We start from the raw sequence: 55,945 nt of genomic DNA, 5'->3' as shown, positions 1-55,945 counted from the left end.
GCGCCGCTGTTTGAACCGTCGATCCCTTGGGAGAGCGAGCGCGGTCCCGCGCCCGCCGCTTCGCGTTGCGATACGTTCGCAACAACTGCGCGGTTAGTGTAAACTTTGTAAACTTCGGGCGGAATTGACCGCCCGCCAGGCCCGTCGCCCCAGCGAAGGCTGGGGCCTCTCGCGGCTCCTATCGCGCATCAGCCCCGGGAGATCCCAGCCTTCGCTGGGATGACGTTTGTTGCGAGGTAGATGGATCAACCTCGACTGCGGCCCGCCACGGGCAAATCCCGTGTCGTCGGACGGACGCACGTCATGCGGCGCGTCGTTAGTGTAAACTTTGTAAACTTCGGGCGGAATTCCTCCCCTCCCTGACAAGGGAGGGGCCGGGGGTGGGTCGGCCGCGATGGCCCGCAACGCCGCCCCGAACGGCACCCAATTCGGCCCGCCACGGGCAAAGCCCGTGCCGTCGGACGGCGCTTCCCGCGCCGCCGGCCGGCAGCGCCTACTACGGCTCGATGCAGCTTTGCTGCACCTCACCCGGCGCTGCTTCGCTACGCCTCGCCCGGCGCACCTAGTCGAATGGCGACCGACCGCGCATGCGCCGGCAACCCCTCGGCCCCCGCTAGCGTCACCGCCGCCGGCCCGATCCGCCCCAGCGCCGCGCGGTCCAGCCCGAGGAAGCTCGTGCGCTTCATGTAATCCAGCACCGACAGCCCCGACGCGAAGCGCGCCCGCCGCCCGGTCGGCAGCACATGGTTCGGCCCCGCGACATAATCGCCGACCGCCTCGGGCGTGTACCGCCCGAGGAACACCGACCCGGCATTGCGCACCAGCGCGAACAACGGCTCGGGGTCCTCGACCGCCAGTTCGAGATGCTCGGGCGCCAGCCGGTCGACCAGCGGCATGGCGTCGACCAGCGTCGGCACCAGCACGATCGCCCCGTTGGCATCCCAGCTCGCCCGCGCGACCTTCGCCGTCGCCAGCTCGGCGATCTGCGCGTCGACCGCTTGCGCGACCCGGTCGGCAAAGCCCGCATCGTCGGTGAACAGGATCGACTGGCTGGTCGGGTCATGCTCGGCCTGGCTCAGCAGGTCGGCGGCGATCCACGCCGGGTCGTTCGCGCCGTCAGCGACCACCACGATCTCCGACGGCCCCGCGACCATGTCGATGCCGACCACGCCGTACAACTGCCGCTTGGCCTCGGCGACCCACGCATTGCCCGGCCCGGTCACGACGTCGACCGGCTTGATCCGGTCGGTGCCATAGGCCAGCGCCGCGACCGCCTGCGCCCCACCGATCCGCCACACCTCGTCCACCCCGGCAAGCGCCGCGGCGGCCAGCACCAGCGGATTGACCTCGCCGTTGGGCGTGGGCGTCACCATCACGATCCGCTCGACCCCGGCGACCCTGGCCGGCACCACGTTCATCAGCACCGATGACGGATAGGCCGCGCGCCCGCCGGGCACATAGACCCCGGCGGCCGCCACCGCGCTCCACCGCGCGCCCAGCCGGACGCCGGCGTCATCCACCTCGTCGCGATCCTCGGGCCGTTGCTTGGCGTGATAGGCGACGATCCGCTCGTGCGCCAATTCCAGCGCCGCCCGCAGTTCCGGGTCCAGCCCGGCCAGCGCCGCGTCGCACGTCGAGCGCTCGATCCGCCAGCCGGTCGTATCGGGATCATGGCCGTCGAACTTCTGCGTAAACGCCCGCACCGCCGCGTCGCCATCCTCGCGCACCGACCGCAGGATCGCCGCCACGTCGCGCGCCACATCGCCGTCGGCCTCGCGCCGCCCCTCGACCAGCGCGGTGAAATCGGCGGCGAAGCCCGCCGCATCGGCATCCAGCCGGATCATGCCGCCACCGCCCGGCGAAACGCCTCGACCAGCGGCACGACCTGCGGCCGCGTCTTGAACGCCGCCCGGTTGACGACGAGGCGCGACGTCACCTCGGCGATCGTCTCGACTTCCACGAGGCCATTCTCCTTGAGCGTCCGCCCCGACGAGACGAGGTCGACGATGCGCGGCGCGAGGCCCAGCACCGGGGCCAGTTCCATCGCGCCGTTCAGCTTCACGCATTCCGCCTGCACGCCGCGCGCGGCGAAATGGCGGCGGGTGGTATAGGGATATTTGGTGGCGATCCGCACATGGCTCCACCCGCGCGGATCGTCGGTCGCCGCCATGTCGGCGGGCTCGGCCACCGAGATGCGGCAATGGCCGATCTTGAGGTCGACCGGCGCGTACAGCTCCGAATAGTCGAACTCGGCCAGCACGTCCGACCCGACGATGCCGAGCTGCGCCGCGCCATGCGCGACGAAGGTCGCGACGTCGAACGCGCGCACCCGGATCAGGTCGATGTCGGCGCGGTCGGTGCGAAAACGCAACGCCCGGCTGTCGGGATCGGAAAAGGCGGCCTCGGGCCGGATGCCGGCCTGCGCCAGCAGCGGCATCGCTTCGTCGAGGATGCGCCCCTTGGGCACGGCGATGATGATGGGATCGGTCATGGGCTGGGCGGGCTTTACTTGGGGGGAAGGTCGGGCGCAACACGCCGGTCATGCCCGATGACGCCCTGATTCGCGCCGCCTTTCACAGCCAAGCCGCCTTTTGCGCGGCGATGGATGCCCCGATCACCGCCGCGGTCTGCACCGGCCTTGCCGCCGCGCTGTCGCGCGACAGCCGCACCGGTGCGGCCGTGCTCGACTGGGTTGGCGAACCGATCGCCGATGCGCTGCCGCTCCGGCTGGCCGGCGGGCTGCACGATATGGCGCGCAGCGGAATCGATCCTGCGCTGACCCGGCTGTTTGCGGGACAGGGCGATGCGGCGGCGGTGCTGGGCGATGCGCTGATCGCCCATGACGCGGCGTTGCTGCCGTGGCTCGACGGCCCGCCACAGACCAACGAACCGATGCGATCGGGCGTGCTGATGGCCGGTCTGCTGGAGGTCGCCCGGCGGCACGGCCCCCGTATCGAGCTGCTGGAGATCGGGTCGAGCGCCGGGCTCAACCTGCTGATCGATCGCTATCGGTTCGATCTGGGCGGCACCCCGACCGGTCCGGTCGATGCCCCGGTCGTCCTCCGCCCCGACTGGCGCGGCCCGCCGCCGCCCGCCGTTCCCGTCACCTTCGAGTCGGTCCGCGGCGTCGACCTCCGCCCGCTCGATACGACCGATCCGGCGCTCGCGCGACGGCTTGCCGGTTATATCTGGGCGGATCAGCCCGAACGGCAAGTCCGTCTCGCCGCTGCCACCGCGATGCTGCGCGACCGGCCGGTCGATCTGGCGGCGGGGGACGCGGTCGACTGGCTCGGCGCGCGTCTGGCCGAACCGCAGGGGGCGGGGGTGACGCGGGTGCTGATGCATTCGGTGGTCTGGCAATATCTCGGCGACGAACGCTGCGCGGCGATCACCGCGATGATGAACGATGCCGCGACCCGCGCCACCGATGCCCGCCCGCTGGCATGGGTACGGATGGAGCCCGAGCGCGTCCTGCGACGGCAGGAATTATGGGTACAGAGCTGGCCCGGCAATGGCACGGCACGCATGCTCGCCATCGCCCACGCCCATGGCACATGGATCGAGGCGACATGACCGAGGCCGACTTCCTTAGCCTGCTGCGCACCCTGCCGCTCCACCCCGGCGCGATCGGTCTCACCGACGACGCCGCGCATCTGGGCAGCCTCGTGCTGACCAAGGACCTGATCATCGCCGGCGTCCATTTCCTCGACAGCGATCCGCCGGGCGACGTCGCGTGGAAGCTGGTGGCGACCAACCTGTCCGATCTCGCGGCCAAGGGCGCGGTGCCGGTGGGGGTGATGCTCGGCTATCCGATCGGCGACGATGGCTGGGACCGGGCGTTCCTTGCCGGGCTCGACCGGGTGCTGCGCGCGTTCGATTGTCCACTGCTCGGCGGCGACACCGTCCGCCTGCCCACCGGGGCACCCCGCCTCCTCTCGCTGACCGCGATCGGCCGCAGCGCCTCGGCCCCCTTGCGCAGCGGTGCGAAGGCCGGCGACACGCTCTGGGTGACGGGCACGATCGGCGATGCCGGCGCGGGCCTCGCCATCGCGCAGGGCGCGGACGGTCCGGCTACCCTGCTGGGTCGCTACCGCCGCCCCACCCCTCGGCTCGCCGAGGGGCAGACGCTCGCTGCCCATGTCACCGCGATGATGGACGTGTCCGACGGCCTGCTGATCGACGCGACCCGGATGGCGGCGGCCAGCGGCGTCGCGGTCACGATCGATCTGGCCAAGGTGCCGCTGTCCGACGCGCTGCGCGGCTTCGGCGGCGACGCCCTGACCGCCGCGACCGCCGGCGACGATTACGAACTGCTCTTCGCCCTGCCCCCCGGCGCGACGCCCCCGGTCGCCGCCACGCAGGTCGGCCGGTTCGACCAAGGCAACGGCCTGTGGCTGGTCGACGGCGACCGGCCGGTGCCGCTCCCCGCCCGGCTGGGATACCAGCACCACTAACCGCTTGCCTCCCCCGCCCATCGGCATAAGCTGCCGCCACAGGGTTCGACCCGACGACACAGCCGGGCGGCCCCACGCAGGAGGGGTTGCAACATATGACGATCGTCTATCTGGCCATCGCGTGCGGCGTGATCGCCGTCCTCTATGGCGCGCTGACCGCCGGGCAGGTGCTGCGCGCATCCCCCGGCAATGCGCGGATGCAGGATATTGCCGCCGCCATTCAGGAAGGAGCGAAGGCCTATCTCGGCCGGCAATATCGCACCATCGCCGTCGTCGGCATCGTCGTCGCCATCCTGCTGTTCCCGACGCTCGGCCCCCTGTCGACGGTCGGCTTCCTGATCGGCGCGATCCTCTCGGGCGTCGCCGGCTATGTCGGCATGGAGATTTCGGTCCGCGCCAACGTCCGCACCGCCGAGGCCGCGCGGACCTCGCTCCAGGGCGGCCTCACCCTCGCCTTCCGCTCGGGCGCGATCACCGGCATGCTGGTCGCCGGTCTCGGCCTCATCGCGATCGCGGGCGTGTTCTGGTATCTCGTCGCCATCGCCGGCCATGGTCCGGGCGACCGCGAGGTGGTGGAGGTGCTGACCGCGCTCGCCTTCGGCGCGTCGCTGATCTCGATCTTCGCGCGGCTGGGCGGCGGCATCTTTACGAAGGCGGCGGACGTCGGCGCCGACCTCGTCGGCAAGGTCGAGGCGGGTATTCCCGAGGACGATCCGCGCAACCCCGCCGTCATCGCCGACAATGTCGGCGACAATGTCGGTGACTGCGCCGGCATGGCCGCCGACCTCTTCGAGACCTATGTCGTGACGATCGGCCTGACGATGGTGTCGATCGCGCTGCTGGTTCAGGCTCCTCCGCAGGAACTGCTGCGGCTGATGGCGCTGCCGCTGATCGTCGGCGGGGTGTGCATCCTCACCTCGATCATCGGCACCTATATGGTCCGGCTGGGCAAGGGCCAGTCGATCATGGGCGCGCTCTACAAGGGGTTCTGGACCACGGTGCTGCTCGCCGTCCCCGCGATCTATCTCGCCGCCAGCTATACGCTGGGTGACATGAACGCGGTGATCGGCGGCGCGGGCTTCCTCGATCCGGGCGGCGACACGCTGACCGTGGAAGGGGCGCTCGGCGCGCAGGCCCCGGTCGCGGGACAGAGCTTCACCGGCATGGACCTGTTCTGGTGCATGATGATCGGCCTCGCCGTCACCGCCGCGCTGGTGTGGATCACCGAATATTACACCGGCACCGCCTATCGCCCGGTCAAGTCGATCGCGAAGGCCAGCGTCACCGGCCACGGCACCAACGTCATCCAGGGCCTTGCCATCAGCCTCGAATCGACCGCGTTGCCGACGCTGGTGATCGTCGTCGCGGTCGTCGCCTCCTATCAACTGGCCGGGATCATCGGCGTCGCCTTCGCCGCCACCGCGCTGCTCGCGCTCGCCGGCATGGTCGTGGCACTCGATGCCTATGGCCCCGTCACCGACAATGCCGGCGGCATCGCCGAAATGGCAAACCTGCCCGAAGAGGTCCGCCGCCGCACCGACGCGCTCGACGCGGTCGGCAACACGACCAAGGCGGTGACGAAGGGCTATGCGATCGGTTCGGCGGCGCTGGCGGCACTGGTGTTGTTCGGGGCCTATACCACCGACCTCAAGCTGTTCTTCCCCGACCTGATCGTCGATTTCTCGCTGTCCAATCCCTATGTCATCGTCGGATTGTTGCTGGGTGCCTTGCTCCCCTATCTGTTTGGCGCGTTCGGGATGACCGCCGTTGGCCGCGCGGCGGGATCGGTAGTGGAGGACGTCCGCCAGCAATTCGCCGCCGACCCCGGCATCATGGCCGGCACCAGCCGCCCCAATTACGGCCGCACCGTCGACATCGTCACCCGCGCCGCAATCCGCGAGATGATCGTGCCCTCGCTCCTCCCCGTCCTGTCGCCGATCGCGGTCTATTATATCGTCATGCTGGTGGCGGGACAGGCGCAGGGGTTCGCGGCGCTGGGCGCGATGCTCTTGGGCGTCATCGTTTCCGGCCTGTTCGTCGCCATCTCGATGACCAGCGGCGGCGGCGCTTGGGACAATGCCAAGAAATATATCGAGGACGGCAATCACGGCGGCAAGGGGTCCGAAGCGCACAAGGCCGCCATCACCGGCGACACGGTGGGCGATCCGTACAAGGACACCGCCGGCCCCGCCGTCAATCCGATGATAAAGATCACCAACATCGTCGCGCTGCTGCTGCTGAGCGCCCTGGCCGGCGGCGGCTGACAGTCGATTGCGCCCCGCCCGCCACCGCGCAATAGTCGGACAGGACGGGGGGATCGATTCGGGCGGTGCGGCGGGTGTCGGGGGACACCGCCGCCCCTCCCGCCCCCGCCGCAACGGGGGAACCATGACGACGATACTGCACCATCCGCTCTGGATCGGCCTGGCGCTGGCCACCGCGCTGCCGGCGCAGACGCCACCGCCCCCGCCGCCCGCCCCCGCCGCGGTGGATGCCAATGCCCCGGTGCCGATCACCGTGTTCGCGACATTGCCCGCCTATGAATCGCCCCGGCTGTCGCCCAATGGCATGAAGGTCGTCGCCAAACAGGCGGTCGGCGGGCAGCAGGTCCTCGTCGTGTCCGACCTGTTCGGCGGCGGCAAGCCGGCGCTGCTCGGCGCGCCCGAGAATACCGACATCAACTGGTGGCGCTGGGTCAACGACGACTGGCTGATCGTCGGCGTCGGCGCGCGGCAGATGCTGTACGGCACCGACGTCTACATCACCCGGATGATCGGCATCAGCGCCGACTTGAAAAAGAGCAACCGCATCGACTGGGACAAGTCGGGGCTGCGTGCCGACAATGTCCTGTGGACCGCGCACGACGGCAGCCCGCGCATCCTGCTGTCGCGCCAGACCGGGATCGAGCGCGAGGAGGACTTTAACCCGGCGGTGTTCGAGGTCGATGTCTCGACCGGCCGGTCGCGCCGGATCGTCGGCGGACGCAACAACATCTACGACTGGTACGCCGATGGCGAGGGGCAGGTCCGCGCCGCCTATCAATACAGCGACCAGACGCGCCGCTCGGCGCTGCTCTACCGCGCGAACAATGCCGAGGAGTTTCGCGTCATCGCCCGGCGCGAACGCCGCGACGAGGACGGGCTGACCGTGCCGATCACCTTCCGCGCCGATGGCAGCGCGATCGCCTTCGACGACGAAGGCGGCTTCACCAGCGTCTATGAGGTATCGCTGCCCGACCTCGCGCTCGGCAAGAAGCTCTACAGCCTCGAAGGCTATGACGTCGACGGCATCACCGACAATGCGACCGAGAACGACATCGCCGGCGTGTCCGTGACCGACCGCTATCGGCGCAACGTCTGGTTCGATCCCAAGCTGAAGACGCTTCAGGAGAATATCGACAAGGCGGTCGGCGACCGGCGCGCGCGGCTGGTATCGTGGGACAAGGCGCGCGACCGGTTTCTGGTCGAGGTCGGAGCGCCCAACCAGGCCGGCGGCCTCTATTACTGGGACAGCAGCGACGCGGCGATGAAGCGCGTCGGCTGGAGCAGCGCCGCGTTGCAGGGCCGCCGCCTCTCGCCCGTCAGCACCATCCGCTACGCCGCGCGCGACGGCACCCCGATCGAGGCGGTGCTGACGATGCCGCGCCACCGGCCGGGGCAGAAGAACCTGCCGCTGATCGTCCTGCCGCACGGCGGCCCCTCGGCACGCGACAGCGAAGGCTGGGACTGGTGGACGCAATATCTGGCCGAACTCGGCTATGTCGTGATCCAGCCCAATTATCGTGGCTCGTCGGGCTATGGCACCGCGTTCGCCCGCAAGGGCGCGGGCGAATGGGGCCTGAAGATGCAGGACGACCTGAACGACGCCGTCACCCATCTCGCGAAACAGGGGATCGCCGATCCCAAGCGGGTCTGCATGGTCGGCGCGTCCTACGGCGGCTATGCGGCGATGCGCGCGGCACAGCGCGACGGTGGCCTCTATCGCTGCGCCGTCTCCTATGCCGGCGTATCCGACTTGGCGGCGCTGCGCCGCTACGACAGCCAGTTCCTGAACGGCCGGACGATCGGCGACTGGCTGCGCAAACAGGCCCCCGATTTCCAGACGGTGTCGCCGCGCTTCCACGCCGCCGATTTCTCGACGCCGATCCTGCTGATGCACGGCAAGCAGGACAAGCGCGTGCCGGTCGCCCAATCGCGCATGCTCGCCGCCGAACTGAAACGCGCGGGGAAGGCCCACCGCTATGTCGAACAACCGCTCGGCGACCATTTCTTTTCGCGCAGCGAAGACCGGTTGCAGTTCCTGCGGGAGATGACCGACTTCCTGAAAGCGCATAACCCGGCGTGACGGATGGGGCCGGATCGACAGTCACATATCGGCGCGCCCCCTCCACTTCATCACCCCGGACTTGTTCCGGGGCCCACGGTGCGGCGATCGATGTGGCCCAAGCCTCAAGCGGCAGCGTTTCCGGCTGGGTGGACCCCGGAACAAGTCCGGGGTGGACGATACGGATGGGCCTTGCCTTTCGCTGCCTTGCCGCCCACATCGGGACCGTCAGCGAACATCGACCGGCCGTGCCGCCCGCGCGCCCGGCGGATCGCGCTTTCCTTTTTTGCGAGCAGCGCCTATGGGAACCCGCCCGGTTTGCTGCGGCGTGCTATTCACACGAGGTATTTGTTTGGCGAAGGAAGAACTTCTCGAAATGCGCGGCCAGGTGGTCGAGCTGTTGCCCAACGCGATGTTCCGCGTCCGGCTCGAGAACGATCACGAGATTCTGGGGCATACCGCCGGCAAGATGCGCAAGAACCGCATCCGCGTGCTGGTGGGCGACGAGGTGCTCGTCGAACTGACCCCGTACGATCTCACCAAGGGTCGCATCACCTACCGCTTCAAGTAAGCGTGGCGGTTTCCATGGCCCCGGCCATGCGCCTGATCCTCGCCTCCACCTCGCCCCGTCGCCGCGACCTGCTGGCGCGGATCGGCGCGGTGCCCGACCGCGTCGAAGCGCCCGACATCGATGAGAGCCCGCTCGCGCACGAACTGCCGCGCCCTTATGCGCTGCGGCTGGCCGAGGCGAAGGCGCGCGCGATCGGCCCCGTCGACGGCGCGGTCGTGCTGGCGGGCGACACCACCATCGCCGTTGGCCGGCGCATCCTGCCGCCCGCCACCACCGAAACGGTCCAGCGCGAGTTGCTTGGGCTGCTGTCGGGCCGGCGGCATCATTGCCTGTCCGCCGTCTGCGTGCTGATGCCCGACGGCACCGCGCGCACCCGTGTCAGTGACACGATCGTCGCGTTCAAACGCCTCGAACCGCGTGAGATCGACGCCTATGTCGCCTGCGGCGAAGGACTGGGCAAGGCCGGCGGCTATGCGATCCAGGGCCGCGCCGAAGCCTTCGTCCGTTTCCTGTCGGGCAGCCATTCGGGCGTGATCGGCCTGCCGCTGTTCGACACCCGCGCGCTGCTGGAAACCGCCGGCGTCCCGCTTGGCTGAAGGCTGGATCGTCGAGCGCGGCATCGGCGAGACGCGCGCGGCGAGGCTCGTCGATGGCGCGATCGTCGAGGCGCGGATCGACCCCGACGATCTGCTCCGCGCCGGCACGATCCTGACCGCGCGCCTCGTCCGCCGTCTGCCTGTCCGCAACGAGGGCATCGTCGCATGGGACGATGGCGAGGCGCTGCTCCACCCCCTGCCGCGCGCCGTGACCGAAGGTGCGACGCTGCGCATCGAGATCACCCGCCCCGCGCTGCCCGAACCCGGCAAGCCCAAACGCGCCCGCGCCCGCCCCGCCGCGCCAGATGCCATCATAGGTCCCGCGCCGAGCCTTGCCGACCTGCCCGGCGCGCATCTGCCCGGCCCGTACGATCGCGACCTGCTGACGCAAGCCGGATGGGCCGAACTGATCGAGGAAGCGGCGACGCGGACGGTCATGTTCGTCGGCGGCGCACTGTCGATCCACCCCACCCCGGCGATGACGCTGATCGACATCGACGGCGACCTTGCCCCCGCCGACCTCGCCATCGCCGGCGCGCGCGCGGCGGCGCGGGCGATCGCGCGGCTCGACATCACCGGATCAATCGGCATCGACCTGCCGACCGTCGGCGACAAGGCCGTTCGCATCGCCGCCGCCGACGCGGTCGACGCGGCCCTGCCGCAACCGTTCAAGCGCACCGCCGTCAACGGCTTCGGCTTCCTCCAGATCGTCCGCCGCCGCAGCCGCGCTTCGTTGGTCGAGCTGTTCGCCGATCCCGCCGCCCACGCCCGCGCGCTGTTGCGTCAGGCGGAGCGGACCGGCGGCAGCGGCGAACGCACGCTGACCGCGCATCCGGCAGTAGTGGCGGTCATCGCCGCGCATCCCGACTGGGTAGCGGCGGTCGAACGCATGCTGGGCACCGCACTCGCCTTGCGGGGCGACGCCATGCTTGCCATATCCGGCGGCCATGTCCAGGCTCGCTTCCCGTAACAAATGCCCGCTGTGCGGCAACCCCGCCACCGTGGACCATCGCCCGTTCTGCAGCCGGGGGTGTCGCGACCGCGACATGCTCAACTGGATGGGCGAAGGCTATCGGATCGCGGGTCCGATGGCGTCTTCCGACGAAAAAGGCGAAACCGGGCTGGACAGCCCTGCGGAGCGCGGCTAACAGGCCGGCTCTCCCGGTCCTGCCGGGCGTGCCCGGATAGCTCAGTTGGTAGAGCATGCGACTGAAAATCGCAGTGTCGGCGGTTCGAATCCGTCTCCGGGCACCACTTTTCCCAAATATACCGTCCCACGCCATGCCCGGCTTCACCCGAAGCCAGACATGGCCATAGACCGACGCTACACCGCCACGGCGTCGAGCGGTGCCCGGAGCAACTGCGGGCGGGTCGCGGCGAGGTGCAGGATCAGCTCACCGAACAGCCCGTTGGCCCATGCGAACCAGTCGCGGCTGAACTTGCGCACATCGTCCTTCTCGAACGCCTCGTGCATGAAGCCGGTGCCGGCGTGGCTGCGCTTGAGCGTGGCGAGGCATTTGAGGATCGTCGCATCGTCGCGCGCCGACAGCGCGCGAACGATCAGCGACATCGGCCAGATATAGTCCATCCCCTGATGCGGACCGCCGATTCCCTCGCCCGCGCTGCCCTTGAAGAACCACGGGTTCGCCTCGCTCCACGCCGCCGCCGCCGTCCGCTGCCAGCGCGCATCGTCCGCCGGCACGCAGCCAAGCCACGCAAGGCTGGAGAGCGAGGGAACGTTGGCATCGTCCATGAAGATCGCATTGCCATAGCCGTCGACCTCATAGGCCCACACCTCGCGCCCGTCGGCCAGCCGCATCGTGCCGTGTTGCGCGGTCGCCGCCGCGACCTCGTCGGCGAGCATCGTCGCATCATTCGCGAGCGCCGCATCGCCCCGTGCCTCGCTCGCCACCCGCGCCATTTCGCGCAGCGTCGTCACCGCGAACAGATTGGCCGGCACGAACAGCGAATATTGGCAGGCGTCGTCCGACGGACGAAACCCCGAATGGATCATGCCGTTCTTGCGCGTCGGTGCGCCATAGCCGGCGAGCAGCGTCTCGGTCGGCTGCCGGCTCGCGCGCTGGAACTTGTACGGACCGGGCGAGGTCTTACGCTGCTGTTCGCGAAAGGTGCGCACGATCGCGCGCATCGCATCGGCCCATGCCGCGTCGAACGGCGCGGGGTCGCGCGTCTCGTGCCAATAGCCATGCGACAGCCGCATCGAATAGCATAGCGAATCGATCTCCCATTTACGCTCGGCGACGCCCGGCTTCATCTCGGTCACGTCCGTCTTCGCCCAGTCTAGCGAGGTGGTGGCCGACGGGTCCTCCATGAAGGCATTGGCGTACGGGTCGATCAGCACGCTGCGCGCATGCCGGCCGATCAGTCCGCGAAACAGCTCGCGCAGCTTCGCATCCTGTTTGGCCAGATGGAGATAGGATTTCACCTGCGCCGCCGAATCGCGCAGCCACAGGCAGGGGATGTCGCCGGTGATGACGAAGCTGTCGGGCTTGCCGCCGATCGTGCTCATGCGGACGGTCGTATCGAGCGTGTTGGGGTAGCAATTGGCGAACAGCCACGCGAGCTCGGGATCGGCGATCATGCCGCTGACCCGCGCGATCTCGCGCTCGACCGCCGAACTGACGAAGCGGCGATCGGCGGGCGCGGGCCGCTTGGCGGGAAACGATGCCGCCGTGCCGCCCCGCGCCTGCGCGGCGGCGACCGGCGCGAAGCCGCCGGTCGCAAGGCCGGCCCCCAGCAGTACACCCTGCGCCATCAGATTGCGTCGATCGGTCGGCATCGCGGAAACTCTCCTGAAACGGGTCGCCGTACCGTTGCCCTGCAACGCCGCGCGGGGCAACATTGCGCCGGCCCCGTGCGTTGCCGCGCCGCAACAAGGGGTGGGACGACACATGACTCAGGGTATCGCGATCATCGGCGCCGGCATGGCCGGGCTGAGCTGTGCCACCCGGCTGACTGCGGCGGGGCGCGACGTCTGCCTGTACGACAAGGGCCGCCGCCCGAGCGGCCGGATGGCGAGCCGCCCGGTCGAGGTCGACGGGTATCGCTTCGCCTTCGATTACGGCGCGCAATATATGACCGTGCGCGACCCCGGCTTCGCCGAAGCCGTGCAGGCATGGACGCGGGGCGGGATCGTCGCACCATGGCCGGCGGCGGGGGATGACGCATGGGTCGGCACGCCGGGAATGGACGCCCCGCTGGCCACGATGGCGGGCGCGCTCGACGTGCGCTGGTCGTGCCATGTCCGTGGCATCCGGCGCGATACCGATGGCTGGCACGTCGCCCATGACGCTGGCGAGGACGGTCCCTTTGCCGAGATCGTCGTGGCGCTGCCCGCCGAACAGGTCGGCCCGCTCGTCGCCGGGATCGATGATTCGCTGGCGACGCTGGCCGATACGCATCGCTCCGCGCCCTGCTGGACGGTGATGCTCGGCTTCGACCGGCCGCTCGCCCTGCCGCCGCTGATCGAGCGTGACGGCATCATCGATTCGGCGGCGTGCAATGCCGCCAAGCCGGGCCGCTCGCCGGGCGAGGCATGGACGATCCACGCCACGCTCGAATGGTCCGCCGCCCATCTCGAAGCCGAACGCGATACGGTGATCGACCTACTGCGCGATGCGCTGGCCCAGCGTGTCGACCTGCCCCGGCCGGTCCATGCCGCCGCGCACCGCTGGCGCTATGCCCGTTCGGTTCCGGCGGGGATCGGCAGCTACCGCCTGCCCGCGCTGGCGCTGTCGGCGTGCGGCGACTGGCTGATCGCGCCGCGCGTCGAAAGCGCATGGCTGTCGGGACAGCACGCGGCGACGGCGATCCTCGGCGATAGCGGTTGATCCATCTACCTTGAAGCAAGCGTCATCCCGGCGCTGATGCACGACAGGAGCCGCTGGAGGCCCCAGCCTTCGCTGGGGCGACGCTTATGGTCAAATGGGTCGGCTAGGGCTGATCGACATTCAGCCAGACGATGGCGCTTGGCGGCTCCCCTCCCTGACAAGGGAGGGGAGCAGATTGGGAAGCCATTTCGTTGAATGTCGATCGGCCCTAGAGGCTATCTCAAAACACGCGGTTGCAGGCTTTCAAACCGACTCTCACAATTCGCCCAGCCGCGTCGCCACCACCGGGGCCAACCGCGCGACGATCCGGTCGACGCCCTGCGCGTTGGGGTGAACGCCATCGGGCAGCATCAACTGGCGATTGCCGATCACGCCCGCCAGAATGAACGGGTCGAGCACCGCGTCATAGCGCTTCGCCATGTCGGGCCAGATCCCGTTGAACGCCGCCGCATAATCGGGACCAAGGTTGGGCGGCACCATCATGCCGGTCAGCACCACCGGAATCCGCCGCCGCTGCAATTCGTCGAGCATCGCGGTGAAGTTGGCGCGCGTCTCGGTCGCCGGAATCTGGCGCAGCAGATCGTTGCCGCCCAACCCCAGCAGCACCAGATCGGGCTTGCGGTCCAGCCGGTCGAGCGTGAACGCCAGCCGCCGCCGCCCCGCCGCGCTGGTATCGCCCGAGATGCCGGCGTTGACGACACGCGCATTGATCCCTTGCCTACGCAACGCATCCTGCAAGTCATCGGGCAGGCTGTCGCCCCGGTTCAGCCCATAGCCGGCATACAGGCTGTCGCCGAACGCCAGCACCAGCCGCTCCGGCCCCGCGACCGGGGCCTGGCGACCGACCGGCGTCGGCTCCGCCACCGCCGCGACGTTCACCGGGGTCACGTCGTTGCCCTCCGACAAATCCGGGCCGCTACAGCCGCCCAACAGCATCGCGCCTTGGAGAATGGCGATCGCACCCGCATATGGGCGGGGTCCTTGCTTCGTCACCGGCGATACACTCCCATGCAATCCATTACCGACGATATGGTTATCGACGCGCGCAGTGTCACCCTGACGCTGGGCGACGGCGACGGCGCGGCCCGCATTCTCCACGGGCTCGACCTCGCGGTGCCGGCGGGGACCAGCGTCGCGCTGCTGGGTGCATCGGGATCGGGCAAATCGTCGCTGATGGCGGTCCTCTCCGGGCTGGAGCGCGCCAGCGGCGGGCAGGTGCGGATCGCCGGCGCGGACTTCGGCACGATGGGCGAGGACGATCTGGCGCGCGCGCGGCGCGGACGCATCGGCATCGTGTTGCAGGCATTCCACCTGCTCCCGACGATGACGGCGCTGGAAAACGTCGCGGTGCCGATGGAACTGGCGGGCGAAGCGCAAGCCTTCGCCCGTGCCGAGGCCGAACTGGGCGCGGTCGGGCTGGCGCACCGCCTCCACCATTATCCCAGCCAGTTGTCGGGCGGCGAGCAGCAGCGCGTCGCCATCGCCCGCGCGCTCGCCGGGCGGCCGGCGCTGGTGTTCGCCGACGAACCGACCGGCAACCTCGACCGCGCGACCGGCCATGCGGTCATGGACCTGTTGTTCAATCGCCAGCGCGCGACCACCGCGACATTGCTGGTCATCACCCATGATCCGTCGCTGGCCGAACGCTGCGACCGGGTGGTCGAACTGGCCGATGGGCGTATTGTCAGAGACACCGCGCGATGAGCGAATGGCGGCTGGCGTGGACTTTCGCCCGGCGCGAACTTGGCGCCCGGTTCCGGGGCCTGCGGCTGTTGCTGGTCTGCCTGATCCTCGGCGTCGGCGCGCTGGCGGCGATCGGTAGCCTGACGCGATCGATCACCGGTGAACTGGCCGCGCGCGGGCAGAGCCTGCTCGGCGGCGATATTGAACTGTCGGTATCGCAGCGCCGCGCCAACGACGCCGAGCGCCGGTCGATGGCGCGGATCGGCCGCGTCTCCGAAACGCTGCGCATGCAGTCGATGGCCGCCAACGCCGCCGGCGATACCGCGCCGATCGAATTGAAGGCGGTCGACGGCCCCTATCCGCTCTACGGCACGCTCCGCCTGACCAGCGGCACGGCGCGACCGCTGCGTGCCGATGAGACATATGTCGGCCCGGCGCTGCTCGAACGATTGAAGCTGCGTCCCGGCGGCACCGTTCGTTTCGGCAGCGCGCGTTTCCGCGTCGCCGGGGTCATCGCCGACGAACCCGACCGGTTGAGCGAGGGCTTCACGCTGGGCGCGGTCGCGCTGGTATCGCTGGATGGGCTGGATCGCACCGGGCTGATCGCGCCGGGCAGCCTGTACGAGAGCAAATACCGCATCGCCACCGCCTACGACCCGGCGCAGGCGAACGCGGCGTTCACCAAGCGCTACACCGGGCAGGGATGGGACACGCGCACCCGCGACCGCGCCTCGCCCGGGGCCGAGCGGTTCCTGACGCGAATGGGCGAGTTTCTCGTGCTGGTCGGCCTCACCGCGCTGGTCATCGCCGGAATCGGCGTGGGCAATGGCGTCGCTTCCTATCTCGCGACGCGGCGGCCGGGCATCGCCACGCTCAAGATATTGGGCGCGACCTCGGGGCTGATCGCCAAAGTCTATCTGCTCCAGATCGCGGCGGTGTCGGCGATCGGCATCGCGGTCGGCCTTGGCATCGGCATCGCCGCCGTGCCGCTGATCGTGGCACTTGCCGGCGACGTGCTGCCGGTCGCGCCCAGCTTCGCGATCCATCCGTTGCCGCTGATCCAGGCCGCCGCCTACGGCCTGCTGATCGCGCTCGCCTTTGCCGCACCTCCGCTGCTCGCCGCCGGGGAGGTGCCCGCCGCCGGGCTGCTGCGCGGCGCGCTCGACAACCGGCGCGCACCGCTCGCCAAATCGGCGGCATGGATGGGCGCGGCCTTTGCGGGAATCGTCATGCTTGTCCTCGTCACGAGCGAGCGGCCGTGGTTCGGGGCCGGCTTCCTCGCCGCTGCCGCCGCGCTGCTATTGCTGCTCGCGGGGCTGGGACAGGCGATCCGGCTGGGTGCGGCCCGCCTGCCTCGCCCGCGCCGGCCGTTGCTGCGCCTCGCGCTCGCCGCGCTGCATCGGCCGGGCGCGCGGACCGGCGCGCTGGTCGTAGCGCTCGGCCTCGGCCTCACCCTGTTCGTCCTGCTCGCGACGATCCGCACCAGCCTCGACGCGAACATCGCCCGCACCGTGCCCGCCAAGGCCCCCGCGCTCTTCGCGCTCGACGTGCCACCCGAGCGCGAGGGGGGGTTCCGCGCCACCATCGCCCGTATCCAGCCGGGTGCCGAAGTACAGACCGTACCGCTGATGCGCGGCACGATCACCGCCTATGGCACCACCCGCGTCGCCAATCTCAAGACCATTCCCGACGGCGCATGGGCGCTGCGCGGCGAACGCGGGCTGACCTTCGCCGACACGCTCCCGCCCGGCAGCGAGATCGTGCGGGGCCGCTGGTGGCAGCCGGGCTATCGCGGGCCGCCGCTGGTGTCGATCGACGAACGCATGGCGCAGGCGCTGGACCTGAAACTCGGCGACCCGCTGACCATCAGCGTCGCGGGGCAGGAACGCAGTGCGCGCATCGCCTCGTTCCGCAAGATCGCGTGGGACAGCATGGGCTTCAACTTCGTCATGGTGTTCTCGCCCGGCGTGCTGGCCGACGTGCCGCACAATCTGGCGGCCACCGTCACCATGCCGCCGGGGCGCGAACGCGCCGTCGTCCGCGCGCTGTCGGCCGGTTTCCCCTCGACCTCCGTCGTCGAGGTACGCGAGGTGATCGGGCAGGTGCAGACGATCGTGTCGCAGATGGCGACCGCAATCGCGGCGGCGGCGGGAATCGCGATCCTTGCCGGCATCGCAGTGCTGATCGGCGCGATCACCGCCGCGCGCGAAACGCGGACCTATGACAGCGTCATCCTGAAAACGCTCGGCGCGACGCGCGGCCAGATCCTCACGGCGCAGGCGCTCGAATATCTGCTGCTGGCGGTGATCCTGTCGGGGCTCGCCGCCGCGATCGGCATCGGTGCCGGCTGGTATGTCGTGGTCGAACTGTTCGGCTTCGAATGGCTGCCCGACTATCGCGCGGTGGCCGCCACGCTGGCGATCGGCGCGGGAATCACCATCGGCATCGGCCTGCTCGGCGCGCTGCCGATCCTCGGCGCACGACCGGCACGGGCGTTGCGCGAACTGTAGCAACGACCCGATACGCGAAAAGGGGACCGCCCCGGACCGATGGTCCGCTGACGATCCCCTTTTTCACGCCATGTCGCCACGGCGTCGTTCCCCGCCGAAGCGGGGAGGCCGGCGGTTACGCCGTCGCGCGCGGAGCACCACCGCCGCCACGACCGCGACCACCCCGGCTGCGACCGCCGCCGCTGCCACCGGGACGCGCGCCACCGGCCGCCGGACGCGGCGCACCGCCTTCGCGCGGCGGCTGGCCACCACGACCACCCTGACCCTCGCGCGCCGGCTGGCCGCCACGCGCCGGATTGCCGACCGGACCGCCGCGACCATGCGCGGGCTTGGCACCATGGGCATGCGTCGCACGCGGCCGCGCCGGGCCACGCTCGCTCGGCAGGCGCTCGGGGCGATCGGGGGCATAGGGCGCACGGCTCGCCTTGATCTGCGCGCTCTGTTCGAGGAAGTCGGCGGGCAGCGGCACGACCTCGACCTTCTGCTTGGTCAGCTTCTCGATACCCTTCAGATACGCCCGCTCGTCATCGGCGCAGAAGCTGAACGCCACGCCCGACGCACCCGCGCGCGCGGTGCGGCCGATGCGGTGGACATATTGCTCCGATACGTTGGGCAGTTCGAAGTTCACGACATGGCTGACGCCCGACACGTCGATCCCGCGCGCGGCGATGTCGGTCGCGACCATGATCGGCACGGTGCCGTTGCGGAACGCGGCCAGCGCCTTCTCGCGCTGCGGCTGCGACTTGTTGCCATGGATCGCGTTCGACGCGATACCGTTGGCCGCCAGCAGCTTCACGACGCGGTCGGCACCGTGCTTGGTGCGGGTGAACACCAGCGCGCGGTCGATCTTGGTGTTGCGGAAGAACATCGTCAGCAGCGTCTGCTTCTCGGCCTGCTGGACGTGCGTGACATACTGTTCGACGCGCTCGGCGGTCGACGACACCGGCGTCACCGCGACGGTGGCCGGATCGGTCAGATACTTGTCGGCCAGCTCGCGGATGTCCTTGGGCATCGTCGCCGAGAAGAACAGCGTCTGGCGCGACTTCGGCACCATCGAGACGATGCGGCGCAGCGCGTGGATGAAGCCCAGATCGAGCATCTGGTCGGCTTCGTCGAGCACGAGGATCTCGACTTCGCCCAGACCCAGGCACCGCTGTTCGATCAGGTCGAGCAACCGGCCCGGCGTCGCGACGAGGATGTCGACGCCCGCCGCCACGTCACGCACGTTGCGCGGCACGGGGACGCCGCCGAACACGGTCGCGACGGTCAGCTTGCTGTGCTGCGCATAGGCGCGGGCATTGTCGGCGATCTGGCTGACCAGTTCGCGCGTCGGCGCCAGCACCAGCATGCGGCAGCGCATCGGGCGGCGACGGACATTCGCCTTCACCAGCAGATCGATCGAGGGGAGCACGAACGCGGCGGTCTTGCCGGTGCCGGTCTGGGCGATGCCCAACAGGTCGCGCCCTTCGAGCACGAGCGGGATCGCGTCGCGCTGGATCGGGGTGGGGGTTTCGTAATTCTTGGCGGCGAGCGCGTCGAGGATCGACTTCGACAGGCCGAGTGACTGGAAGGACATGATAGTTCCTGAAATGGGTCCGGCACCCGAAACGCGACAAGGCGCACGGGTAGCGGGGCAAAAAATTGCGACCCGCGTGACTAGGGAAGCCGGTTGGAGCTGCGACGCGGAGCCGAGACCCGTCGGGGTCCGATCACGCTGCCTGAAAAGCGTCGCTGCGTTGCGGCAAATAGGCGCTTGAGGGGAAAAGGTCAACCATCAGACAGCGACCACGCCGTCCGCCACCACGAAGCGCGACGCATCGCCCGGCACCGCCGCGAACAGCGCCGCCTCGGTGCCGGTCAGCCACACCTGCCCGATCCCCGCCGCCCGCGCGAACAGCGCCGCGCGCCGGTCGGGGTCGAGATGCGCCGCGACCTCGTCGAGCAGCAGCACCGGGGCGCGGCCGGTGCGCGCGGCAACCAGTTCGGCATGCGCCAGCACCAGCCCCAGCAACAGCGCCTTCTGCTCACCGGTCGAACAGCGTGCCGCCGCCATGACCCGGTCGCGATCGGCGACGATCAGGTCGACGCGGTGCGGCCCGACCAGCGTCCGCCCCGCCGCCGCATCGCGTGCCCGGCCCTGCGCCAGATCCTGCGCGAACCGGGCCGCATCGCCGTCCCACCCCGCCAGCGCGACCGAGGCCCGCGGGAAATCGCCTGAGCCCGCCGCGCCGATCCGCGCATCGAGCGCCGCGACACAGTCGGCGCGGGCGGCGGCGAGTGCCACACCATGCTCGACCATCCGCGCCTCCAGCGCCGCCAGCCAGTCGGGATCGGCCACTCCCTCCTCGGTCAGCAGCCGGTTGCGCTGACGCATCGCCGCGTCGTAGCGCGTGGCCTGCACCGCATGGCCTACGTCGAGCGCCAATGTCAGCCGGTCGAGGAACCGCCGCCGCTCGCCCGCCGGCTCGACGAACAGCCGGTCCATCGCCGGGGTCAGCCACAGGACCGACAGCCATTCGGCCAGCACGGTCGCGGCGGCATTGGCCCCGTTCACCCGCACGATCCGCCGTTCGGGGGCATTGGCCTGCGCCCCCGTCGCCAGCCGCACGTCGCCCACCAGATCGGCGGCGACGCCGAAGCCCCCCGCCCCGCCGTCGCGCGCCATGTCCGACAGCGCGGCCCGGCGCAGTCCGCGGCCCGGCGCCAGCAGCGACACCGCTTCGAGCACATTGGTCTTGCCCGCGCCATTGGGACCGCTCAGCACCACGAAGCCCGGCCCCGGCGCGATGGTCGCCGCCGCATGGTTGCGAAAGTCGGTGAGCGTCAGGCGGGTCAGCATCGTCCGCCTGCATGTAGGGCGCGCTGCCGCGGCGCGATACCCATCGCGGGACAGGGGCGGTGTCATCCAAACGTTATACGAACGAAACTTTCCGGCTCCCTGTGAATTGCATCGGTACTGGATACAGGACGCTTGTATGAACCGCTTCACCTTCGTTGCCGCCGCCGCTTTCGCCGTTTCCGCCTGCGGTGCCCAGACGCCGCAGCAGCAGCGCGCCGAACAGCTTCGCGATCAGGCCGACGCACAGGCCGATGCGATCGAGGCGGCGGCGGAAAACCAGACCGCGCAGATGAAGGTTGAGGCCGAAGGGTTGCTCAATCAGGCGGGGCAAGGCGGCGGATACGACGCACAGCGCCTCAAGGTTCGCGCCGAGGCGATCCGCGACGAAGCCAAGCTGGTCGAGCAACAGGCCGAAGCCCGCGCCAAGGCGGTCCGCGACGCCGGCGAGGCACAGGCGAGCGCCGCACTGGCGAAGTAACGAGCAGCGCTTACGCTATCCGCGCGACCAGTGTAGCCGCCATGAAATTCATCCGTGTAGCAGCGTCGCCCCAGCGCAGGCTGGGGCCTCCTGCGGTTACTGTAGCGCATTAGCCCCGGGAGATCCCAGCCTTCGCTGGGATGACGCTTGGTCCAAGGCGGATGGATCAAGCGTTAAATTCCCGAAATCCCCCGTTCGCGCAGCCGCGCCTGCGCGGCACGATAGGCGACCGGTTCGGCAATCTTCAGCCGCGCCCGTGCCGCGTCCAGCGGTTCGCCCAGCAGCGCCTCGTAATCCTCGGCATGCAGCCACCGCGCGCGGCGGCCATGGAGATAGCCTTCCCACACCGCCTTGGCGAAACCCCGCTCGCCGGTGACGCGCAGCGACTTCACCGCCGCGCCGATCCCGATCGCCGCCCAGCCCCATCCGCCGGTCTGGGCATAGGAAAAGGCGACGAGGCACGCCTCGCCCAGATGTTCCTCGGCGGTATAGCCGGTCAGGACGTGCCAGATGTCATGGACGTCGCGCTCGCGCCGGCCGAACCACGCGACCGGATGCTCGATCCGCTGCCAGCCCTCGCCATCGGCATAGCTGAGGTCGGCCAGCCCCTGCGCCGAAAACCCGGTCCGGTCGAGGAAGCCGCGATAGGCAGCGCCCACGCTCCCCTCGGGCAGCGCGTCGAGCCATGCCCGGTCGGAAAACCGCTCGGACAGTTCGACGCGGTCATAGGCCAGCTTGCCGCCGCCCGGTACGGTCAGCAGCCGGGCATAGTTGCGGTGGCTGGTATCGGCGTTCAGCGCGCGCATGATGCGGAACACCTGCACCGTGTCGTCGCCATTCGCCAGCAACCGGCGGAGCGCCGCCCATGCCGCGCGCCAGTCGCGCGCCATGGGCTGTACCGGTTCCACCGCCTGCGTCGCCATGCCCGACTCCGTTGCTTACAATGATGTCAGTATGATGCCGCAGGCCGGCGGGTTCAAGCGCCGCGCGATCCGTCGAGCGGCGCGCCCGACGGCGTCACCGGATCGGCTTCGGCCAACGTATCGTCAGGGTTGTTTTTGTTGGCCCGCACCGACGACCAGAACGCCAGACCGATCAGGCTGGCACCGATCAACCCGGTGACGGTTTCGGGGATATGCAGGTTCCGGTTGGCCGACAGCAGCATGATGATCGCCAGCGCGATGATCGCGTAGAACGCCCCATGTTCGAGGTAGCGATATTCGCTGAGCGTCCCGTGGTCGACCAGCATGATCGTCATCGACCGGACGAACATCGCGCCGATGCCAAGGCCCAGCGCGATGATGAACAGGTTGTTCGACAGCGCGAACGCCCCGATCACCCCGTCGAACGAGAAGGACGCATCGAGCACTTCCAGATACAGGAACGACGCCAGCCCCGAGCGTGCGACCGCGCCGGTCACGGCATCGGGATCGCCTTCCAGCAGCGTGCCCAGTCCGTGGACGACGATGAACGCCACCAGCCCCAGCATGCCCGCGACGAGATAGGTCAGCGCCTCGTCGGTGGTGAGCAGCGTCGACACCGCATACATCACCAGCAGGACGATGCCGATGGCGACGCCGCTGATCTGCGACAGGCCCGCGATTGGCCGTTCGATCGGCGCAATCCAGTGGGTGTCCTTGTCGGAGTCCAGAAAGAAGTTCAGCCCGACCATACCGAGAAACGCGCCACCGAATCCGGCGATGCCGATATGCGCGCCTTCGATGATTTCCTGATACCGTTTCGGATCGCCCGCCGCGAGTTCGATCGCCGCGATCGGTCCGACCTTCGCGGCGATGGCGACGATCGCGACCGGGAACAGGATCCGCATGCCAAACACCGCGATCAGCACGCCCCATGTCAGGAAGCGGTGCCGCCACTTGTCGTCCATGTCGCGCAGCACCGTCGCGTTGACGACAGCATTGTCGAACGACAACGACACTTCGAGCACGCCGAGCACGGCGGTGATCCACAAAATGCCGAGCGTACCGGCGACATTGCCGGTCAGCTCCCACCCCAGCCATCCGGCCAGTGCCAGACAGATGGCAGTAAAGATAAACGAACCCTTGTAATATTTCAGCAGCACCGACGCCCCCTTGTCCGATCGCCGGCCGGAAAGGCCGTCCACCGCGTTAACGTTCGAATAGCGTGTCGGGCGCGTCAGTCAAAGGATCAGCCGCTGCGTTGCGGCGAAACCGGCAGCCGCTCGACGATCTGCGCGTCGCCGCGCTCGCACGAAGCGCTGACTACCGGATAGGACAGGTCGGTATTGCGCGCGAGCATCGCCGGCATCGCCGCGCGGCATTCCGCCACCGACGTGTAGCTCGCCGGGGCGATCCGCTCGCGGGTGCAGGCCGCGCCGTCGTCGCCGCAACCCAGGATCGCCATGATGTAAACCAGTGGTGCCATCGCCCGTCTCCTACCTTGGTTTCAATCCGCAATCGCCGGAGATGTTCCGACGAAGCGTTGCGGCGGCGCGCCCGACGCCCCAAATGGCGCTTGCAATGCCCCCTGAAACCCATCCCGCCTCCGGTCCGACCCGACCGATGCTGGCGACGCTCCGCCGCTTTCTCCCCTATCTGTGGCCCGCCGGGGCCACGGGGCTGAAGGTCCGCATCGTCGCTGCGCTGGCGCTGGTCATCGCGTCGAAGGTGGTGCAGGTGCGCGGCGCGCCGTTTGCGTTGCAGGGCGCGATCGACACGATGGCGGCGGGGTCGCGGGGTGCGCTGTGGCTCGTCGTCGCGCTGGTCGCGGGCTATGCCGCCGCGCGCTTTGCGGGCACCCTGTTCGACAATCTGCGCAACGTCGTGTTCGAGCGCGTCGGACAGGACGCGACCCGGCGGCTGGCGGCATCGGTGTTCCGCCACCTCCACGCGCTGTCGCTGCGCTTCCATCTCGAACGCCGCACCGGGGCCGTCACCCGGGTCGTCGAACGCGGCACCAAGAGCATCGACACGATGCTGTATTTCCTGCTGTTCAACATCGCGCCGACCATCCTCGAACTGGGGCTGGTGCTGTGGATCTTCGGCACGCGCTTCGGATCCTGGCTGGTCGGCGGCACGCTGGCGATGGTGGTGATTTACATCGCCTTCACCCGCCTCGTCACCGACTGGCGTTCGTCCCTGCGCGAACGGATGAACGACCTCGACACCGGCGCGGTCGCCCATGCGGTTGATTCGCTGCTGAATTTCGAGACGGTCAAATATTTCGGCGCCGAGGAGCGCGAGGCCGCCCGCTACGACCGCGCGGTCGCGGGCTATGCCGATGCGGCGGTAAAATCGGAAAATTCGCTGGCGCTGCTCAACATCGGGCAGGCGTTCATCACCGCGCTGATGCTCGGCGGCGGCATGGCACTGATCGTGTTCGGCTGGGCGCGCGGCACTTTTTCGCCGGGCGACGTGGTGCTGGTATCGACGCTGCTGACCCAATTGTTCCGCCCACTCGACCTGCTCGGCATGGTCTATCGCACCGTGCGGCAGGGCGTGGTCGACATGGGCGCGATGTTCGACCTGATCGACACCCCCGCCGACGTCGTCGACCGGCCCGGTGCCCCCGCGCTGACCGTGACGCAGGGCGCGGTGCGCTTCGAGAACGTCTCGTTCGGCTATGGCGACGGGCGCGCGATCCTGAGCGGCATCGATCTCGACGTGCCGGCCGGCACCACTCTCGCCGTCGTCGGTCCCTCGGGTGCGGGCAAGTCGACGCTCGCCCGGCTGCTGTTCCGCTTCTACGATCCGACGGCGGGGCGCATCACCATCGACGGACAGAATATTGCGGCCGTCAGCCAGGCGTCGCTGCGCGCGGCGATCGGCATCGTGCCGCAGGATACCGTGCTGTTCAACGACACCATCGGCTACAACATCGCCTATGGCCGCGCCGACGCCACGCCCGAAGCGGTCGCGGAAGCGGCGCGCGGCGCGTCGATCGCGCCGTTCATCGCCGCGCTTCCGCAAGGGCTCGACACCCGCGTCGGCGAACGTGGCCTCAAACTGTCGGGCGGTGAGAAACAGCGCGTCGCCATCGCGCGCACGCTGCTCAAGAACCCGCCGGTCCTGATCCTCGACGAAGCGACCAGCGCGCTCGACAGCCGGACCGAGGCCGACATCCTCGAAACGCTGGCCCGCATCGAGCGCGGCCGCACCACGATCGTCATCGCCCACCGCCTGTCGACCGTGGTCCACGCAGACCGCATCGTCGTGCTGGAGGCCGGCCGCGTCGTCGAAAGCGGATCGCACGGCGACCTGCTGCGATCGGGCGGGGTCTATGCCGAGATGTGGGCACGCCAGGCCGCCGAACGCGAGGCGGCGCTGGCGGAGGCTTGAGGGGTTTCACGCGAAGGCGCGACGGGCGCGAAGAAGAATAAGGGAAGTTTGGTTCGCGCAGAGGCGCGGAGGCGCAGAGGGGTTGCGGCCCACGATCGCCCCGCGCCGAATGGCGCTGCACCATGTCGCTTCGTGGATCGAGAGACGCTGCCGCGTCCGATCCCTCTCTGCGCCTCTGCGCCTCTGCGCGAAAAAATCTTTCTTCTTCCTCCGCGTCTCCGCGCCTCCGCGTGAACCAACCTTCTTCGCGCCTTCGCGTGACCCAATCCACCAACCGGCATAAACCAAAAAGGACCCTTCCTACCCCCCAAGCGTATCCCGCTGCGACGCCGGAGGACCAACGCATGAACGATCGCCTGCGAAAGACGCTGACCACCACCGCCCTGATCGGCGGCGCGCTGGTCGGATGGACCGCCATTGCCGCCGCGACCGCCGATGCGATGGTTCCGCCCGATGGCGATTTCGTCGATGTGCCCGGCGCGCGGCTCCATTATGTCGATACCGGCGGCACCGGCCCCACGCTGGTCATGATCCACGGGCTGTACGGCCAGCTCCGCAATTTCTCCTACGCGTTGACGCAGGCGATCGGCGGCGACCATCGCATGATCCTGATCGATCGCCCCGGCTGGGGTCATTCGACCGTCGAGGGCACCCCGCCGCCGATCGAGACGCAGGCGCGGATGATCGCCGACGCGATCGATGCGCTCGGGCTCGACCGCCCGCTGCTCGTCGGCCATTCGATGGGCGGCGCGGTCGCACTCGCGCTGGCGCTGCACCATCCGGGCAAGGTACGCGGCATCGCGCTCATCGCCCCGCTCACCCGGCCGGTGCGGGCGATGCCGCCGGTGTTTCGTGGCAATGTCCCCCCCGCCCCGTTGCGCGGTCTGGCGGCATGGACGATCGGCACGCCGCTCACCACCCTGACCGGGATGGCGGTCGCCAACCAGATCTTCGCGCCCGATCCGGTGCCGGCCGACTTCGGCACCCGCGGCGGCGGGCTGCTGACGCTGCGCCCGTCGGCCTATGAAGCCGGCGCGTTCGAGATCGGGGACGCCAATCGCGCGCTCGGCGCCATGGTGCCGCGCTATGCCGACATCACCCTACCGGTCGCGATTTTGTACGGGGCCGACGACCAGTTGCTCGATCCCGCCGCGCAGGGGTCCGACACCGCGCAGGCGATCCCCGGCGCGCAGCTCACCTTGATGCCCGGCGGGCATATGCTGCCCGTCACCCATCCGCGCGAAACCGCCGCGTGGCTGGCCGCCCGGTGAGGCGCGCGCGCGTCGCGCTGTTCGCGCTGCTGCTGACCGGCTGCAACGCGCATGGCGACGGCATGGGGCATATCCTTGCCGGCACCGGCATCGCCGCACGCGAGCCCGACTATGACGTGCCCTATGTGCCCACCCCCGAACCAGTGGTCGACGCGATGCTCGACATGGGCGCGGTAAAGGCCGGCGACACGCTGATCGACCTCGGCTCGGGCGACGGCCGGATCGTCCTCGCGGCGGCAAAACGCGGCGCCACCGCCAGCGGCGTGGAGATCGACGCCGCGCTGGTCGAGCGCGCCCGGCGCAACGCCGCGCTGCTCTCGCTGGCGGATAGGGCGCGATTCTCCCGCGCGAACCTGTTCGACGTGCCGCTGGCGCAGGCCAACGTCGTCACGATGTACCTGTTGCCGCGCATCAACCTCGCGCTGCGCCCGCGCCTGTTGACCGAACTCAAACCCGGCACCCGCATCGTCACCCATGCCTTCGACATGGGCGACTGGCGTGCCGATGGCGAACGGCTGGTCGGCGACCGCCGCGTCTATCTGTGGATCGTGCCGGCGGTGGCCGGGGGCGAATGGCAGGCGACGCTGGCCGACGGGACCAGCGTGTCGCTTGCCCTCGACCAGCGGTTTCAGGACGTGACCGGCACCATGGGCGGCACCGCGCTCACCGGATCGCTGCGCGGAACCACGCTGCGCTTCACCGCCGGCGGACGCAGCTACACTGGTCAGGTCGGCGAGGCGACGATCACCGGCCCCGACTGGCGCGCGACACGGAACCGATAGCCTGCCCCCTCGACGCCCCGCTCCCGCATCCCTAGGTGAAGGCCGATGGCGCTCGACCCGATCCCCGTATTGCAATCGACCTTCGGCTTTCCCGACTTCCGCGGCGTCCAGCGGCAGGTGGTCGACCGCGTGCTTGGCGGACAGCGCACCCTCGCCGTCATGCCGACCGGTGCCGGCAAGTCGCTGACCTATCAATTGCCCGCGCAAATGTTGCCCGGCACCTGCGTCGTCGTCTCGCCGCTGATCGCGCTGATGCACGACCAGTTGCGCGCCGCCACCGCCGTCGGCATCCGCGCCGCGACGCTGACCTCGGCCGACGACAACCGTGCCGAGACGCGCGGTCGCTTTCTCGATGGCGATCTCGACCTGCTCTACGTCGCGCCCGAACGCGCCTCGGGCAGCGATTTCCGCGAACTGCTCTCGCGCGGCAACCTGTCGCTGTTCGCGATCGACGAAGCGCATTGCGTCAGCGAATGGGGCCACGATTTCCGCCCCGACTATCGCCTGCTGCGCCCGCTGTTCGACCAGTTCCCCGACGTTCCCCGCCTCGCGCTGACCGCCACCGCCGACGCGCACACCCGCGCCGACATCCTCGACCAGCTCGGCATCCCGCAGGAGGGGCTGATCGTCGCCGGCTTCGACCGGCCCAACATCCGCTATCACATCTCCCCGCGCGATCAGGGCACGCGCCAGATCGCCGACGTGATCGCCGCCACCCCCGGCCCCGGCATCGTCTATGTCCAGTCGCGCGCCGGCACCGAACGCCTCGCCGAAGCGCTCGCCAAGACCGGCCGCCCGGTCCGCGTCTATCACGCCGGGCTCGACCCTGCCGTCCGCCAGCGCAACCAGCACGAATTCGTCGCGTCCGAGGACATGGTGATGGTCGCCACCATCGCCTTCGGCATGGGCATCGACAAGCCCGACGTCCGCTTCGTCGCCCACGCCGGCCTGCCCAAGTCGATCGAGGCCTATTATCAGGAAACCGGCCGCGCCGGCCGCGACGGCGATCCGGCGGTCGCGCACCTGTTCTGGGGCGCCGACGATTTCGCCCGCGCCCGCCAGCGCATCGGCGAGGTCGAACCGTCGCGCCAGCCGGGCGAGCGCCAGCGGCTCAATGCACTCGGCGCACTGGTCGAGACGGCCGGCTGCCGCCGCGCGATCCTGCTCAAGCATTTCGGCGAGTCGCCCCCCGAAACTTGCGGCAACTGCGACAATTGCCTGACCCCGCCCAACGCGGTCGACGCGACGCAGGTCGCGCAGAAATATCTCTCGGCGGTATTCCGCACCGGCATGATGTTCGGCGCGACCTATATCGAACAGGTGCTGACCGGCCAGTCGACCGAGCGCAGCATGACCAACGGGCATGAAAACCTCTCGGTCTGGAACATCGTCGACGGCGATGAGGTCGCGCTGCTCAAACCCGTCGGCCGCGCGCTGCAATTGCGCGACGCGCTGCGCGCCAACGACCATGGCGGCCTCGAATTCGGCCCCGCCGCGCGCGGGTTGCTGAAAGGCGGCGACACGCTGTCGCTGATCGTCCCCCCGAAACGCGAACGCCGCCGCCGGGGCGACACCACTCCCAACCCCTCGGGCGATCCGCTGTTCGAGGCGCTGCGCGCCAAGCGCCGCGAACTGGCGCAGGAGGCAAGCGTGCCACCCTATGTCATCTTCCACGATTCGGTGCTGCGCGAAATGGCGGCGGACCGCCCGCAGACGATCGGTGGCCTGCGTCGCATCACCGGCATCGGCGAGAAGAAGTTGCAAGCGTATGGCGATGCGTTTCTAAGCGTTATCAAGCAACACTGAACCGGATCGACATTCAGCCGAACCCCGAGCGAAACTGCTCCCCTCCCTGACAAGGGAGGGGTTGGGGGTGGGTAGGTTCGGGGTGGACGCTACGTTCCCTCGCAGGCCAACCCACCCCCGACCCCTCCCTTGTCAGGGAGGGGAGAAGCGGAACGTCGATCCGACATTTGCACGCCCCCGCCCCCCACGCTACACCCGGCCCCATGGACATCCGCCGTATCGACGACCGCATTTCGGTCAGCCCGCAGATCACCGCCGACGACGTCGCCACGCTCGAGGCGCAGGGCTTCACCACCATCGTCAACAACCGCCCCGACGGCGAGGACATGGGCCAGCCCGATGGCGACAGCATCGCGGCGGCAGCGGAAAGTGCGGGCCTAACCTATCACGCGATCCCGATCACCCACGCCGGGTTCAGCCATCCGCAGATCGACGCGATGACCGCCGTCCTCGCCGACGCGCCGGGACAGGTGCTGGCCTATTGCCGCTCGGGCACGCGCTCGTGCAACCTGTGGGCGCTCGCCAGCGCCAAGCAGGGGGAGGCATCGGACACACTGGTCGCCAAGGGGCAGGCGGCGGGCTACGACCTGTCGGGAATGCGCCCGACGCTGGATGCGCTGTCGGGTAGATAAGCCACATTCGTCACTCCCGCGAAGGCGGGAGTCCATACACGCAACGCCTGCGCATCCTGTCCGAACCGCAGCGTCTATGGACTCCCGCCTGCGCGGGAATGACACAGGGGCAGGTGCTACTCCTGCCCCGCATCCCCCAGCGTCCCCGCGAACGCCTCGAAATCCTTCGCCTCGCGGAAGTCTTTGTAAACACTGGCGAACCGGATGTAGGCGACCGGGTCGAGGCCCTGCAACCCCTCCATCACCAGCTCGCCGATCCTGAGCGACGTGACCTCGCTGTCGCCGGTCGTCTCCAACTGGCGCTGGATGCCCGACACGATCCGCTCGACCTGAATCGGGGTGATCGGCCGCTTGCGGCACGCCGTCGCGACCGATCGCAGCAGCTTGTCGCGATCGAACGCCTGCCGCCGGTCGTCGGACTTCACGACGGTCAGGTCGCGAAGCTGGATACGCTCGAACGTGGTGAAGCGCGCGCCGCAGCCGCTGCACTGGCGCCGCCGCCGGATCGCCGCGCCGTCGTCGCTCGGGCGGCTGTCCTTCACCTGACTGTCTTCATGGGCACAAAAGGGGCAGCGCATCGTCGTTCCTGTATTCGAGGCCACCCCGGAACCCGGCCGATCGCTTGGGACCGGCCGGGTTTCACTCAGTAGCGCGGCTTCTTCGCCTTGAAATAGGCATAGCCGGCACCCGCCGCCGCGCCGATCAGCGGGCCGACGAACGGCACCGGGATCGCCACGACCGCGCCCAGCGCGCCCCATTTCGCCATGCTCTTGCCGAGCGTCTTGTCCTTGACCATGCGCCTACTCCTTACAGACCGGGATAGATCGGGAACCGCTCGCACAGCGCCCGAACCCGGGCCTTAACGTCCGCCTCGACCTGCGGGTCCCCGGCTTCGCCCTTCGCGCGCAGACCGTCGAGCACGTCGGCGACCATATGGCCGATTGCGGTGAACTCGGCCTCGCCGAAGCCGCGCGTCGTGCCGGCGGGCGATCCGACGCGGATGCCGCTGGTCTTGACCGGGGGCAGCGGGTCGAACGGGATGCCGTTCTTGTTGCAGGTGATCGCGGCGCGCTCCAGCGCCTCGTCGGCATCGCGGCCGGTGACGCCCAGCGGCGTCAGGTCGATCAGCGCCAGATGCGTATCGGTGCCACCGGCAACGACGTTCGCGCCACGCCCTTTCAGCGTCGCCGCCAGCGTCTGCGCATTGGCCACCACCGCGCGGATATAGTCCTTGAACTCAGGGCGCAGCGCCTCGCCGAACGCCACCGCCTTGGCGGCGATGACGTGCATCAGCGGGCCACCCTGAAGCCCCGGGAACACCGCCGAATTAATCTTCTTGGCGATGGCCTCGTCATTCGTCAGCACCATGCCGCCGCGCGGCCCGCGCAGCGTCTTGTGCGTGGTGGTGGTGACGACATGGGCGTGGCCGAACGGAGTCGGATGCTGCCCGGCGGCGACGATCCCGGCGAAATGCGCCATGTCGACCATGAACTTGGCACCCACCTCATCGGCGATCGCGCGGAACCGCGCGAAGTCGATCTGGCGGGGATAGGCCGACCCGCCGGCGATGATGAGCGTGGGGCGATGCTCCTTCGCCAGTGCTTCGACCGCGTCGTAATCGATCAGATGCGTCTCACGGTCGACGCCGTACTGCACCGCGTTGAACCACTTGCCCGACATCGCCGCCTTCGCGCCATGCGTCAGGTGGCCACCGGCGTCGAGGCTCATGCCCATGATCGTGTCGCCGGGCTTGGTCAGCGCCAGCATCACCGCGCCGTTCGCCTGCGCGCCCGAATGCGGCTGCACGTTGACGAAGCCGCAGCCGAACAACGCCTTGGCGCGGTCGATCGCCAGTTGCTCGACCTCGTCCGACGGGTGGCAGCCCTGATAGTAACGCTTGCCGGGATAGCCCTCGGCGTATTTGTTGGTGAAGACCGACCCTTGCGCTTCCAGCACCGCCTTCGACACGATGTTTTCCGACGCGATCAGCTCGATCTGATAGCGTTCGCGCTCCAGCTCATGGGCGACGCCGGCGAAGACGGCGGGGTCGGCATCGGCGAGCGACGTGTCGAAGAACCCGGCGGGGCGGAACTGGTCGATAGCGGTCATGGGTCAAGCGGCTCCGAAGGAGAATGGGCTTGCGCGCGCACTTAGTCGCCCTGTCATCGAAATGCCACCCGGCAGATGGGGTTTGGTTCCATAGCGCGCGGACGTTTGGTTCACGCGAAGGCGCGAAGGTCGCGAAGAAGAAGAAGAAGAAGAAGAAGAAGGGTTGTTCGCGCAGAGGCGCGGAGGCGCAGAGGAGGATTCGGACGCGGCAGCGTATCGCTTGATTCCACAAGCCGCTTCCCCTGCACGAAACGTCACCCCAGCGAAGGTCGGGGTCTCACGCGGCTCCGGTCACGCACACCCACCGGGAGATCTCAGCATTCGCTGGGACCGATCAACATTCCGTCGGCCGTAACGCCAGTAAAGACCATCTCCGTCACCCCGGACTTGTTCCGGGGTCCACCTGGCCGCGCACGCTATCGCAAGTGCCTCGAGCGGCATCGATCGCTGCACGGTGGCCCCCGGAACAAGTCCGGGGTGACGAAGGAGGATAGTGTTTTCGACTACGGACTGCACCGGAATAGCTGAATGTCGATCAGCCTTAGGACGACGTTCGTTTCAGGGCAGGCACATCAAACGCCAGCGGCAAACAATAGGCCTAATTCGGAGCGAAACGCCCGTGCCCCACACCTCCTCCGCGCCTCTGCGCCTCTGCGCGAAAAACCTTCTCTTTCTTCGCGCCCTTCGCGCCTTCGCGTGAATCAAACCGGCGGATTGCCCAGCTTGTCGACCCGCCGCCGATGCCGATCCCCCCCGAACGGCGTCGACAAAAACGCCGACAGACAAGCCTTCGCCATCTCCGACCCCACCAGCCGCGCCCCCATCGCGATCACGTTCGCATCGTTATGCTCGCGCGCCAGCGCGGCGGACAACGGTTCGGATACCAAGGCACAGCGGCACGCCGCCACCCGGTTCACCGCGATCGAGATGCCGATTCCCGACCCGCACAGCGCCACGCCGAAGTCGGCCTCGCCCCCCGCCACCGCCTGCGCGAGCTTGTAGCCATAGTCGGGATAATCGACGCTCGCCGCCTCATGCGGGCCAAGATCGGATACGTCATGCCCCTCGCCATGCAACCAAGTGGCGAGTTCTGCCTTGAGCGCGAGGGCGGCATGGTCGGAAGCGAGTGCGATACGGGCCATGGCGCAGCTTCTAGCGGGACGTGACACGGCGCGCTAGGTCGAGAAGAAGGCAATGCCTAAGGAGTCGGGCGGATGCGATGGGCGATGATCGGACTGGGACTGTCGGTGGCACTGGCCGGCTGCGGAGCGAACGAACGGCGCAGCGAAGGGGCCGCCACCCAGGCCGCGATCGAGAACAGCGCCGAGGCCGACCTGCCGGCCCCCCGCTCGCCTACCCCGTCGGCGACACCCACGCCGACCCCCAGCGCCACCGCCACGCCGCTGGCGAGCGCCACGCGCTACCTCGGCCGCTGGACCGGCGTCGAGGGAATGTACCTGGTCGTCAGCGATCCGGCACAGGGCGACGTGCAACTCGAGATGCAGTATGACCTCGACAACAAGGGCAGCTTCGCCGGCACGGTGACGCCCGAGGGCATCCGCTTCGAGCGCGGCGGCGAAACGCTGCTGCTGCGCCCGTCCGACGGCGCGGCGACCGGCCTCAAATGGCTGGCGGACAAGCGCGACTGCCTGACCGTGGCGTCGGGCGAAGGCTATTGCCGTGACTGATCCGGTCGTCGAACCGTCGCGTAAGCCACCGGTGTCGGCGTTGCTGCTCGGCTATGCCGGGCTGTTGCCGCCGATCATCGCGATCGTCGTGTGGCTGACCAATCCGTTCCTCGGCGGGCTCCTGCTGACGCTATCGCTGCTCTACGCCGCGCTGATCCTCAGCTTTCTGGGCGGCATGTGGTGGGGTGCCGCCGCCGCCCGCGTCACCGGGGCCGGGCTGGCACTGTGGCTGGCGGTCGCGGTCGTGCCCTCGCTCGTCGCGCTGGCGGCGGGTGCGGTGTTCTTCCCATCCCCGACGTCGGGCGCGGCGATCCTCGCCGCCGGGCTGCTCGTATCGCTCACGGTCGACATGGCGCTGGTGCGCGCGGGGCATGTCCCGCCATGGTGGATGAAGCTGCGGGTGCCGCTATCGGTCGGCCTCGCCGTCCTGACGCTGGTCGCCGGGCTGCTGTTGGAGCGGGTGATAAGCGGACTTTGATCCGCGCGTGGGTGTGACGATACGAAGAGGAAGGTCGGCTCGCGCAGAGGCGCAGAGAGGATTCGGACGCGGCAGTGTCCTTCGTGAATTCCGGTCCCATCTACCTTGAAACAAGGCGTTATCCCAGCGAAGGCTGGGATTTCCCGGGGCTGGTGCGCGACAGGAGCCGCTTGAGGCCCCAGCCTTCGCTGGGGCGACGCCTCGATCAAACGGTATGAAACGACCGTGAGCCGCAACCCCTCCGCGCCTCCGCGCGAACCTAAATTCTTCTACTTCTCCGAACTTCGCGACCTCCGCGCGAACCTGAAATCAGGCCGCCTTGCGCAACTCCAGCCGGCCCCAGATCTCGACCAGCGCCGCCGTCAGGTCGCGCATCATCGCCTCGTCATGCGCCGGCCCCGGCGTGAAGCGCAGCCGTTCGGTCCCGCGCGGCACCGTCGGATAATTGATCGGCTGCACATACACGCCATATTCGCGCAACAGGATGTCGCTGATCCGCTTGGCCTTCACCGGATCGCCGACCATCAGCGGCACGATATGCGTGGTCGTATCCATCACCGGCAGCCCGGCGTCGGCGAACAGCGCCTTGAGCGTGCCCGCCGCCGCCTGCTGCCCGTCGCGCTCGGCACACGATGCCTTCAGATGCCGCACGCTGGCCAGCGCGCCTGCGACCAGCACGGGCGACAGCGAGGTCGTGAAAATGAACCCCGGCGCGTACGACCGGATCACGTCGATCACCGTGCGATCGGCGGCGATATAGCCGCCCATCACCCCGAACGCCTTGCCCAGCGTCCCCTCGACGATCGTCAGCCGGTCGGCCGCGTCGTCACGCTCCGAAATGCCGCCGCCGCGCGCGCCGTACATGCCCACCGCATGCACCTCGTCGAGATAGGTCAGCGCATTATACTTGTCGGCCAGATCGCAGATCGCGTGGATCGGCGCGACGTCGCCGTCCATCGAATAGACGCTCTCGAACGCGATCAGCTTCGGGACGGCGGGGTCCTCGGCGGCCAGCAGTTCTTCCAGATGATGCAGGTCGTTATGGCGGAACACCCGCTTCTCGCAGCCCGAATGGCGGATGCCGGCGATCATCGACGCATGGTTCAGCTCGTCGGAAAAGATCACGCAGCCCGGCAGCACCCGCGCCAGCGTCGACAGCGTCGCCTCGTTCGACACATAGCCGCTGGTGAACAGCAGCGCGGCTTCCTTGCCGTGCAGGTCGGCGAGTTCGGTTTCCAGATCGATATGATAATGGGTGTTGCCACCGATGTTGCGCGTACCGCCCGACCCTGCGCCGACGTCGTGCAGCGCTTCCTCCATCGCCGCGATGACGGCGGGATGCTGCCCCATCGCGAGATAGTCGTTCGAGCACCATACGGTGATCGGCTTCGGCCCGTTGTGCCCGGCGAAGCAGCGCGCGTTGGGGAATTGCCCCTTGTTACGCAGGATGTCGATAAAGACGCGGTAGCGCCCTTCCTCGTGCAGACGATCGATCGCCTGGGCGAAGACACGGTTATAATCGACCGAGCGGGCCGGACGTGCGTCGATGCTCATGGGGCGCGGGTGTACCCGCTGAAACAAGGCGTTGCCAGCGGATAAAAGCGGTCACGCTGATCGCCGGGGTTGGACATATTGTCCCATCCGTGGCGCGGGATAGTCGGCTTCACGCGAGGAAGAAGATTTGGTTCGCACGGAGGCGCGGAGGCGCAGAGAGGACCCGGACGCGGCAGCGTCCCTCCCAATCCGACAGTGCGGCACAGACCAGCGCCATGCGGCGCAAAACGACCGTGCGCCACACCCCCTCCGCGCCTCTGCGCCTCTGCGCGAACCAAATCTTTTTCTTCGCGTGAACCCGAATCGCTACAGCGCCTCGACCACCCCGAACCCGCGCGACCGCAACGCCGCACCCAGCACCGCCTCCCGCTCCCCCAGCCGCGTGAACACCAGCGTCCCCGGCGAAGGCGTCCCCGGAAACGCCTGCCCTTCCGTCAACGCCACGATCCGCCGCGCGATTCCCGGCCCGCCATCAATGAACGCAACGCCCGGCAGCACCACGCGCATCGCGTCCTCCAGCAGCGGGAAATGCGTGCAGGCGTTGACGATCACGTCGATCCGCCCGCCCCCCGCCTGCCCCGCCAGCCCGTCCAGTTCCGCCGCCACCGCCCCCTCGGGCAGCGCCACCCCCGCCAGCGCCGCCTCGGCCAGTTCGACCAGCGCCGCCGATCCATGCCGCAGCACGGTGCAGTCCGCCGCGAAGCGCGCCGCCAGATCGTCGACATAGGGCTGGCGCACCGTCGCCTGCGTGCCGAGCACCCCGATCACGCGGCTCCGGCTCATCAGCGCGGCGGGCTTGATCGCCGGCACGGTCCCCACCACCGGCACATCGAGCGCCGCGCGCACTGCGCCCAGCGCGATCGTCGAGGCGGTGTTGCACGCGATCACCACCAGCCTGGGCCGATACCGTTCGACCAGCCGCCCGAGCAGCGCGGGCACCCGCGCCGCGATCTCACCCTCGCCCCGCGTGCCATAGGGAAACCCGGCCGAATCGGCGGCATAGACGATCGGCGCGTTCGGCAGCAGCGCCAGCGTCGGCGTCACCACCGACAGACCGCCCACGCCTGAATCGAAGAACAGGATCGGTCGTATCGCCTGCGTCATGATCGTATCCGTACCCTCGGCGCGTCCGGCGCACCCGCCGCGTTGCAAGAAATCCTCCATTCCCTTACCTTGGCCCGCGTTGACGGCAAGTTCAGGGGGCATCACTGCCGAGCGAAATCATCTGGTGGCCGCCGGTCGCGGCGATGCTGATCGGCTATGTACTGGGATCGATTCCGTGGGGAATCCTGCTCACCCGCATCGCCGGCGCGGGCGATCTGCGTTCGATCGGGTCGGGCAACATCGGTGCCACCAACGTCCTGCGTACCGGCCGCAAGGGGCTGGCCGCCGCCACGCTGCTGCTCGATCTGTTGAAGGGCGCCGCCGCCGTCGGACTCGTCGCCGCGCTGTTTCCCGGCGAGCAACTGGTCGCGGGCGCGGCGGCGTTCATCGGCCATTGCTATCCGCCGTGGCTGCGCTTTCGCGGCGGCAAGGGCGTGGCGACGATGATGGGCGTCGTCGTCGCGCTGCACCCGTTGAGCGGCCTTGCCTATGCCGTCGTCTGGCTCGGGCTGCTCGGCACACTGCGCATCTCGTCGGTCGCGGGCATGGCGGCGGCGGTCGCCGCGCCGGTCGCGGCGGCGGCGGCGGGCCGGTTCGATCTGGTGCTGCTGTTCCTCGGGCTGGCCGCGATCGTGCTGTGGAAACACCGCGAGAATATCGACCGGCTGCTGGTCGGCACCGAACCCCGGATCGGCCGCAAGCGTGACTGACAGCGCGGCGCGCTTCGCGGCGCTCCGCCTGATCCGCTCGGCCAATGTCGGCCCCGTTACCTTTCGCGCGCTGATCGATCGCTACGGCGATGCGATTCGCGCGATCGACGCGCTGCCCGCGCTCGCCGCGCGCGGTGGCGGCCGCCCGCCGCTGCTGGCCGACGAGGCCATCGTCCGGCGCGAGATCGCCGCCGTCCGTTCGCTGGGCGGGCGCTATCTGCTGCTCGGCGATCCCGACTATCCGCCGCTCCTCGCCGAACTGGACACTGCGCCGCCCGCGCTGATCGTGCGTGGCGACCTCTCGCTGCCCGCCCGGCCCTGCGTGGCGCTGGTCGGCGCGCGCAACGCCTCGGCGGCGGCGGTGCGATTCGCACGCGGGCTGGCCGAGGAACTGGGCGCAGGCGGTTTCGTCGTCGTTTCCGGCCTCGCGCGCGGCATCGACACGGCGGCGCACGGCGGGGCGATCGGCCATGCCACGATCGGCGTCATCGCCAGCGGCATCGACGTGGTGTTCCCGCCCGAGAACCGCGATTTGCAGGAAGCGGTGGCGACGCAGGGCCTGCTCGTCGCCGAACAGCCGCCCGGCACCCAACCGCTCGCCCGCCACTTCCCCTCGCGCAACCGCATCATCGCCGGCCTGTCGCTTGGCACCGTCGTGATCGAGGCTGCACCCAAGTCCGGCTCGCTCATCACCGCCCGGCTGGCGGGTGAAGCGGGGCGCGAGGTGATGGCCGTCCCCGGATCGCCGCTCGATCCGCGCGCCCAAGGGTGCAACCTGCTGATCCGCGAAGGCGCGACGCTGGTCCAGACCGCCGCCGACGTCGCCGAAATGCTCCGCCCGATCGACCCGCGCGCGCTCCGCGCGCCCGGTAGCGGTTATGTGCCGCAACCCGCCACCCCGGCCGACGCCGACGACGGCGACCGCAGCCGGATCACGACGCTGCTCGGCCCGGTGCCGGTCGCGGTCGACGAATTGGTCCGCCAGTCGGGCCGCCCCACCGCCATCGTCCAGACGGTGTTGCTGGAGTTGGAACTGGCCGGACGGCTGGAGCGGCACGCGGGGGGACGGGTTAGTCTTGGCTGAACCGGGCGATCAATCGATCGTCGGCGGCCACTGACGGGCCGCATGAACGATCACGAGGATCCAGACGCACTCCCCGAAAATCTCATAGACGATGCGGTAGCTGGGATGGGGTGAAGCTCTCTGGTGCCGTCGACAGCGCCGGGATGCCCGAGGTGCGGAAATTCGTGAAGCCGCGACACGGTGGCCGCGATCGCTTCGTCGATTCGTATCGCCGCACGCGGGTTGCGCTCTGCCAGATAGTCCCAGATCGCCAGTCGATCCGCTTCGGCCTGCGCCGTCCAGCGAACCCTCATATCCGATCGACAAGCCCCGCCCGGCGCCGGGCAAAGTCGGCCGACACCGCGGAGTCGTCACGCCCTTCGTCGCGACCGATCGCCTCGCGGGCGATGGCGACCTTGCGGGCGACGAACGCGGCATGATCGCGCGCATCCTCCTGCCGGTCGATATACTCGCGCATCAACTCGCGGACGACCTGCGACGCGGGGCGGTGCGCGGCTTCGGCCGCCGCTGCGAACGCACTCCGCAATTCCGGCTCGATCTTCATGGTGAATACCGCTGCCTTCGTCATTCGCGCCTCCGGATAGATACTGACGATGTATATACCCCGGGCAGCCGCCGCAACGGGCCGGGCCATCACCCTGTCATGTTGCAGGCCCATCGCATCCACCCGACTTGACGCCACCCCCCGCCGCTCCCCACTCTCGCACGTACACGTAAGGGATCGTTCGCCACCGCCATGCAGCTCGTCATCGTCGAATCGCCCGCCAAGGCGAAGACCATCGAAAAATACCTCGGGTCGGACTATCGCGTCCTCGCCTCCTACGGCCATGTCCGCGACCTGCCGCCCAAGGACGGATCGGTGAAGCCCGACGACGGCTTTGCGATGGATTGGGAAACCTACGCCGACAAGACCAAGCAGTTGAAGGCGATCACCGATCTCGCCAAGACCGCCGACCGCCTGATCCTCGCGACCGATCCCGATCGTGAGGGCGAGGCGATTAGCTGGCATGTGCAGGAAGTGCTGCGCAAGCGCCGCGCGCTACCCAAGGAAGTCGAACGGGTCACGTTCAACGCGATCACCAAGCCGGCGATCCTCGCGGCGATGAAGGCCCCGCGCGAGCTCGATACCGACCTGATCGATGCGTATCGCGCGCGCCGCGCGCTCGACTATCTCGTCGGCTTCACCCTGTCGCCGGTGCTGTGGCGCAAGCTGCCCGGCGCCAAGTCGGCCGGCCGCGTCCAGTCGGTGGCGCTCAGGCTGCTGGTCGAGCGCGAGCGCGAGATCGAGACGTTCATCGCGCAGGAATATTGGTCGGTCATCGCCAAGATGGAGGCCGACGGCACGCCGTTCGACGCGCGCCTCGTGAAATTGAAGGGCAAGAAGCTCGACCGCCTGTCGCTGGGCGATGCCGGATCGGCCGAGGTCGCCAAGGCGGCGGTCGTCGACGGCCGCTTCACCGTCATTAATGTCGAGACGAAGCCCGCGACGCGCAACCCGCCGCCGCCCTTCACCACCTCGACGCTGCAACAGGAAGCCGCGCGCAAGCTGGGCTTCGCCGCCAGCCACACGATGCGGATCGCGCAGAGCCTCTACGAAGACGGCGCGATCACCTATATGCGGACCGACGGCGTCCAGATGGATGGATCGGCGATCGACGCCGCGCGCGGCGCGATCGCCAAGCGCTACGACGGCAGCTACGTGCCGGACAAGCCGCGCCAGTATCAGGCGAAGGCCAAGAACGCGCAGGAAGCGCACGAGGCGATCCGCCCGACCGATTTTGCAAAGGACCGCGCCGGATCGGGCGACCACGGCCGCCTCTACGACCTCATCTGGAAGCGCGCCCTCGCCAGCCAGATGGCATCGGCGCGGATGGAGCGCACCGCCGTCGAACTGGAGGACCAGACCGGCCAGACCGGCCTGCGCGCCACCGGACAGGTCGTGCTCTTCCCCGGCTATCTCGCGCTGTACGAGGAAGGCCGCGACGATACGGCGGACGAGGATTCGCGCCGCCTTCCCCTGCTGCGCACCGGTGATGCCCCCGCCAAGAAGGACGTCGTCGCCGAACAGCATTTCACCCAGCCGCCACCGCGCTTCTCCGAAGCGTCGCTGGTCAAGCGGCTGGAGGAACTCGGCATCGGCCGTCCGTCGACCTATGCCTCGATCATTCAGGTGCTCAAGGATCGCGGCTATGTCCGCGTCGAGAAGAACCGCTTCTTCGCCGAGGAAACCGGGCGGCTGCTGACCGCCTTCCTCGAACGCTTCTTCGAGAAATATGTCGGCTACGACTTTACCGCCGAGCTGGAAGAAGAGCTCGACGACGTCTCGGGCGGCCGCGCCCAGTGGCAGGCGGTGCTCGAAGCCTTCTGGCGCGACTTCAAGCCGCGCACCTCGGAAGTGATGGAGCAACAACCCAGCGCCATCACCGCCGAGCTCGATCAGTTCCTGGGGTCCTACCTCTTCCCCGAACGGGCCGACGGCACCGATCCGCGCCTGTGCCCCAATTGCGGCGAGGGTCGCTTGGCGCTGCGCGGCGGCAAGTTCGGCGCGTTCGTCGCCTGCTCCAACTATCCCGAATGCAAATACACCCGCCGCTTCGCGCAGCCCGGCGGCGAGGAAGAAGGCGACTCGGGTCCCGAGGGCCTCGGCAAGGACCCGGCGACCGGCCTTGAGGTCGAGCGCAAGTCGGGTCGCTTCGGTCCGTACATCCAGTTGGGCGACGGCAAGGAGGCCAAGCGCGCCTCGATCCCCAAAGATATTGGCGAACTGACTCTGGAGTGGGCGCTGAAACTGCTCAGCCTGCCACGCACGATCGGCAACCACCCCGAAACGGGCGAGCCGATCGAGGCGGCGATCGGGCGCTACGGCCCGTATCTGAAACACGCCGGCAAATATGCCCGGTTGCAGACGACCGCCGACGTGTTCGAAACGGGAATGAACGCCGCCGTGGTCAAGCTCGCCGAAGCGGCGGCGGGCGGCGGGCGCGCGGCACGCGGCGCGGCGAAGGAACCGCTGCGCGTGCTGGGCATCCATCCCCGCACCGAGATCGAGTTGAAACTGATGGAAGGCCGCTACGGCCCCTACATCACCGACGGCACGACCAACGCGACGGTGCCCAAGTCGATCGACCCGCAGGCGCTCACGCTGGAGGAAGCCGCGCAACTGATCGACGACCGCGCCGCCGCCGCCCCGGCCAAGGGCAAGAAGAAGGCCCCGGCCAAGAAAGCCGCGCCGAAGAAGGCCGCCGCAAAGAAGGCCGACGCCGCCGACGCCCCGGCGAAAAAACCGGTGGCGAAGAAACCCGCCGCGAAGAAGGCCGCACCCAAAAAGGCCGAGTAGCCCCCCTTCCCTCTCCCCTTCAGGGGAGAGGGATGCGCAGACTTGGTCCTTGCAAAGCAAGGGCCTAGTCGGAGCTGGGAGAGGGGAAGCGCTCGCGAATGCGAGCGCGCGAGCCTCAGGCTCGCTTCGCCCCTCTCCCCTGTCCGGGGAGAGGGCAACACCACAATGCCGCCGCTCAGTTAACCCGCGCACCCATCGCGACGAACGCCCGCGCGGCCTTCTGCGCCTGCGCAATCTGCCGCGCGGTCATGTCGGTCGCGATCTCGCTGCGCCATTCCTGCGCGGTGTCGAGGCCGGACATCGCCGCCAGATTGAACCACTTGTGCGCCTCGACCAGATCGATCCGTGTGTCGTCGGTCCCGCTCGAATAGCGGATGCCGAGGTCCAGCCAGCGCAATCCCTCGTCGCCCGAATGCAGGCGATGCGCGCCCTTCAAGCTCTGCCCCATGTCACAACCCCTGTTCACCAGGCCCTGTCCATCGCGAGCCTTTTGGTACGGAGGTTTGATTACCGGACATGGTGTTGAACAATGGTTAACGCCGCCGCCCACCGTCCAAAGGGATGACGTGTCCGTCCCCCTTCCCCCCGCCGCCCACCGGCGGTATCGAACGCGGCCATGTTCCACGCCTATATCCTGCGCTGCGCCGACGGCAGCTATTTCACCGGCCACACCGACGATCTCGACCGCGCCGTCGCCGCACATGGCGCGGGCGACGTGCTCGGCCATACGCAGGACCGCCTGCCCGTCGAGCTGATGTGGAGCGAGGGGTTCGACCACGAAGCCGATGCACTAGCCCGCGTCGAACAGGTCGGCGAATGGTCGCGCAAGAAGAAGGAAGGGCTGTTCCGCGGTGACTGGTCGACCGTCTCGGCGCAGCATCGCGGCGACCCCGCACCGCTCCGCAGCGACGCGCCGGTCATCGTCCTCGTCCGCCCGCAACTGGGGCAGAACATCGGCAAGGCGGCGCGCGCCATGCTGAACTTCGGTCTGGTCGAGATGCGCCTCGTCGCCCCGCGTGACGGCTGGCCCAACCCCGAAGCCGGTCCCGCCGCCAGCGGCGCGGATCAGGTGCTGCGCAACGCGGTGGTGTACGAAACCGTCGCCGAGGCGGTCGCCGACTGCGCGCACGTCTATGCGACCACCGTGCGCAAGCGCGGCATCACCAAACCGGTGGTGACGCCCGAGGCGGCGGCAACCGCGATCCGCGCGGAGGGCGGCCGCTCCGCGATCCTGTTCGGCCCGGAGCGCTCCGGCCTGGAAACCGACGACGTGGCGCTTGCCCGCACTATCCTGACCGTGCCGATCAACCCCGAATTCGGCTCGCTCAATCTGGCGCAGGCGGTGATCCTCGTTGCGTATGAATGGTCGAAGGGCGAGGGGCTGGCCAGCCCGCCGGTCGTCGATCTCGGCGAACCCGCCCCGCACGAGGAGCTGGAGGGAATGATCGGCCAGCTCGACGACATGCTGGAGGCGGCACGGTTCTTCTATCCGCCCGAACGCGCCGTCACCTCGCGCCGCACGCTGCGCACCCTGCTCACCAAGGCCGGCTGGACCTCGCAGGAAGTCCGCACGATGCGCGGCGTCCTGTCGGCGCTGGACGGGGCAAAGCGCCGCCGGTAACTTCCTGCTTCCCGTCATTCCGGCGCAGGCCGGAATCCATGGACAGGCGAGGTTTGCGATGGAGCCGCTACGGCCCGTATCCGTGGATTCAGGCCTGCGCCGGAATGACGGGTGCGTTGTGGCTTACCCCCGCGTCGCGTCGAACCGCGCCAGTTCATGGGCGATCGACGCCTCGACCAGCGCTTCCCACAGCTCGCCGATCGCCGCCTCGGGAGCACCCGCCGCGACCGCCGCCGCACGCGCATTGGCGATGACCTGCGCTTTCCGCGCCTCGTCGCGTACCGCGCCGCGGTCCGGCTTGATCCGCGCGGCGGCGTCCATATAGCCGAAGCGCCGCGCCAGCAGCGCCACCAGCTCGCGGTCGAGGCTGTCGACGCCAGCGCGGACCTCGGCCATGGTGGTGCAGTCGGCGGGCGGCAGGATCTTGGTCGTCATGGCCACCCGCTTTAGCGTCGCGAACGCCGCTGTCGACCGTCTCGCGACCAACCGGTTGCCCCGCGCATCCCACTCTGCTTGTATCGGGTCCGGCCCGCGCGCCACATCGAAGGACCCTGCCCCATGTCGACCGCCCTCCTGCTCGCAGCCCTCCTCGCGCAAGCGCCGACGCCACCCGCCGCACCGGTGCCGCCCAAGAACCCGAACGAGCGCATATGTCGCAAGATGCCCGCCCCCACCGGATCGCGCGTCGCCGCCAAGCGCGAATGCCACAGCGCGACCGAATGGGCGGCGATCGATGCGGCGAACAACACCGACGTCGAACAGATGCGCCGCCGCACCAGCCGCCAGAATTATTGAGGGCGGACCGACGTTCGGCTTCTCCCCTCCCTGACAAGGGAGGGGCCGGGGGTGGGTTGGCCGGTTGTGGAGCGCGTCCGTTCCTTAACGGCCCGACCCACCCCCAACCCCTCCCTGCCAGGGAGGGGAGCAAGGTTGCCGGCGCTCAGCCCGGATGTCGATCGACCCTGACGCCCTGTTCAAAAACCCGCGATTGCGCGCCTCGCGGCTGCCAATCCCACCCCCGCCTTGACTCCACCGCCCCCGCCGTCTAACCGCGCCGCTTCGCAATTTGGCCCCGCACCCCGGTGAAGCGGTGGCCCCGGCATTCGCCGGCCGCGAAGACCGGGACTCGCGATCACCCTGCCGGGTGGTCAAACGTCATACGCAATTGCATTGGAAATACCCATGTCGAAGCGCTCCAGCGCCAAGTACAAGCTCGATCGCCGTCTTGGCGAGAATATCTGGGGTCGCCCCAAGAGCCCGGTCAACAAGCGCGAATACGGCCCCGGCCAGCATGGCCAGCGCCGCAAGGGCAAGATGTCGGACTTCGGCATCCAGCTCCGCGCCAAGCAGAAGCTCAAGGGCTATTACGGCGACGTCACCGAAAAGCAGTTCAAGCGCACCTACGAAGAAGCGTCGCGCATGAAGGGCGATACCGGCCAGAACCTGATCGGCCTGCTCGAACAGCGCCTCGACATGATCGTGTACCGCGCGAAGTTCGCGCCGACGGTGTGGGCCGCGCGCCAGCTCGTCAGCCACGGCCACGTCCGCGTCAACGGCGTGAAGTGCAACATCGCGTCGCGCCGCTGCTTCGTCGGCGACGAGATCTCGCTCGGCACCAAGGCGCAGGAAATGGCGCTGGTCCTCGAAGCGCAGCAGCTCGCCGAGCGTGACATCCCCGAGTACATCGGCGCCGAAGGCACCAAGGTGACGTTCACCCGCGTTCCCACGCTGGACGAAGTGCCGTACCCGGTGAAGATGGAACCGAACCTGGTGGTGGAATTCTATTCGCGCTGAGCCAAGGTCCAGCAAAGCTGGACCGAGGCACTTCCTCAGCGCGACCGGCCGGCGGGGCGAAAAGCCCCGACCGACGACATGGGCTTCGCCCATGGCGCTGGCAGAAACAGAAAAGGGCGGCCCCGCAACGGGCCGCCCTTTTCGCATATACACCCCGCAACGCCTGCCGCATGTTCCACCCCGCTTCCCATCCGCGAGGTTCCATGCGTCACCCGTTACTCGCCCTGTCGGCCCTGTTCCTCACCCCCGTCGCGGCAGCGGCACAGAGCGCCGCGCCGACCGACAACCCCGAAATGGCCCGCCTGTTCGCCGAGGATCAGGCGGTCCGCACCAACATCACGCCTGCGCAGATGCGGGACATCCCCTTCGTTCGGAAGATGCTCGCCGACGATGCCGCGCGCCGCATCCGCGCCCGCACCCTGCTCGACACCGGCAAGCTGTCGACCGGCGAGGACTATTACGCCGCCGCCTTCGTGTTCCAGCATGGTGGCAAGCCCGAGGATTATCTCCTCGCCCATTCGCTCGCGCTGGCCGCCGTCGCGCGCGGCAAGGCGGGTGCAAGCTGGATCGCCGCCGCCACGCTCGACCGCTATCTGCAAATGATCGGCCAGAAGCAGATTTACGGCACGCAATCACGCCAGATGAACGGCCAGACGCCGACCCGCGACCCCTATGACCGCGCACTCGTTCCCGACAGCCTGCGTACCGCGCTCGGCGTACCGGTGCTGGCGGAGCAGGATAGGCAACTGGCGGAACAGGCCCCCGGCCGATAACCGCTGTCCTACACCCCGTCGATCCGCCAGGCTCTCCGCCGGCACCCTTGCAGGTGTCCGCTTTTTGACCCTGTCAGCCCCGTCCCGACGCCCTGGCCCTTGTTGCGAACGCTACGCAACAAATGCGTCGCTAGTGTAAACTTTGTAAACTTTGGCGGGGATCAGCGTCTGATTCACCTGCATCGGAACGTCGCCCCAGCGAAGGCTGGGGCATCCAGCGGCTCTTGTTGGGCATCAGCCCCGGGAGATCCCAGCCTTCGCTGGGATGACGCCTGTTTCAAGGTGGATGGATCATAGTATTGGCGGCCCCGCCGCTGGCCGGACGCGCCTGATGCGGCTCGACGCAGCTTCGCTACGCCTTGCCCGGCGCGTCAGAACCCCGCCGCCCGCAATTGTCCCCGCAAATTCGCCAGCGTCGCCGCATCGACCGGCGGCAACCCCAGCGCCGACTTGCCCTTACGCAGCCGCGCCCGGTCACGCTCGTCGGGCGAGACGATCCGCACCCGCACCGGCACCACCCCCGCGCGCGCCACCCCCAGCGCCTCGGCCGCGCCGCGCGACAGGTCGAGGATGCGCCCCTTACCGACGAACGGCCCGCGATCGTTCACCCGCACCACGATCCGCCGCCCGGTATCGAGCGCCGTCACCTCGACATAGCTGGGCAAGGGCAGCGTGGTGTGCGCCCCCGTCACCCAGTCGCTGCGAAACCGCTCGCCATTGGCGGTGCGCTTCCCCGACTCGGCACCGTACCAACTGGCCAGCCCCAGCATGTCGTATCCCGGATCGGCGGCGGGGACATAGGCGACCCCCCGCACCCGGTACGGCGCGCCGACCTTGATCGTGGCATCGCTGACCGGGCGATAGTCGCCCCCGGCACAGGCGGACAGCAGCAGGACGGCGAGCGGCAGGAGGAAACGAAGCGACATCGCCCGCCCTCTAGCGCCGATCGACATTCGACGAAATGGCTTCCCAATCCGCTCCCCTCCCTGGAAGGGAGGGGTTGGGGGTGGGTTGGCCGGTTGTGGAGCGCGTACGTTTCCTCGCGGGCCGACCCACCCCCAACCCCTCCCTAGTCAGGGAGGGGAGCCGCCAAGAGCCATCGTCTGGCTGAATGTCGATCGGCCTTAGCCCACCGGCGGCGGCGCGTCCCCCCTTGCCGTTCCCGGTCGCTCGCCGCTACCCCACGCCCAACCTCAGGAGACATCCCATGAAGACCCGTGCCGCCGTCGCCTTCGAAGCGAAGCGCCCGCTCGAAATCGTCGAACTCGACCTCGAAGGCCCCAAGGCGGGGGAAGTGTTGATCGAGATCATGGCGACCGGCATCTGCCACACCGACGCCTATACCCTCGACGGGCTGGACAGCGAGGGGCTGTTCCCCTCGGTGCTGGGCCACGAAGGTGCCGGCATCGTCCGCGAAGTCGGCGCGGGCGTGACCAGCGTGGCGGTGGGCGATCACGTCATCCCGCTCTACACCCCCGAATGCCGCCAGTGTAAATCGTGCCTGTCGGGCAAGACCAACCTGTGCACCGCGATCCGCGCCACCCAAGGCAAGGGGCTGATGCCCGACGGCACCACGCGGTTCAGCTACAAGGGCCAGCCGATCTATCATTACATGGGCTGCTCGACCTTCTCGAACTTCACCGTCCTGCCCGAGATCGCCGTTGCCAAGATCCGCGAGGACGCCCCGTTCCAGACGAGCTGCTATGTCGGCTGCGGCGTCACCACCGGCGTCGGCGCGGTCGTGAACACCGCGAAGGTCGCGCCCGGCGACAATATCATCGTGTTCGGTCTGGGCGGCATCGGCCTCAACGTGTTGCAGGGTGCGCGGATGGCCGGCGCGAACCTGATCGTCGGCGTCGACATCAATCCCGACCGCGAGGAATGGGGCCGCCGCTTCGGCATGACCCATTTCGTCAACCCGCGCGAGGTGGCCGGCGACCTTGTCCAGCATCTGGTCGCGCTGACCGACGGCGGTGCCGACTATACCTTCGACTGCACCGGCAACACCGACGTAATGCGCCAGGCGCTGGAGGCGTGCCATCGCGGCTGGGGCACCAGCATCATCATCGGCGTGGCCGAAGCGGGCAAGGAAATCGCCACCCGCCCGTTCCAGCTCGTGACCGGACGCAACTGGCGCGGCACCGCGTTCGGCGGCGCGAAGGGGCGGACCGACGTGCCGAAGATCGTCGACTGGTACATGAACGGCAAGATCGAGATCGACCCGATGATTACCCACGTCCTCTCGCTCGACGAGATCAACAAGGGCTTCGACCTGATGCACGCCGGGGAAAGCATCCGCTCGGTCGTCGTCTACTGATCCTTTCGTTTTGACAGGTGAAATTTCTTCGCGAATATAAGCGGAGAGAGGACAGCGCATGACGTCTGGGCAACCGCCCGCCCCGCTTGGTTTCGGCGGGGCGGCGATCGGAAATCTGTATCGACCGATCGGCGACGATGCCGCGCGCGGCGCGGTCGCCGCCGCATGGGACGGCGGCATCCGCCGGTTTGATACCGCGCCACACTATGGCTTCGGCCTGTCCGAACGCCGGCTGGGCGCGGTGCTCGCCGACCTCGACCCCGGCGGCACCGCCCATGTCTCGACCAAGGTCGGCCGCGTGCTGCAACCCGTCGCGCCAGACGCATTGTCGGGAGAGCGGCAGGGCTTCGTCTCGCCCGAACCGGTCGAAAGCGCGTTCGATTACAGCCGCGACGGCGTGCTGCGGTCCTTCGGGGAGAGCCTGCACCGGCTGCGCCGTGACCGGATCGACCTGCTGCTCGCCCACGATCTCGGGGCGATGACCCACGGCGCGGATCACCCGGCGATGCTCGCGACCTTCCTCGACGGCGGCTACCGCGCGATGCGCGACCTGCGCGACGCGGGCAGCATCGGCGCAATCGGCATCGGCGTGAACGAGATCGCGGTGTGCGAGGAACTGCTCGACCGGGTCGAGCTGGACGCGATCCTGCTCGCCGGGCGCTACACCCTGCTCGAACAGGCGGCACTCGATTCGCTGCTGCCGCGCTGCCGGTCGCTCGGCGTCGAGATCATCATCGGCGGCCCCTATAACTCGGGGATTCTCGCCACCGGCACCGGCGGCGACGCCCGCTACAATTACGAATTGGCACCGCCCGACGTGGTCCGCCGGGTCGATGCCATCGCCGCGATCTGTCAGCGCCACGCCGTGCCGATGGCCGCCGCCGCGCTGCAATTCGTCCAGGCCCATCCGGCGGTTGCCGCCGTCATCCCCGGCATGGCGACTCCCGATGAAGTCGCCGATACGCTGCGGCTCGCCCGCCTGCCGCTGCCCCCCGCCCTGTGGCACGACCTGATCGACGCCGGTCTGGTTCGCGCCGACGCCCCCCTGCCCATTTCGGAGCCTGCATGACCCGTCTTTCTGGCAAGACCGCCATCGTCACCGCCGCCGCGCAAGGCATCGGCCGCGCCGCCGCCGAACTGTTCGCCCGCGAAGGCGCGCGGGTACTGGCACTCGACATCAATGGCGATGCGCTGGCGACGCTGGCGGGCTGCGAGGGGCATGTCGTCGACCTGCTCGACCCTCAAGCGATCGAGGCGTTCGCGGCCCGGGTCGGCGCGGTCGACATCCTCTTCAACTGCGCCGGCTTCGTCCACGCCGGCACGATCCTGACCACCGAGGAAGCCGACTGGGACTTCTCGTTCGACCTCAACGTCCGCGCGCAATATCGCCTGATCCGCGCGCTGCTGCCGGCGATGATCGATGCGGGCGGCGGGTCGATCGTCAACATGTCGTCGGTCGCCAGCCATGTGATCGCGGTGCCCAACCGCTTCGTCTATACCGCGTCGAAGGCGGCGGTGATCGGCCTCACCAAATCGGTCGCGCTCGATTTCGTGGGCTCGGGCATCCGCTGCAACGCGATCTGCCCCGGCACCGTCCAGTCGCCCTCGCTCGAGGAGCGCATGGCCGCGACCGGCGATGCGGAGGCGGCGCGCGCGTCGTTCACCGCGCGCCAGCCGATGGGGCGATTGGGCCGGGCGGAGGAGATCGCCGAACTGGCGCTGTATCTCGCCTCCGACGCCTCGTCCTACACCACCGGCGCGGTGCATGTGATCGACGGCGGCTGGTCGAACGCATGACCGGACAGGTTCTGACACTGGACCTGATCGACGACGCGGCCGCGATCGCCGAATATGATCGCTGGCATAGGCCCGGCAACGTGCCCGCCGCCGTGCTGGCGGCGATCCGCGCGGCGGGGATCGCCGGGATGGAAATCTATCGCACCGGCAACCGGCTGGTGATGGTGACGCGGACCACGCCGGACTTCGACCCCGCCGCCAAATCGCGGGCCGACGCCGCCGATCCGGCGGTGATCGCATGGGAAGCGCGCATGGGGCAGTTCCAACGCGCGCTGCCCCACGCCCCGGACGGCAGCCGCTGGACGCCGATGGCGCGCATCTTTGCGCTCAGCGACCACCCGTGACCCGCCCCGGCCCGATCGGACGACCGGGCCGGGCTATGGCATCACCAGTGCCACAGCGTCCCGTCGACCAGCCGCGCGACCGGCAACTGCTTCGGGCTATAGGGATATTTCGCTGCCAGCGCCTCGTCGATGTCGACACCGTGGCCCGGCGTGTCGCCAACCTTCAGATACCCGTCCTCGAACCGGTAATCGTGCGGAAAGACCTCGTCGGTTTCGGGCGCATGCGCCATATATTCCTGGATGCCGAAATTCGGGACCCAGGTGTCGAAATGCAGCGCCGCCCCCATGCACACCGGCGACAGGTCGGTCGCGCCATGGCTGCCGGTGCGGACATGGTAGAGCGAGGCGAGATCGGCGATCCGGCGCAACTGGGTGATGCCGCCGGCATGGACCACGGTCGCGCGGATATAGTCGATCAACTGCTCCTCGATCAGCGTGCGGCAGTCGTGGATCGAATTGAACACCTCGCCCACCGCCAATGGCGTGGTGGTATGCTGGCGGATGATGCGGAACCCCTCCTGATTCTCGGCCGGGGTCGCATCCTCCATCCAGAACAGGTTGTACGGCTCCAGCGCCTTGCCCAGCCGCGCCGCCTCGATCGGGGTCAGCCGGTGGTGGACGTCGTGGAGCAGCTCGATCTCGTCGCCATGCGCCAGCCGGATCGCCTCGAACAGCTTGGGAGCATGGCGCAAATAGGCGGGCGTCGACCACAAGGTCTCCTGCGGCAGCGCGCCGCCCGCCGGTTCGTAGATCTTGCCCGCGCCCGACCCGACGCCATAGGCACCCTTAACGCCGGGCACCCCCGATTGCGCCCGGATCGCGCGATAGCCCAGCGCGCGGTAATGGGCGACGGTATCGACCGTCTCCGCGATGTCCGTGCCATTGGCATGGCCGTACACCAGCACGCCGTCGCGCGACCGGCCGCCGAGCAACTGGTAGAGCGGCAGCCCGGCGACCTTCGCCTTGATGTCCCACAGCGCGGTATCGACCGCCGCGATCGCGGTCATCGTCACCGGCCCGCGCCGCCAATAGGCACCGCGATACAGATACTGCCAGACATCCTCGATCCGGTGCGCGTCGCGCCCGATCAGGACGGGGACGACATGCTCGGTCAGATAGGCGGCGACCGCCAGTTCGCGCCCGTTCAGCGTTGCGTCGCCGATGCCGTACACCCCCTGATCGGTTTCGATCTTCAGCGTGACGAAATTGCGCCCCGGACAGGTCACGATCACCCGCGCGTCGCGAATGACCAGCGGTGCGCCGGGCGCGGGATTGGATCGACCTGTCATCGTGCGACTCTCCTGGTATCATGCGGGCATCGTCGTGCGCCTGCGCCATTCGTTAGCGCTAACAACCCGAAGAATGAACCCGGAAATCGCCGGGTCGAGAGGATGCCATGCCGATCCCGACCATTCCCGTCCCGCCCCCGCCCGGACCGTCGCCCGATGGCGGGCGTCATCCGTTCATCACGCCGGGCTATCGCACCGGCTTCGTGGTCATCGTCAGCCTGTTCCTGCTGTGGGCGGTCGCCAACAACTTCAACGACATCCTGATCCGCCAGTTTCAAAAGGCGCTGGCGCTCAACCGGGCGGAAGCGGGGTTCATCCAGTTCGTCTTCTACCTCGGCTATTTCGTCATGGCGTTGCCCGCCGGGCTGGTGATGCGCCGCTTCGGCTATCGTGCCGGCATCCTCGCGGGGCTCGGATTCTATGCGCTGGGGGCGGTGCTGTTCTATCCCGCGGCGGAGGTGCGGGTGTATGGCGCATTCCTCGGCGCGCTGTTCGTCATCGCCGCCGGCGCGGCGTTCCTCGAAACAGCGGCCAACCCCTATATCGTCGCGTTCGGCGATCCGGCCCGCGCCGAACAGCGGCTCAATCTGGCGCAGGCGTTCAACGGGCTGGGCGCGACGCTCGCCCCCAGCCTCGGCGCATGGTTCATCTTTTCGGGCGTCGAACACGATGCCGCGACGCTGGACGCGATGAACGCCGCCAGCCTCGACGCCTATCGCGCGGCCGAGGCGCAGATGGTGCAGCTCCCTTATCTGGTGCTGGCCGGAGTCGTGGTGCTGGTGGCGGCGGTGGTCGCGGTCGTCCGCCTGCCGCCGATCGCGCATGACGCACCCGGCGGCACGCTGCGCGGGATCGGATCGGTCTGGCGGGTGGGGGCGCTGCGCGGCGCGGTGATCGCGCAATTCTTCTATGTCGGCGCGCAGGTCGGCGTGTGGAGCTTCTTCGTCGATTTCGTCAAGGCGATCAGCCCGGCGACGTCCGAACGCCAGGCCGCCTATTATCTGTCGATCAGCCTGTTGCTGTTCATGATCGGCCGCCTCGCCGGCGCGGCGCTGATGCAGCGGATCGCGGCGGTGCGGCTGCTCGCGCTGTTCGCCATCGCCAATATCGTGCTGACGCTGGTCGCCGCCTTCACCGGCGGCACCGTCGCGATCGGGGCGTTGCTGCTCACCGGCTTCTTCATGTCGATCATGTTCCCGACGATCTTCTCGCTGGGGCTGCGCGATCTGGGGCCGCAGGCGACCTTGGGCGCGCCGCTCATCATCATGGCGGTGATCGGCGGCGCGCTCTTCCCGCCGCTGATGGGCTGGCTCAGCCGGGGTGCCTTTACCATCCAGCATGCGATGCTGCTGCCCTGCCTCGCCTTCGCCGTCGTCCTAGCGTTCGCGGTATGGATGCAGCGAAGGGTGGCATCGCCGCAGTGCGCAGCCTAGCATCGCCGCCGGGGACCCAAGGGGGAGTGGCGGATTGAAGGGGTGGTTCGCTATTCCGTTGTGGCGGCGGGTGCTGGGCGGCCTCGCGCTCGGGCTGCTGCTCGGGCTGTTCTGGCCGCAGGCCGCGCCGGCGGTCGCGGTCCTCGGCGACCTGTTCGTCCGGGCGATCCGCATGCTGGTCGCCCCGATCGTGCTGGTGACGATCGCCGCCGGAATAACCCAACTGGCCGATCCGGGCAGGCTGGGGCGGATCGGTGGGCGCACCGCGCTACTGTTCGCCGCGACGACGCTGGTGGCGGTCGGCGTCGGCATCGCCACCGCGCTGCTGGTCCGGCCCGGCGTCGGCGCGGGCGTCGGCGGCGCGACACCGCAAGCCCTCGGCACGATCGCCACCCCCTATGCGCAACTGGTCGGCATCGTGCCGCTCAACATCGTCGAGGCACTGGCGAAAGGCGACATGCTCGCGCTGATCTTCGTCGCGATCCTGACCGGATGCGGCACGGTGCTGGCCGGGGAAGCCGGCGCGCCATTCGCCCGGCTGCTCCAGTCGCTGTCGGCGGTGTTGCTACGCATCGTCACGCTGGTGATGGAGGCGACCCCGTTCGGGGTGTTCGCGCTGATCGCCAATGCGGTGGCGAGCGGCGGCGCGGCGGTGTTCGTCCATATCGGCTGGCTGGCGCTGGCGGTGCTGATCGGGTCGCTGGTGCAACTGACGGTGGTTCACGCCACGCTGGTGCGGCTGGTCGCGCGGCTGCCGGTGCGACCCTTCTATGCGAAGATCGTCGACGCGCTGGTCGTCGCCTTTTCGACCGCATCGTCCTCGGCGACGTTACCGGTGGCGATGCGGATCGCGGGCGAGCGGCTGGGGATCGCGCGGCCGGTCTATTCCACCGTGCTGCCGCTGGGGGCCAGCATCGGCAAGGACGGGACGGCGATGTATGTCGGGCTGCTCGCCACCTTCGCGTTGCAGGCGTTCGGCGTGCCGCTGACGCCAGCGGTCCTGGTGACGGTATGGCTGACCGGCGCGCTGGCGGCGTTCGGCACCGCGCCGGTCCCGTCGGCGTCGCTGTTCATGCTCGCCACCGTGCTGTCGGCGGTGGGCGTGTCGGCGGAGGCGACCGCGCTGGTCGTCGGCTTCGTCCTGCCGTTCGACCGGCTGCTCGACATGACGCGGACGGTGCCCTCGGCCAGCGCCAACCTTGGCGTGGCGCTCACCGTCGCGCGGATCGAGGGCGCGCTCGACCATGATGTCTATCTGGAGCGACGCCGATGAGCGTCGTCCTCGCGCTCCTGCTGGGTGCCGCATCGGTCGAGACGCAGGTCCGCCAAGTGCTGGCGGAGGCTCCGGCGGGCACCCGCTTCGGGCTGGTCGTGGTCGACGATCAAGGCACCGAACACATCGCCATCGCCCCCGACGACCGGTTCGTGCCGGCGTCGAACACCAAGATCTTTACCACCGCCGCCGCCTTCGCGACGCTGCCGGTCGACGGGCCGGATAGCGCGGCGACCGGGGTCCGGCTGGAGGGGGACGACGTCGTGCTGGTCGGCGCGGGCGATGCACGGCTGTCGGCGGCGGCGGATTGTGTCGTCGACTGTCTCGCGACGCTGGCCGATGCGGTCGCCGCGCGGACGCGGCGGGTGGGCGATGTGATCGGCGACGACAGCGCCTTTCCCGATCAGCGCTGGTCGCCCGGCATGGCGTGGAACAACATCCCCACCCGGTCGGGCACCGGCATATCGGCGCTGAGCCTCGACGACAACGAACTGACGCTGACGGTGCGTGCCGAGGGCGGCGGCGTGACGGTGGCGGGTCCGCGCTATTACCGGATCGAGTCGCGTATAGTGCCGGGGCCGCGCGGCGCGATCGGCGTCGACCGGATGCCGGGGAGCGACCTGCTGCGCATCCATGGCACGATCGCGCCGGGTACGGTCGAGACGATCCGGGTCGGGATCGACGATCCGGCACACTATGCGGCATGGACCTTCGCCGCGATGCTGCGGGCGCGCGGCGTGGCGGTGCGCGGGCATATCGGCGTGCGCCACCGGCCATGGCAACCGGGCGACAAGCGCGCGGTCGTGCAGCGCACCGCGCCGCCGGCGATGCTGGCGACCACCGCCCCCGCCCCGTTGCTGGACGACCTGCGTGTCACCAGCAAGACCAGCCAGAACCTGCACGCCGAACTGCTGCTGCGCCGGATCGGCACGGTACGCGGCGGCGGGTCGATCGGCGACGGGATCGCGCGGATCGCGGCGCTGCTCGAGGCGGCGGGCGTGCCACGCACCGCATGGGACCTGTCCGATGGGTCGGGCATGTCGACCTACAACCGGGTATCGCCGCGCGCGATGGTGCGGTTCCTGCGCTGGATCGACGGCCAGCCCTGGGGAGCGGCATGGGGGT

Annotated in this window: 54 protein-coding genes and 1 tRNA gene (1 of these 55 running past the window's edge); 34 read left to right on the top strand and 21 right to left on the bottom strand. The window is 68.8% G+C overall.

The window, feature by feature from the left end:
* Nucleotides 1-542: 542 nt before the first annotated feature.
* On the bottom strand, nt 543-1,844 hold the full coding sequence (hisD, locus tag ASG37_RS08975) for a histidinol dehydrogenase (protein ID WP_055758455.1): 1,302 nt from the start codon (nt 1,842-1,844) through the stop codon (nt 543-545).
* A complete protein-coding gene (gene hisG / locus ASG37_RS08970) occupies nt 1,841-2,491 on the bottom strand; it encodes an ATP phosphoribosyltransferase (protein ID WP_055758451.1) in 651 nt (216 codons plus the stop codon). The genes hisD and hisG overlap by 4 nt, the downstream gene beginning before the upstream one ends.
* A 50-nt stretch (nt 2,492-2,541) precedes the next feature.
* Here hisG and ASG37_RS08965 point away from each other — a divergent pair, with 50 nt between their 5' ends.
* The 9 genes from ASG37_RS08965 to ASG37_RS08930 all read left to right on the top strand — a co-directional run bounded on the left by ASG37_RS08965 (nt 2,542) and on the right by ASG37_RS08930 (nt 11,198).
* Nucleotides 2,542-3,573, top strand: a complete 1,032-nt coding sequence (locus tag ASG37_RS08965) for a DUF2332 domain-containing protein (RefSeq protein WP_055758447.1) — start codon at nt 2,542-2,544, stop codon at nt 3,571-3,573.
* Nucleotides 3,570-4,454, top strand: coding sequence for a thiamine-phosphate kinase (gene thiL / locus ASG37_RS08960; RefSeq protein ID WP_055758446.1), 885 nt, complete (start codon nt 3,570-3,572; stop codon nt 4,452-4,454). The genes ASG37_RS08965 and thiL overlap by 4 nt, the downstream gene beginning before the upstream one ends.
* A gap of 95 nt (nt 4,455-4,549) precedes the next feature.
* A complete protein-coding gene (locus tag ASG37_RS08955; RefSeq protein WP_055758443.1) occupies nt 4,550-6,718 on the top strand; it encodes a sodium-translocating pyrophosphatase in 2,169 nt (722 codons plus the stop codon).
* A 124-nt stretch (nt 6,719-6,842) separates the two neighbouring features.
* A complete protein-coding gene (locus ASG37_RS08950) occupies nt 6,843-8,798 on the top strand; it encodes an alpha/beta hydrolase family protein (RefSeq protein ID WP_055758440.1) in 1,956 nt (651 codons plus the stop codon).
* 331 nt (nt 8,799-9,129) lie between these two features.
* Nucleotides 9,130-9,348 (top strand): translation initiation factor IF-1, encoded by a 219-nt coding sequence (infA, locus tag ASG37_RS08945; protein ID WP_003049127.1) that lies wholly within the window; start codon nt 9,130-9,132, stop codon nt 9,346-9,348.
* Nucleotides 9,349-9,374: 26 nt separating this feature from the next.
* Nucleotides 9,375-9,944: a Maf family protein gene (locus ASG37_RS08940; RefSeq protein WP_055758822.1), complete on the top strand. Its 570-nt coding sequence runs from the start codon at nt 9,375-9,377 to the stop codon at nt 9,942-9,944.
* Nucleotides 9,937-10,914 carry a ribonuclease gene (locus ASG37_RS08935; protein WP_055758437.1) on the top strand — a complete coding sequence of 326 codons (978 nt, stop codon included), beginning with the start codon at nt 9,937-9,939 and terminating at the stop codon, nt 10,912-10,914. Before ASG37_RS08940 ends, ASG37_RS08935 begins: the two co-directional genes overlap by 8 nt.
* Nucleotides 10,892-11,092 carry a DNA gyrase inhibitor YacG gene (locus ASG37_RS17330; RefSeq protein ID WP_082448148.1) on the top strand — a complete coding sequence of 67 codons (201 nt, stop codon included), beginning with the start codon at nt 10,892-10,894 and terminating at the stop codon, nt 11,090-11,092. Before ASG37_RS08935 ends, ASG37_RS17330 begins: the two co-directional genes overlap by 23 nt.
* A gap of 30 nt (nt 11,093-11,122) precedes the next feature.
* Nucleotides 11,123-11,198, top strand: a tRNA-Phe gene (locus ASG37_RS08930).
* A gap of 70 nt (nt 11,199-11,268) precedes the next feature.
* On the opposite strand, the gene ASG37_RS08925 is transcribed toward ASG37_RS08930, so the two are convergent.
* The gene (locus tag ASG37_RS08925) at nt 11,269-12,744 is read right to left on the bottom strand and encodes a glycoside hydrolase family 125 protein (RefSeq protein ID WP_200909719.1); all 1,476 of its coding nucleotides are present in this window, start codon (nt 12,742-12,744) and stop codon (nt 11,269-11,271) included.
* 112 nt (nt 12,745-12,856) lie between these two features.
* Here ASG37_RS08925 and ASG37_RS08920 point away from each other — a divergent pair, with 112 nt between their 5' ends.
* Complete coding sequence (locus tag ASG37_RS08920) at nt 12,857-13,795, top strand: NAD(P)/FAD-dependent oxidoreductase (RefSeq protein ID WP_055758434.1); 939 nt, start codon at nt 12,857-12,859, stop codon at nt 13,793-13,795.
* 255 nt (nt 13,796-14,050) lie between these two features.
* On the opposite strand, the gene ASG37_RS08915 is transcribed toward ASG37_RS08920, so the two are convergent.
* The gene (locus ASG37_RS08915; RefSeq protein ID WP_055758431.1) at nt 14,051-14,731 is read right to left on the bottom strand and encodes an arylesterase; all 681 of its coding nucleotides are present in this window, start codon (nt 14,729-14,731) and stop codon (nt 14,051-14,053) included.
* Between the two features lie 93 nt (nt 14,732-14,824).
* On the opposite strand from ASG37_RS08915, the gene ASG37_RS08910 reads away from it, so the two are divergent.
* Nucleotides 14,825-15,499 (top strand): ABC transporter ATP-binding protein, encoded by a 675-nt coding sequence (locus ASG37_RS08910; protein ID WP_055758817.1) that lies wholly within the window; start codon nt 14,825-14,827, stop codon nt 15,497-15,499.
* Entirely contained in the window at nt 15,496-17,988 is a 2,493-nt protein-coding gene (locus ASG37_RS08905) for an ABC transporter permease (RefSeq protein ID WP_055758427.1), read from the top strand. Before ASG37_RS08910 ends, ASG37_RS08905 begins: the two co-directional genes overlap by 4 nt.
* Before the next feature lie 115 nt (nt 17,989-18,103).
* On the opposite strand, the gene ASG37_RS08900 is transcribed toward ASG37_RS08905, so the two are convergent.
* Nucleotides 18,104-19,564 carry a DEAD/DEAH box helicase gene (locus ASG37_RS08900; protein WP_055758424.1) on the bottom strand — a complete coding sequence of 487 codons (1,461 nt, stop codon included), beginning with the start codon at nt 19,562-19,564 and terminating at the stop codon, nt 18,104-18,106.
* A gap of 198 nt (nt 19,565-19,762) precedes the next feature.
* Entirely contained in the window at nt 19,763-20,827 is a 1,065-nt protein-coding gene (gene recF, locus ASG37_RS08895) for a DNA replication/repair protein RecF (protein ID WP_055758420.1), read from the bottom strand.
* Nucleotides 20,828-20,963: 136 nt separating this feature from the next.
* Between recF and ASG37_RS08890 the strand changes: the two genes are divergently transcribed.
* Nucleotides 20,964-21,305 carry a hypothetical protein gene (locus tag ASG37_RS08890; RefSeq protein WP_055758418.1) on the top strand — a complete coding sequence of 114 codons (342 nt, stop codon included), beginning with the start codon at nt 20,964-20,966 and terminating at the stop codon, nt 21,303-21,305.
* Between the two features lie 173 nt (nt 21,306-21,478).
* On the opposite strand, the gene ASG37_RS08885 is transcribed toward ASG37_RS08890, so the two are convergent.
* From ASG37_RS08885 to ASG37_RS08875, 3 genes are all read right to left on the bottom strand, one after another.
* Nucleotides 21,479-22,228 carry a Coq4 family protein gene (locus tag ASG37_RS08885; RefSeq protein ID WP_055758415.1) on the bottom strand — a complete coding sequence of 250 codons (750 nt, stop codon included), beginning with the start codon at nt 22,226-22,228 and terminating at the stop codon, nt 21,479-21,481.
* 53 nt (nt 22,229-22,281) lie between these two features.
* Nucleotides 22,282-23,385: a DUF475 domain-containing protein gene (locus ASG37_RS08880; protein WP_055758814.1), complete on the bottom strand. Its 1,104-nt coding sequence runs from the start codon at nt 23,383-23,385 to the stop codon at nt 22,282-22,284.
* 89 nt (nt 23,386-23,474) lie between these two features.
* On the bottom strand, nt 23,475-23,711 hold the full coding sequence (locus ASG37_RS08875; protein WP_055758412.1) for a hypothetical protein: 237 nt from the start codon (nt 23,709-23,711) through the stop codon (nt 23,475-23,477).
* A 95-nt stretch (nt 23,712-23,806) separates the two neighbouring features.
* On the opposite strand from ASG37_RS08875, the gene ASG37_RS08870 reads away from it, so the two are divergent.
* The 5 genes from ASG37_RS08870 (at nt 23,807) to ASG37_RS08850 (ending at nt 30,115) form a co-directional block, all read left to right on the top strand.
* Entirely contained in the window at nt 23,807-25,624 is a 1,818-nt protein-coding gene (locus tag ASG37_RS08870; RefSeq protein ID WP_055758811.1) for an ABCB family ABC transporter ATP-binding protein/permease, read from the top strand.
* Nucleotides 25,625-25,968: 344 nt separating this feature from the next.
* On the top strand, nt 25,969-26,895 hold the full coding sequence (locus ASG37_RS08865) for an alpha/beta fold hydrolase (protein ID WP_055758409.1): 927 nt from the start codon (nt 25,969-25,971) through the stop codon (nt 26,893-26,895).
* Nucleotides 26,877-27,677: an SAM-dependent methyltransferase gene (locus ASG37_RS08860; protein WP_055758406.1), complete on the top strand. Its 801-nt coding sequence runs from the start codon at nt 26,877-26,879 to the stop codon at nt 27,675-27,677. Before ASG37_RS08865 ends, ASG37_RS08860 begins: the two co-directional genes overlap by 19 nt.
* A 45-nt stretch (nt 27,678-27,722) precedes the next feature.
* Nucleotides 27,723-29,483, top strand: coding sequence for a DNA helicase RecQ (gene recQ, locus ASG37_RS08855; protein ID WP_055758404.1), 1,761 nt, complete (start codon nt 27,723-27,725; stop codon nt 29,481-29,483).
* Between the two features lie 203 nt (nt 29,484-29,686).
* Nucleotides 29,687-30,115 carry a TIGR01244 family sulfur transferase gene (locus ASG37_RS08850; protein WP_055758401.1) on the top strand — a complete coding sequence of 143 codons (429 nt, stop codon included), beginning with the start codon at nt 29,687-29,689 and terminating at the stop codon, nt 30,113-30,115.
* 116 nt (nt 30,116-30,231) lie between these two features.
* Here the strand turns inward: ASG37_RS08850 and nrdR are convergent, their stop codons facing one another.
* The 4 genes from nrdR to rpiB form a co-directional block, all read right to left on the bottom strand.
* Nucleotides 30,232-30,693 (bottom strand): transcriptional regulator NrdR, encoded by a 462-nt coding sequence (gene nrdR / locus ASG37_RS08845; RefSeq protein ID WP_082448146.1) that lies wholly within the window; start codon nt 30,691-30,693, stop codon nt 30,232-30,234.
* A 65-nt stretch (nt 30,694-30,758) separates the two neighbouring features.
* The gene (locus ASG37_RS17905) at nt 30,759-30,911 is read right to left on the bottom strand and encodes a hypothetical protein (protein ID WP_164490767.1); all 153 of its coding nucleotides are present in this window, start codon (nt 30,909-30,911) and stop codon (nt 30,759-30,761) included.
* Between the two features lie 11 nt (nt 30,912-30,922).
* Nucleotides 30,923-32,224 (bottom strand): serine hydroxymethyltransferase, encoded by a 1,302-nt coding sequence (gene glyA, locus ASG37_RS08840; RefSeq protein ID WP_055758395.1) that lies wholly within the window; start codon nt 32,222-32,224, stop codon nt 30,923-30,925.
* Nucleotides 32,225-32,925: 701 nt separating this feature from the next.
* Entirely contained in the window at nt 32,926-33,366 is a 441-nt protein-coding gene (gene rpiB / locus ASG37_RS08835; protein WP_055758393.1) for a ribose 5-phosphate isomerase B, read from the bottom strand.
* A 72-nt stretch (nt 33,367-33,438) separates the two neighbouring features.
* Between rpiB and ASG37_RS08830 the strand changes: the two genes are divergently transcribed.
* Entirely contained in the window at nt 33,439-33,912 is a 474-nt protein-coding gene (locus ASG37_RS08830) for a hypothetical protein (protein WP_156349083.1), read from the top strand.
* On the top strand, nt 33,905-34,390 hold the full coding sequence (locus ASG37_RS08825; protein WP_230636037.1) for a DUF3429 domain-containing protein: 486 nt from the start codon (nt 33,905-33,907) through the stop codon (nt 34,388-34,390). The genes ASG37_RS08830 and ASG37_RS08825 overlap by 8 nt, the downstream gene beginning before the upstream one ends.
* Before the next feature lie 309 nt (nt 34,391-34,699).
* On the opposite strand, the gene hemA is transcribed toward ASG37_RS08825, so the two are convergent.
* Both hemA and murI read right to left on the bottom strand, forming a co-directional pair.
* A complete protein-coding gene (gene hemA / locus ASG37_RS08820) occupies nt 34,700-35,944 on the bottom strand; it encodes a 5-aminolevulinate synthase (RefSeq protein WP_055758385.1) in 1,245 nt (414 codons plus the stop codon).
* Nucleotides 35,945-36,250: 306 nt separating this feature from the next.
* On the bottom strand, nt 36,251-37,048 hold the full coding sequence (gene murI / locus ASG37_RS08815; protein WP_055758805.1) for a glutamate racemase: 798 nt from the start codon (nt 37,046-37,048) through the stop codon (nt 36,251-36,253).
* A 143-nt stretch (nt 37,049-37,191) separates the two neighbouring features.
* Here murI and plsY point away from each other — a divergent pair, with 143 nt between their 5' ends.
* Nucleotides 37,192-37,758, top strand: coding sequence for a glycerol-3-phosphate 1-O-acyltransferase PlsY (gene plsY / locus ASG37_RS18040; protein ID WP_055758382.1), 567 nt, complete (start codon nt 37,192-37,194; stop codon nt 37,756-37,758).
* A complete protein-coding gene (dprA, locus tag ASG37_RS08805; RefSeq protein ID WP_055758379.1) occupies nt 37,751-38,842 on the top strand; it encodes a DNA-processing protein DprA in 1,092 nt (363 codons plus the stop codon). Before plsY ends, dprA begins: the two co-directional genes overlap by 8 nt.
* Before the next feature lie 50 nt (nt 38,843-38,892).
* Here the strand turns inward: dprA and ASG37_RS17325 are convergent, their stop codons facing one another.
* A complete protein-coding gene (locus ASG37_RS17325) occupies nt 38,893-39,135 on the bottom strand; it encodes a type II toxin-antitoxin system RelE/ParE family toxin (protein WP_235525157.1) in 243 nt (80 codons plus the stop codon).
* Nucleotides 39,132-39,500: an antitoxin of toxin-antitoxin stability system gene (locus tag ASG37_RS08800; protein ID WP_235525156.1), complete on the bottom strand. Its 369-nt coding sequence runs from the start codon at nt 39,498-39,500 to the stop codon at nt 39,132-39,134. Before ASG37_RS08800 ends, ASG37_RS17325 begins: the two co-directional genes overlap by 4 nt.
* Nucleotides 39,501-39,578: 78 nt before the next feature.
* Between ASG37_RS08800 and topA the strand changes: the two genes are divergently transcribed.
* Nucleotides 39,579-42,179, top strand: coding sequence for a type I DNA topoisomerase (topA, locus tag ASG37_RS08795; protein ID WP_055758372.1), 2,601 nt, complete (start codon nt 39,579-39,581; stop codon nt 42,177-42,179).
* A gap of 175 nt (nt 42,180-42,354) precedes the next feature.
* On the opposite strand, the gene ASG37_RS08790 is transcribed toward topA, so the two are convergent.
* The gene (locus ASG37_RS08790; protein WP_235525155.1) at nt 42,355-42,627 is read right to left on the bottom strand and encodes a hypothetical protein; all 273 of its coding nucleotides are present in this window, start codon (nt 42,625-42,627) and stop codon (nt 42,355-42,357) included.
* Between the two features lie 168 nt (nt 42,628-42,795).
* Between ASG37_RS08790 and ASG37_RS08785 the strand changes: the two genes are divergently transcribed.
* On the top strand, nt 42,796-43,800 hold the full coding sequence (locus ASG37_RS08785; protein ID WP_082448142.1) for a TrmJ/YjtD family RNA methyltransferase: 1,005 nt from the start codon (nt 42,796-42,798) through the stop codon (nt 43,798-43,800).
* 123 nt (nt 43,801-43,923) lie between these two features.
* Here the strand turns inward: ASG37_RS08785 and ASG37_RS08780 are convergent, their stop codons facing one another.
* Nucleotides 43,924-44,235, bottom strand: a complete 312-nt coding sequence (locus tag ASG37_RS08780) for a chorismate mutase (protein WP_055758370.1) — start codon at nt 44,233-44,235, stop codon at nt 43,924-43,926.
* Between the two features lie 123 nt (nt 44,236-44,358).
* On the opposite strand from ASG37_RS08780, the gene ASG37_RS08775 reads away from it, so the two are divergent.
* The 3 genes from ASG37_RS08775 to ASG37_RS08765 all read left to right on the top strand — a co-directional run bounded on the left by ASG37_RS08775 (nt 44,359) and on the right by ASG37_RS08765 (nt 46,367).
* On the top strand, nt 44,359-44,595 hold the full coding sequence (locus ASG37_RS08775) for a hypothetical protein (protein ID WP_055758367.1): 237 nt from the start codon (nt 44,359-44,361) through the stop codon (nt 44,593-44,595).
* A 387-nt stretch (nt 44,596-44,982) separates the two neighbouring features.
* Complete coding sequence (gene rpsD / locus ASG37_RS08770) at nt 44,983-45,594, top strand: 30S ribosomal protein S4 (RefSeq protein ID WP_055758364.1); 612 nt, start codon at nt 44,983-44,985, stop codon at nt 45,592-45,594.
* A 203-nt stretch (nt 45,595-45,797) separates the two neighbouring features.
* Entirely contained in the window at nt 45,798-46,367 is a 570-nt protein-coding gene (locus ASG37_RS08765) for a hypothetical protein (protein ID WP_055758359.1), read from the top strand.
* A gap of 371 nt (nt 46,368-46,738) precedes the next feature.
* On the opposite strand, the gene ASG37_RS08760 is transcribed toward ASG37_RS08765, so the two are convergent.
* Nucleotides 46,739-47,293, bottom strand: coding sequence for a septal ring lytic transglycosylase RlpA family protein (locus ASG37_RS08760; RefSeq protein WP_082448140.1), 555 nt, complete (start codon nt 47,291-47,293; stop codon nt 46,739-46,741).
* Nucleotides 47,294-47,574: 281 nt separating this feature from the next.
* Between ASG37_RS08760 and ASG37_RS08755 the strand changes: the two genes are divergently transcribed.
* The 4 genes from ASG37_RS08755 to ASG37_RS08740 are packed head-to-tail and all read left to right on the top strand — an operon-like array spanning nt 47,575 to nt 50,825.
* A complete protein-coding gene (locus ASG37_RS08755) occupies nt 47,575-48,684 on the top strand; it encodes an S-(hydroxymethyl)glutathione dehydrogenase/class III alcohol dehydrogenase (RefSeq protein WP_055758353.1) in 1,110 nt (369 codons plus the stop codon).
* A gap of 58 nt (nt 48,685-48,742) precedes the next feature.
* The gene (locus ASG37_RS08750) at nt 48,743-49,753 is read left to right on the top strand and encodes an aldo/keto reductase (RefSeq protein ID WP_055758350.1); all 1,011 of its coding nucleotides are present in this window, start codon (nt 48,743-48,745) and stop codon (nt 49,751-49,753) included.
* Nucleotides 49,750-50,481: an SDR family oxidoreductase gene (locus tag ASG37_RS08745; RefSeq protein WP_055758347.1), complete on the top strand. Its 732-nt coding sequence runs from the start codon at nt 49,750-49,752 to the stop codon at nt 50,479-50,481. The genes ASG37_RS08750 and ASG37_RS08745 overlap by 4 nt, the downstream gene beginning before the upstream one ends.
* Nucleotides 50,478-50,825, top strand: coding sequence for an L-rhamnose mutarotase (locus ASG37_RS08740; RefSeq protein ID WP_055758345.1), 348 nt, complete (start codon nt 50,478-50,480; stop codon nt 50,823-50,825). The genes ASG37_RS08745 and ASG37_RS08740 overlap by 4 nt, the downstream gene beginning before the upstream one ends.
* Nucleotides 50,826-50,866: 41 nt before the next feature.
* Here the strand turns inward: ASG37_RS08740 and manD are convergent, their stop codons facing one another.
* The gene (manD, locus tag ASG37_RS08735; protein WP_156349082.1) at nt 50,867-52,114 is read right to left on the bottom strand and encodes a D-mannonate dehydratase ManD; all 1,248 of its coding nucleotides are present in this window, start codon (nt 52,112-52,114) and stop codon (nt 50,867-50,869) included.
* Nucleotides 52,115-52,221: 107 nt separating this feature from the next.
* Here manD and fucP point away from each other — a divergent pair, with 107 nt between their 5' ends.
* The 3 genes in view from fucP to dacB are tightly spaced (at most 34 nt apart) and all read left to right on the top strand, a layout consistent with a single transcriptional unit that may run on beyond the window.
* Nucleotides 52,222-53,547: an L-fucose:H+ symporter permease gene (gene fucP / locus ASG37_RS08730; protein ID WP_082448138.1), complete on the top strand. Its 1,326-nt coding sequence runs from the start codon at nt 52,222-52,224 to the stop codon at nt 53,545-53,547.
* 34 nt (nt 53,548-53,581) lie between these two features.
* On the top strand, nt 53,582-54,820 hold the full coding sequence (locus ASG37_RS08725) for a dicarboxylate/amino acid:cation symporter (protein WP_055758343.1): 1,239 nt from the start codon (nt 53,582-53,584) through the stop codon (nt 54,818-54,820).
* On the top strand, nt 54,817-55,945 hold the 5' portion of the coding sequence (dacB, locus tag ASG37_RS08720; RefSeq protein ID WP_055758342.1) for a D-alanyl-D-alanine carboxypeptidase/D-alanyl-D-alanine-endopeptidase. It continues 242 nt past the right edge of the window; only the first 1,129 of its 1,371 coding nucleotides appear in the window; it begins with the start codon at nt 54,817-54,819; its stop codon lies beyond the right edge, outside the window. The genes ASG37_RS08725 and dacB overlap by 4 nt, the downstream gene beginning before the upstream one ends.

It is taken from the genome of Sphingomonas sp. Leaf407 (assembly GCF_001425385.1).
Taxonomy (GTDB): domain Bacteria; phylum Pseudomonadota; class Alphaproteobacteria; order Sphingomonadales; family Sphingomonadaceae; genus Sphingomonas.
The sequence above is the reverse complement of the archived record's forward strand: the minus strand, read 5'-3'. Positions and strand labels throughout refer to the sequence as shown.

Bases quoted from the DNA above. Each gene is read 5' to 3' on its own strand.
- hisD (WP_055758455.1), bottom strand. From the start codon at position 1,844: ATGATCCGGCTGGATGCCGATGCGGCGGGCTTCGCCGCCGATTTCACC.
- hisG (WP_055758451.1), bottom strand. From the start codon at position 2,491: ATGACCGATCCCATCATCATCGCCGTGCCCAAGGGGCGCATCCTCGAC.
- ASG37_RS08965 (WP_055758447.1), top strand. From the start codon at position 2,542: ATGCCCGATGACGCCCTGATTCGCGCCGCCTTTCACAGCCAAGCCGCC.
- thiL (WP_055758446.1), top strand. From the start codon at position 3,570: ATGACCGAGGCCGACTTCCTTAGCCTGCTGCGCACCCTGCCGCTCCAC.
- ASG37_RS08955 (WP_055758443.1), top strand. From the start codon at position 4,550: ATGACGATCGTCTATCTGGCCATCGCGTGCGGCGTGATCGCCGTCCTC.
- ASG37_RS08950 (WP_055758440.1), top strand. From the start codon at position 6,843: ATGACGACGATACTGCACCATCCGCTCTGGATCGGCCTGGCGCTGGCC.
- ASG37_RS08940 (WP_055758822.1), top strand. From the start codon at position 9,375: ATGCGCCTGATCCTCGCCTCCACCTCGCCCCGTCGCCGCGACCTGCTG.
- ASG37_RS17330 (WP_082448148.1), top strand. From the start codon at position 10,892: ATGTCCAGGCTCGCTTCCCGTAACAAATGCCCGCTGTGCGGCAACCCC.
- ASG37_RS08925 (WP_200909719.1), bottom strand. From the start codon at position 12,744: ATGCCGACCGATCGACGCAATCTGATGGCGCAGGGTGTACTGCTGGGG.
- ASG37_RS08920 (WP_055758434.1), top strand. From the start codon at position 12,857: ATGACTCAGGGTATCGCGATCATCGGCGCCGGCATGGCCGGGCTGAGC.
- ASG37_RS08915 (WP_055758431.1), bottom strand. From the start codon at position 14,731: ATGCTGTTGGGCGGCTGTAGCGGCCCGGATTTGTCGGAGGGCAACGAC.
- ASG37_RS08910 (WP_055758817.1), top strand. From the start codon at position 14,825: ATGGTTATCGACGCGCGCAGTGTCACCCTGACGCTGGGCGACGGCGAC.
- ASG37_RS08905 (WP_055758427.1), top strand. From the start codon at position 15,496: ATGAGCGAATGGCGGCTGGCGTGGACTTTCGCCCGGCGCGAACTTGGC.
- ASG37_RS08900 (WP_055758424.1), bottom strand. From the start codon at position 19,564: ATGTCCTTCCAGTCACTCGGCCTGTCGAAGTCGATCCTCGACGCGCTC.
- recF (WP_055758420.1), bottom strand. From the start codon at position 20,827: ATGCTGACCCGCCTGACGCTCACCGACTTTCGCAACCATGCGGCGGCG.
- ASG37_RS08890 (WP_055758418.1), top strand. From the start codon at position 20,964: ATGAACCGCTTCACCTTCGTTGCCGCCGCCGCTTTCGCCGTTTCCGCC.
- ASG37_RS08885 (WP_055758415.1), bottom strand. From the start codon at position 22,228: ATGGCGACGCAGGCGGTGGAACCGGTACAGCCCATGGCGCGCGACTGG.
- ASG37_RS08875 (WP_055758412.1), bottom strand. From the start codon at position 23,711: ATGGCACCACTGGTTTACATCATGGCGATCCTGGGTTGCGGCGACGAC.
- ASG37_RS08870 (WP_055758811.1), top strand. From the start codon at position 23,807: ATGCCCCCTGAAACCCATCCCGCCTCCGGTCCGACCCGACCGATGCTG.
- ASG37_RS08865 (WP_055758409.1), top strand. From the start codon at position 25,969: ATGAACGATCGCCTGCGAAAGACGCTGACCACCACCGCCCTGATCGGC.
- recQ (WP_055758404.1), top strand. From the start codon at position 27,723: ATGGCGCTCGACCCGATCCCCGTATTGCAATCGACCTTCGGCTTTCCC.
- ASG37_RS08850 (WP_055758401.1), top strand. From the start codon at position 29,687: ATGGACATCCGCCGTATCGACGACCGCATTTCGGTCAGCCCGCAGATC.
- nrdR (WP_082448146.1), bottom strand. From the start codon at position 30,693: ATGCGCTGCCCCTTTTGTGCCCATGAAGACAGTCAGGTGAAGGACAGC.
- ASG37_RS17905 (WP_164490767.1), bottom strand. From the start codon at position 30,911: ATGGTCAAGGACAAGACGCTCGGCAAGAGCATGGCGAAATGGGGCGCG.
- glyA (WP_055758395.1), bottom strand. From the start codon at position 32,224: ATGACCGCTATCGACCAGTTCCGCCCCGCCGGGTTCTTCGACACGTCG.
- rpiB (WP_055758393.1), bottom strand. From the start codon at position 33,366: ATGGCCCGTATCGCACTCGCTTCCGACCATGCCGCCCTCGCGCTCAAG.
- ASG37_RS08830 (WP_156349083.1), top strand. From the start codon at position 33,439: ATGCGATGGGCGATGATCGGACTGGGACTGTCGGTGGCACTGGCCGGC.
- hemA (WP_055758385.1), bottom strand. From the start codon at position 35,944: ATGAGCATCGACGCACGTCCGGCCCGCTCGGTCGATTATAACCGTGTC.
- murI (WP_055758805.1), bottom strand. From the start codon at position 37,048: ATGACGCAGGCGATACGACCGATCCTGTTCTTCGATTCAGGCGTGGGC.
- plsY (WP_055758382.1), top strand. From the start codon at position 37,192: ATGCTGATCGGCTATGTACTGGGATCGATTCCGTGGGGAATCCTGCTC.
- ASG37_RS17325 (WP_235525157.1), bottom strand. From the start codon at position 39,135: ATGAGGGTTCGCTGGACGGCGCAGGCCGAAGCGGATCGACTGGCGATC.
- ASG37_RS08800 (WP_235525156.1), bottom strand. From the start codon at position 39,500: ATGGGCCTGCAACATGACAGGGTGATGGCCCGGCCCGTTGCGGCGGCT.
- topA (WP_055758372.1), top strand. From the start codon at position 39,579: ATGCAGCTCGTCATCGTCGAATCGCCCGCCAAGGCGAAGACCATCGAA.
- ASG37_RS08790 (WP_235525155.1), bottom strand. From the start codon at position 42,627: ATGGGGCAGAGCTTGAAGGGCGCGCATCGCCTGCATTCGGGCGACGAG.
- ASG37_RS08785 (WP_082448142.1), top strand. From the start codon at position 42,796: ATGTTCCACGCCTATATCCTGCGCTGCGCCGACGGCAGCTATTTCACC.
- ASG37_RS08780 (WP_055758370.1), bottom strand. From the start codon at position 44,235: ATGACGACCAAGATCCTGCCGCCCGCCGACTGCACCACCATGGCCGAG.
- ASG37_RS08775 (WP_055758367.1), top strand. From the start codon at position 44,359: ATGTCGACCGCCCTCCTGCTCGCAGCCCTCCTCGCGCAAGCGCCGACG.
- rpsD (WP_055758364.1), top strand. From the start codon at position 44,983: ATGTCGAAGCGCTCCAGCGCCAAGTACAAGCTCGATCGCCGTCTTGGC.
- ASG37_RS08765 (WP_055758359.1), top strand. From the start codon at position 45,798: ATGCGTCACCCGTTACTCGCCCTGTCGGCCCTGTTCCTCACCCCCGTC.
- ASG37_RS08760 (WP_082448140.1), bottom strand. From the start codon at position 47,293: ATGTCGCTTCGTTTCCTCCTGCCGCTCGCCGTCCTGCTGCTGTCCGCC.
- ASG37_RS08755 (WP_055758353.1), top strand. From the start codon at position 47,575: ATGAAGACCCGTGCCGCCGTCGCCTTCGAAGCGAAGCGCCCGCTCGAA.
- ASG37_RS08750 (WP_055758350.1), top strand. From the start codon at position 48,743: ATGACGTCTGGGCAACCGCCCGCCCCGCTTGGTTTCGGCGGGGCGGCG.
- ASG37_RS08745 (WP_055758347.1), top strand. From the start codon at position 49,750: ATGACCCGTCTTTCTGGCAAGACCGCCATCGTCACCGCCGCCGCGCAA.
- ASG37_RS08740 (WP_055758345.1), top strand. From the start codon at position 50,478: ATGACCGGACAGGTTCTGACACTGGACCTGATCGACGACGCGGCCGCG.
- manD (WP_156349082.1), bottom strand. From the start codon at position 52,114: ATGACAGGTCGATCCAATCCCGCGCCCGGCGCACCGCTGGTCATTCGC.
- fucP (WP_082448138.1), top strand. From the start codon at position 52,222: ATGCCGATCCCGACCATTCCCGTCCCGCCCCCGCCCGGACCGTCGCCC.